This is a genomic window from Streptosporangium sp. NPDC002544 (assembly GCF_040295965.1).
GTDB lineage: Bacteria > Actinomycetota > Actinomycetes > Streptosporangiales > Streptosporangiaceae > Streptosporangium.
The window spans coordinates 115,344-156,183 of sequence record NZ_JBEOWJ010000026.1; the positions used below are offsets into that span (position 1 = coordinate 115,344).

The window sequence follows — 40,840 nt, forward strand, 5'->3', positions numbered from 1 at the left end:
GGTGAGGAGGCAGGCGCCGACGCTTCTCTGATGGCAGGCCGAACACGGCCACCTATCCATCGGATCGGAAGGGTTCCTTATCATGGACGATCTCCTGAATCGCCTTACCGGGGCTCGCGTGCTCGTCACCGGCGGCGGAGGGCTCGTCGGTAGCCGCATCGTGCGGCTCCTCACCACCATCGGCGCCGAACCGGTGGTGCTCGACCTCCTGGACGCCTACCCCCATCCGGTCCGCCAGCTCTTCGGCCTGGACGAGACGACGGTCGTCCTGGGCGATGTCCGCGAGACCGCCACCGTCCGATCCCTGGTCAGCGGTGTGGACTACGTCATCCACGCCGCGGCGTACGCCGACGTGGCGGCCTGCACCCGACGGCCAGCGGACGCGTTCGCCGCCAACATCGCCGGCACCCAGACCGTCCTGCAGGAGGTCCTCGCCGCCCCCTCGGTGCAGCGGCTGGTGTTCATCTCCTCAGCGTCGGTCTACGGGGACCGCCCCACCCACGCCGACGGCGCCGCCGAATGGGCCGAGGACAGGCCGACACACCCGATCTCGGTGTACGCCAACAGCAAGCTGTGGGGGGAGCACCAGACCAGACTCATGCTCACCGGCAGCATCAGCACCCGGTACACCATCCTGCGCTACTTCAGCGTCTACGGCGATCCGCAGGTGCCGAAGCCGGCCTCGCACTCCTGGATGGTGGCGTGTCTGGCCATGGGCGCACACCTGGGGTTGCCGCTGCAGTTGCACGGCGGCGGACACCAGGTGCGGGACATGGTGCACGTGGACGACGTCGCCAAGGCCACCGTCTTGGCGCTGGCCGCCCCGGGAGCGGCTGGCCAGACCATCAACGTCGGCACCGGTGTCGCGACCTCGGTCAGGCAGATCGCTGAGCGCATCGCCTCCCACTACCCCTCTGCGCAGTTGGTGAACACTCCGCGCCCGGATGGGGATCCGCTTGGCGGCTACGCCGCAACGGCCCGCAGCCGTGACCTGCTCGGCTGGCAGCCGAGCATCACCGTGCGCGACGGCATCGACCGCTACGTCGCCTGGCTGCAGGCCAACTCTCAGGCGATCCCGGAGTGGATGCGGGCCGCCGCGGTTCCCGCCGTCGCCTGACACACCACCGCGCGCAGCTGCACGGCCGGTGGCGCTGCAGCGCCACCGGCCGATCCCACCAAGGCGCACCGCGACACCGGAAGGCAACGCCCGTGACCTCACCTGCCGCACCGCTCAGAGAACTCGCCCAGCAGGGGCACCTGTCCACCCACCAGTTCATGGATCAGGCCACCCTCGACTGGATCACCGCCAACCGCCCCACCCTCGCCCCCGCAGCCTCCCTGCCGTACCCGCTGCTCCTGCTGGTCCCCGAGGCCGCCTGGTTCGTCGAGGCGCGGGGGGTCGACTCCATCCACGGCGTCAGGCACGGCGCCCGAGTCTGCCTGCTCGCCTCGCTGCTCGCCCAGGAGCACAAGCTGAGCCACGACGACACCGTGGCCCTGTGCGCGGCCGCCGCGGTCCACGACTGCCGGCGACGCGACGACCGCGCCGACCCCGGGCACGGGCACCGGGCCGCCCACTGGTTCGCGCGCAACAACGCCACCGTCCTGGCCGTCGGCGGCTGGCATACGTCCGCGGCCGCCCTGGCGAAGGCCGCCGTGGCGATCGGCCTGCACGACGTCCCCCACCATGTGTTCTCGCCGAAGGAGCAGCGCGCCTACCAGACGGCCCGGCTGCCGGTCGACCTGCTGAAGGCGGCCGACTGCCTGGACCGCTACCGGCTACCCCTCACGCGCTGGTGGCCCGACCCGTCGTACCTGCGTATCACCGTTCCCAGCTGGCTGCACGCCGTGGCCTTCGACCTCGTGGTCCGCAGCGAGCAGGCCCGCCTCGACGGCGCCACCCACCACGATGCCCTCACCCACGCCCTGGCCCTCCTCGGCCACGACCAGTAGGAGCGTCATGAACTTCGACGACTGGGAACACGCCCACACCGACTACGTTGCCTCCACCACGCGACCTGGCCCGGCAGGACTCGCCACCAGCGACGCCGACTGGCGCCACCACCTCGAACACGACACACCCAACGGGTGGCTGCTGCGGCCAGACGGCAACGCCATGCTGCGGACACTGACCAGCCGACAGCCGATCTACCTGATGCACATGACCAGGGCGCTGGAGGCGATCCGCACCAGCGGGCAGGTGAGCCCGTCCGCCGGCTGCCTGGTGGGGGCGCTGTACTGCGCCCCGCTCACCGCCGAACCTGACGGGCTACGCCCTCACAATCTGGGCGCCTACCTGCTCGAGACCAAACGCGGCACCCAGCAGCCTCTGGTCATCGAGATCCCCCGCGACACGCCGATGCCCGCCAAGGGGCTGGACTACCTGCGGCTAGGCGGTATCCACCTGCGGACCTACCTCACCCACCGCGCCTTTCTCACCGACGCCGAGGACGCCCGACTGCGCCTGGCGGCTGTAGACCGGGTGCGCACGGCGGCCGGTTTCCTCGACCTGCTGATGGCCATCGCCTGCGAGAGGGTCGACATCCCGGACGGTGAATTCGTCGACCGTCTCGCCGCGGCCGTGCCGATCTTCCCGTACATCGGCTACCTGTACTTCGAGGTGCTGTCGGAGTACCTGCTGCTCCACTCCACAGCACCCCAGACCAAGGCGTACGCCGACGCCGGGGAGATGAACAACCGCCTGTACAAACAGATCGCGTTCAGCGCGGTAGCCACCATGGGCCGCCTGTTCGACCTGGCGCTGTTCAACCCGGACCACCGCCAGCTGCTGCACCTCGTCGGGCAGGTCGAGCCTGGCCTGGCGGCAGGCGCGCCCGCCTACACTCGACGCCGCCTGCCGTACTTGTTCACCTGCCTGGCGCTTCCCCCGGGCCAGGACGCGACATCCGTGACCTTCCACGGCGCCGACTTCGACACGCTCACCGAGGTCGCGCCGCACCTGCTCGGCCAGCTGGTCTTCCGGGATATGCGCACCAGCGCCCGCTACCCACGGCTCTACCCCGCCGTTGAGCAGGCCAAGGCGCTGGAGGCACACGTTTTCTGGAACAGCCGACACATTCCGGCCCCATTCAACGGCGTCCTCCCAAAGGGCGAGATCGGCGTCAACCCGGCCTGGCCGGCCAGCCCCAAGGTGTGGGCGGTCGAGACGTGCGATCGGGGCCTGCTCCACCCGGTCGAGCAGCTCGACGTGATATTCGTTCCTCGCCTCACCGACCTATACCTGACCGCCATCGGCCACGCCGGTCCCCCCAAGAACGCAGCCACGCCGACCGCATCTTGTTAGGGTAGGCCGCCGAGATGACGACGGCCTGACCGTGAGATGAACAAACCGCGACAACCTGCTGCCCCCGGGCAGGTAGCACCTCCTCTACGTGCCGAGCACTCACCTGTCCGGGAGACGCCGATGACCGACAAGGCCACCGTCGACGTAGTGGTCCTCACCATGAACGACCGTCCTGACGTGTTCCCTCAGGCGATGGCCTCCCTCCTCGCTCAGCAGGATGTCGACCTGCGCGTGGTCATCGTGGGCAACGGCGTCACACCCGACCACGTGCCCGGCGGCGTGCACACCGTCACCCTGCCCGTCAACGAGGGCATCCCCCAAGGCCGCAACGTCGGCGCCGACGCCCTCGCCGGAACGGGCAGCGGCGAGTTCATCTTCTTCTTCGACAACGACGCCATCCTCCCGACCAACGACGTCTTGGCCCGGCTCGTCGACGAAGCCCGCCGCCGCCCCGGGGCCGCCTACATCCAGCCCCGCATCGCCGACCCTGACACCGGAGTCACCCTGCGTCGCTGGGTCCCGCGACTGCGCGCCAGCCGCGCCGCCCGGCCCGGCACCGTCACCGTCATGGCCGAGGGCGTGGTCCTCGTCCGCCGCAGCGCCTACGAGCGGGCCGGAGGATGGCCCGGCCATTTCTTCCTCTTCCACGAGGGCATCGACCTGTCCTGGCGGCTGTGGGACCTCGGCCGCACCGGCTGGTACGCACCCGACATCGTCATCCACCACCCAGCCACTGACCCCGCCCGGCACGCCGCGTTCTACCGGCTCGTCGCCCGCAACCGGGTCTGGCTCGCCTACCGCCGCCTGCCCGCTCCCCTGATCCCCATCTACCTGGCTACCTGGATACTGCTGAGCGTCATCCGGATCCGGTCGCGGGCGAACCTCGCCGTCTGGGTTGGCGGCCTCTGGGAAGGCTTGCGCGGGGGACACGGACAGCGCCGGCCGATGTCCTGGGCTACTGTGCTGCGGCTGACTTTTGCTGGTCGGCCCCCGATCGTTTGAGCGCCTTGGATCCTCGGCCTGCCGCTCCTCGGTGACCGCCGTCTCCCCTGACCCCAGACATACAAAAAGGCTCTCGCCCTGCGTGGAGGGGAGGGGGTCAAAGCTCGTCCCAGGCGGACAGCAGCGGGTCCGCGGCGGCGGCCGGGGCCGTGATCGACCAGCGGCCCGACGGCAGCTCCAGCGAGCACGAGCCGTCGGCCAGCCGCCTGGTGGGGAGCCGCTCGGCCAGCCCCATCAGGAAGGTGCCGTTGACGGTCATGCCGTCCCAGGTGCCATGGACGGGGAGCACCGCGCGGGCGGTCACGCCGGGCGGGACGCGGAAGACGAACTGCAGACCGTCGGGTCCGGCGCGCCATCCCGACTCGACGGTGCCCGCGGGGCTGTCGTACCTGGCGTGCGCCTGCCGTAGCAGCGGGACGGGCCCCGGGCGCAGCAGCGGTTCGGTGAACCCTCCGTTCACCCCGCGGGGGTCGTCGCCGACACCGGCGACGTGGCGGAAGAGCCAGTCGCCGACGCAGCCGTAGGCGTAGTGGTTGAAGGAGTTCATCGTCGGGGTGTGCATGCCCCGCCGATGGTGCCAGGCGTCCCACCGCTCCCACATGCTGGTCGCGCCCGCCCGCAGCTGGTAGCGCCAGGAGGGGTGCCCCTCCTGGTTGAAGACCCGGCAGGCGACGTCATGGTGGCCGGTCTCCGAGAGCGTCGGCAGCAGCAGCGGCGTGCCGACGAAACCGGTCATGAGCCGGTGGCCGTCCGCCCTGACCAGCTCCGCGAGCGCCGCCGCGGTCCGGGCGCGGTGCTCAGGCGAGACGAGGTCCCAGGCCAGGGCGAGGGCGTACCCCGTCTGGGTCTCGGTGCGCAGCCGATGCTCGGTGAGGAAGGCCCGCTGGAAGGCGCCCGAGACCATGGTCGAGGCCTCGCCGTACTCCCTGGCGTGCGGCTCGCCGAGCACGCCGGCGACGTCGGCGATCAGGCGCAGGCTCCGCGCGAGGGCGGCGGTGGCGATCAGGCTCTTGGGCGTCTCCACGGTGCCGGGGGCCAGCCAGTCGCCCAGCGCCCGGCCGGGGCGGACCCCGTCGTCGCACTGCGCCAGGCAGTAGTCGGCCCAGCGCCGCATCGGCCCGTACGCCCGGCGCAGGGTCCGGTCGTCGCCGTAGCGCCGCCACAGCAGCCAGGGCACCTCCACGATCGCGTCGGACCAGACCGGCGAGTCGAAGCCGTACTCGGGCAGCACCGGGGCCACGTGCGGGACGGCCCCGTCCCGCCGCTGGCCGTCGATCAGCGTCGTCACCCAGCTGGAGAGGAACGCCTGGGTGTGCCGGAGGAAGCTCAGCGTCGAGGCGAACACCGAGATGTCGGCGGTCCAGCCGGCCCGCTCGTCGCGCTGCGGGCAGTCCATGGGCACGCTGAGCAGGTTGCCCTCGGCGGAGGCGACGATGTTGGAGAGCAGTTGCCTGACGGCGGGGTCGGAGGCGGTCAGGGTGCCGGTGACGGGCAGTGCCGAGGACAGGAGCACCGCCTCGGCGTCGCCCTCGGACATGCCGCCGGGCCATCCGGTGACCTCCGCGTAGCGGAACCCGTGGAAGGTGAACACGGGTTCCGCGACGTGGCGTCCGGCCGGGAGCAGGAACTCGTCGCGCTGCTCGGCCGTGCGCAGGTTGGCGTCGTAGAGGCGGCCGGTCGCGGTGAGCTCCTCGCCGTGGCGGACCACCAGATGGACCGGGTGGGGCGTGTCGATCCGCAGCCGGAGCCGTCCCACGACGTTGCGGCCGAAGTCGAGCACGTGAACACCCGGGACGGGCTCGGTGACCGACACCGCGGCCAGGGTGCCGATCTCCCGCACGGGGGGAGCGGGGTCGGCCTCCACCAGCAGACCGGGCGGCGGCTGCGCCACGGCCACGGCCCGCTCCCGGCCGGAACCCGTGAGCCGCGCGGTTCCGTCCCGGCCGGGTGGGGTTTCGCCGGTGCGGGGCGAGGGTTCGAGATCGGCGGTCTCGCCCATCACCAGGTCGGCGCGGGGCATGCCCAGGTCTCCGGCCGTCCAGCCGGGGCCGGTGGCCGCGAGCGGATGAACGCCCTCCGGGTCGCGCAGGAACAGCCGCGCGCTGGCGGCGGGATGGTCTCCGTATCGGCGCGGCCCGCCCGCCGCGACGTGACCGGCGTACCAGCCGGGGGCGAGCCAGATCTCCAGCAGGTTCTCCCCGGTACGGAGCAGCGCGGTGACGTCGGCCAGCCGGTAGCGGACCCGGCGGCCGTAGTCGGTCCAGCCGGGGGCGAGTTCCTCGTCGCCGAGCCGCTCACCGTTCAGCAGCGCCCGGTAGACGCCCAGCGCGGTGGTCGCCAGCCAGACCCGTCCCGGCCGAGGCTCCCAGCCGAACGTCCCGCCGAGGCGGACGACGCCTTCGCCGCTCTCGTTCCCGCCGTCCTCGACCCAGGGGGCGTCCCAGGCGCCGCCCGTGCGCAGGCCGGTCACGAAGGTGCCGCCGAGGTGCCCGGCGACCGACCAGGTGTACGGGGTGAGCGGCTCCAGCACCTCTTCCGGGACATCGGCCCAGCTCGTACCCGGCGGGAGGTCCCGCGCCCACACCTCGCGCCCGCCGGTGGACACCGTCAGCCGCTCGGGATGGAGCAGCCTGGCCGCCCAGGACAGGCGCGGGGAGGGATCGTCGACGCCGACCGGGTCGGTGAGCCCGCAGGTGTGGCAGGCGACCGCCTCGGCGGGCGGGGGGGAGCCGACCGGCACCTGGCCGCCCGAGACGGCCCGTGCCATGCCGAGGGTTCCCGGGACGTGGATCATGCGCCGAGACCCGTCGTGAAGGCGTTGTGCAGTCCGTCGATGTCGACCCCGTGCAGGCTGGGCGCCATCACGTTGATCAGCAGTACGAAGCAGGCGTCGTGGTCGGGATACATCCACCACTGGCATCCGGAGGCGCCGCCGTGCCCGTAGAGCCGCCGCTCCAGCAGGCCGGGCGCGGAGTGGCGCAGGTTCCAGGTCAGCCCCCAGTCCTGGCCGGCGTTGACCGGGTCGGGCTGCAGCTTGACCAGGCCTGTGGTCTGGGGTTCCGTCATGGCGGCCAGCGTGATCGGGTGGACCGGCGCCCGGTCGCCGCGGAGCAGGGCGCTGCCCAGCGCGAGCAGGTCCTCGGCACGGGAGAACAGGCCCCCGGCCGGATGCCGGAGCCGGACGAACCTGTCGTAGTCGACCCCGAGCAGCTCGACGGCCCTGACCTCGGCCGGGTCGCAGGCCGGGTCGAAGGTGATCCGCCCGCCGCCGGGCACCAGCGCGTTCAGGTCGGTGTCGATCACGTCGGCCAGATCCCTGCCGGTGACATCCTTGATCATCTCGGAGATGCCGGCGAAGCCGATGTTGCAGTACTGGCTGAGCGTGCCCGCCTCGAACAGCGCGGGGGCGGCGATCAGGTGCTCCACCAGGTCGTCCGGGGTGAGCGTCTGCTCGGCGATGCCGCTGGTGTGGGTCAGCAGGTGCCAGAGCGTGACCTCGTCGGAGCGCAGCCCGCCGAAGCCGGGCACCGCGTCACGGAGCGGGCGGCGCAGCGAGAGCAGGCCCCGCTCCACCTGGCGCATGGCCAGCAGGCCGACCAGTGGCTTGGTCACCGAGAACAGCGCGAAGTGGTCGTCGGCGCGGGTCGCACGTCCGTCGTGCTCTCCGAAGGACTCCAGCAGCACCGTGCCCTGCGAGGTGGCCGCCCCGAGCACCGCGCACGGGAGTTTCCCCTCGCGGACCATGCGCCTCACCCACTCGACGGCGAGCGCGAACGGTTGGTCGGTCATCCTTTGAGTGCTCCTTCTGTGAGCCCGGCGAGGACGTGCTTCTGCGCGAACACGTACACCGCCACCAGCGGCAGTGTGGTCAGCAGGACGTGGGCGAAGACGAGGTTCCACTGCAGGGTCTGCAGCGTGCCGGAGGCGAACTGGAAGAGGGTGAGGGGCAGGGTCGCGTTGTCCTGCCCCTTGAGGAGGAACAGCCCGAAGAAGAAGTCGTTCCAGACGTTGATGACCAGGATGACGCTCCCGACGAAGAGCACCGGGCGCAGCAGCGGCAGCAGGATGCGCGCGAAGATCTGCAGCCGGGAGGCCCCGTCGATGGCGGCGGCGTCCTCCAGGTCGGGCGGGAAGGCCCTGACGAACCCGGTGGCCAGGAAGACCACGATGCCCAGCCGGGTGCCGATCAGGACCAGCGCGTAGCCGAACGGCGTGCCGTCCAGGCCGAGCCCGCGCAGCACGTGGACGGTCGGGATGATCGACGGGGGGATGAGGATCGACAGGCTGAGTACGAAGTAGGTCGCGCGCAGCCACCGCGAGTCGCCTCGGCCGTAGGCCCACGCCGCCGCCGCGCCGAGCAGCAGCACGGCCAGCACGACGGGTACCGCGATCATGAGGCTGTTGGCGAGCCCGCCCAGGTAGTCGCCGGTGTCGACGACGGTCGTGTAGTTCTCGACGATCGCCCACTGCCGGGGCAGGCCGAGGCCGAGCTCGGCCGCCTCGCCCGCGGGCTTGAAGGAGTTCACCACGACCAGCCAGAACGGCACGACCACCCAGGGGATCGCGAACAGCGACAGCAGCGTGTACTTGACGACTCTCATCTCGTGACCTCCCTGCGGCGCAGCCACCAGACCAGGGGTACCGCCGTCGCGATCACGAGCAGCGTCACCGTGAGGCTGAGCGCGCTGGCGGAGCCGAAGAACCCCTGACCCCATTGCTGGCGCATGACGATGTTCAGTGCCCTGGTGTGGTCGCCGGGGCCGCCGCCGGTGGTGGCGGCGATCACGTCGTAGGCGCTGAGTGCGCCGACCAGGGTGACCGCGACGTTGAAGGTGATCGCGGGGGCCAGCAGCGGGAACCTCACCCGGGCGAAGCGGGTCCAGGGGCCCGCGCCGTCGACCGTGGCCGACTCGATGAGCTCCCTGGGCACCGAGTTAAGGCCCGCGATGTAGACGAGGGTGATCAGCCCGCTCCACTTCCAGGCGTCCACGAACGCGACCGTGAGCAACGCGGTCGCGGGCTCGCCCAGCCAGGCCCAGTCGATGCCGAGGAAGGAGTTGACCGGGCCCGCCGGATCGAGGATGCCCCGCCAGATGTAACCGGCGGCCAGCGGCGAGACGAGAGTCGGCAGGAAGAACACCGACCTGAACACGGTGTTGACCCGGTCCGTCCGCTGCAGGGCGAGCGCGAGGCTCAGGCTGACGGTGTTCTGGATGGCCATGCACAGGATCGCGTAGAGCACGGTCACCGTGACGGCGTTCGTCAGGAGATCCTGCTCGACGAGCGTGCGGAAGTTGTCCAGGCCGTTCCAGGTGATCTCCGAGCGGAACCCCGTCCAGGCGGAGAAGGCGAAGCGGGCGTTGAGCGCGAACGGCAGCGCGAAGAAGAGCGCCACCAGCAGCACGGCGGGCAGCGCCCAGGGCAGCCAGCCCCGCCGCCCGGGGTCCCCGGTCTCGCCGCCGCCCCCGCCGGCGGGGTGCGGGGCGGGAGGTGTGGTCTCGGTGGCCTCGCTGCCTGGGGGACGCTCGCGCGGGGGTACCGAGGTCACCATCCGGGCAGCCCGGCGGCCTTCGCCGCCTGCTCGACCTGGCCCTGCAACTGGGTGGCGGCCTTCTGCGGATCCTTCTGCCCGGCGATCAGCTCCGACATCAGCGGCGCCAGCCCGGCCATGCCGGGGATGTCGGAGTTGAAGGCGATGACGGCGCCGTTGTCGTACGCCTTCTTGACGTCCTGGAGCACGGGGGAGACGTCCTGCGGACCCTCCACCCCCTGGAGCACGGGGAAGGTCTTCGCGGACTTCACGTAGTCGGCGTAGGCGGGGCCGGTCATGAACCGGACGAAGTCCAGTGCGGCCTGCTCCCGTCCTGCGTCGCCCGTCTTGGGCAGGTAGAAGGTGCCGATCGGCCCCGGCGCGTACGTCACCACGGCCTTGGTGCTCGACAGCCCGGTGAACCCGACGGTGTCGTCCACCTTCTGCTGGTCGCCGCCGGCGGCGGCGAGCATGGCCGGCAGCATGTCGGAGTGCTGGGCGACCATGGCGGCCTTGCCGGTCACCAGGGCCTTCATCGAGTTCTCGAACGTGGCGGTGGTGATGTCCTTGTTGAAGCAGCCGTCGTCCTGCAGCTTCCTGTAGGAGCTCAGCCCGGCCACGAACGGCGAGCCGGGGTCGGCCAGCGAGGCGGTGTGGCCCGCGATGGCCTTGCCGTAGGCGTTGGCCTCGTTGCTGGCGCTGACATACAGCAGCGGCAGGATCTGCACCGGCCAGATGGATCCGCCCGACTCGAACACGGGCGTCACGCCCTTGGCGGAGAGCGCGCGGCAGGCCGCCGAGAGCTCGTCGAACGTTCCCGGGGGCTTGACGCCCGCGTCGGCGAGGACCTTCTTGTTGTAGTAGAGGCCGAAGACCTGGGGGAAGCCGGTGATGGCCGCGTAGACCTTCCCCCCCGTGGCGCCCGCGCTGCTGTAGAGGTCGCCGGACCTGGCGACGTACGCCTCGCCGGACAGGTCCCTGAGGTTCTCCGACGGGTTCAGGGCGAGCAGGTTGCTCACCGTGGCGTGGTATTCGAGGATGTCCGGCCGCTCGCCGGTGGCCCACTTGGTCTGGGTGCTGTCCTCGAACCCGTCGGAGGGGATCGGGACCAGCTCGATCGTGTGGCCCGACTCCCGCTCGAACCGCTTGTACATCTCCACCAGCGGGGCGGGGTCGGCGGTGTTGTGCCAGAGCGTCAGCGTGACCTTCCCGCCGCCGGTTCCGCCTGGTTCGGCGGCGCCGCCACAGCCCGCCGCGGTGAGGGTGAGGGCGGCGCAGGCCGCGGCTCCAAGCAGTCGTTTCGATACCCTCATGCTCGTTATTCCTGTTCGTCACGGGGTTGGTGATAGTCGGCCTCCGGGCGGACGCCTGCACGCCTCCGGGCCACAAGACATGCGGGTTTCCGTCATGTTTCGTAGAACGTTCTCCATTGTTAGACCAGGGGCGTTTGTGGCGTCAAGAGCCACGTTCGAGGTGACCAACTCGTTAAGAAGCGGTAAAACTCGGGTCTGGCGGGGATGGCTTCGACCGGGTACCGTCGCCTCTGCATTGCCAGAATGTATTTCGTTCTACACTCGGGCGCCGCGCTCGCCCGGCGATTCGCCCCGCTTTCCCCCGAGGCTCGCCGCGGGGCCGTTCCCACTTTCGCCTACCGAAGGACTCGCGTGACCACAGGATCAGCACCGCGCCGGGTGACCATCGCCGACGTGGCAGGCCGGGCCGGCGTCTCCACGGCCGCCGTGTCCAAGGTGCTGCGCGGGGCCTACGGGGTCAGTCCCGGCATGCGGGCCAAGGTCCGTGAGGCCATGGACGAGCTCGGCTACCGGCCGCACGCCGCGGCCAGGGCCATGCGAGGCCGTACCTACACCCTCGGTGTGATGCTGTCCGACACCAGGAACCCGTTCTTCCCCGACATCATCGAGGGCGTCACCGGCCGGCTGGGCGGCACCGAGTACCAGGTGCTGCTCGGCCCCGGCGGGGACGAGCCCAGAAGTCAGGCGAGGATGACCGACGCGATGATCGATCGGAGCATGGATGGAATCATCCTGATATCTCCGGTCATGTCGAGTGCGGAACTCGCCGCCATCGCCACCACGACGCCGATCGTGGTGATCGGCCGTCACGGAAGTGCCGCCGAGTACGACTCCGTGGTCGACGACGACGTCGTCGGCGCCCGCCTGGTGGTCGACCATCTGGCCGATCTCGGCCATCGGCGGATCGCCCACATCACCCATCTCGACCGGGGGCGCGCCTCCGGCGCCGACTCCCCGCAGGCCGTCCGCGCCGAGGGCTACCGCCAGGCCATGCGCACCAGGGGCCTGGCGGAGGGGATCGACGTGGTGGCCACCTCCTTCACCGAGGAGGGCGGCTACGAGGGGGCGCGGCAGCTGCTCGCCCGGCCGGCCAGGCCCACCGCGATCTTCGCCGGCGCGGACGTCGCGGCCCTCGGGGTGCTGCGCGCGGCCTACGAGGCCGGCTTGTCGGTCCCCGGTGACCTGTCGGTCGCCGGATACGACAACATCGGCATCGCCTCCCTCAAGCCCATCTCCCTGACCAGCGTCGACCAGGACGGACACGTCATCGGGGCCACCGCGGCGCGCCTGCTCGTCGAGCGCATCGAGGGCCGCGGGCGGTCCGTCCTGTCCTCCGTCTCACCCACCCTCGTCGTCCGCGGCACCACCGGCCCACCGGCCGGACGGGAGTGACCGGACGGCGTCGACCCGCCGCTGACCGGGATCTCCTGAAGCACCCCGCCCCGGCACGAGCATCCCGTTGAGCGGTCCCCGCGAGGGACCGCCATGTCACCGTGTTCCGACGCGAAGGAACCCCCCATGAAACGTCTCATCCTCATCGGACCGCTGCTTCTCGCCCTCACCTTCCCCGTCTCCCTGCCGGGAGCCGCGCTCGCCGCCCAGGCGACGACCTGCCCGGTGCGAATCGACCCGGCGAGCTTCGCGAGCGAGGCCCGCCTGCTCGAACTCGCCGAGCGGCAGGAGGACTTCGGCCCCCGGCCGACCGGCTCGGCCGCCCACGACGACTACATCGACTGGCTGGAGGACGAGATCGGCGCGGTCCCCGGCGTCCAGCTCTCCTCGCTGCCCTACGAGATCGACCGCTGGGACGACCTCGCCACGGGGCTGACCGTCGGCGGCCAGGACGTGGCGGTCGCCGCGCCCGTGCCCTTCTCCTCCTCCACCGGGCCGGGCGGGGTGACCGCCCCGCTCACCTACCTGCCCGCGGGCACCGCCATCACCGCGGCGAACGCCGCAGGGAAGATCGTCGTCAGGGATCTGCCCTGGTCGACGGTGCCCAACCTGCTCTTCTACCCGCCCCTGCTCGGCTACCACATGTACGACCCCGGCCTCACGATCAACCTGCTCGGCTCCGACTCCATGGAGGCCCCCGCCGGGGCCGACGCCGACCTCAAAGCCGCCGCCGCAGCGGGCGCGGCGGGGGTGCTGGAGGTGAGCCGCCTGCCGCACGCCCAGATCGAGGGGATGTACGCGCCCTACGAGGGTCTGCCGTACCAGGTTCCCGGCGCCTATCTCGGCGTCGACCAGGGCGAGCGGATCAAGCAGGCGCTCGCCGCCGGGCAGCCGGTCGAGGCCGTGCTGACCGTCGACGCGGCGTGGACGCCGAAGACGACCCGCACCGTCCTCGCCACCCTGCCCGGGGTGAGCGAGCAGAAGATCGTCGTGGAGAGCCACACGGACGGCATGAGCCCGGTGTGGGACAACGGCCCGCTCACGATGGTGGAGATGGCCCGCTACCTGGCGTCGCTGCCGGTGAGCTGCCGCCCGCGTACGGTCCAGTTCGCCTTCGTCACCGGCCACCTCTACCAGCACCTCACCGGACCCGGCGTCCGTGAGGGAGGCGCGGGGCAGCTGGCGGCCATGCTGGACGCCGAGTACGACCAGGGCAAGGTCTCCTCGGTCGTCGTCCTGGAGCACCTGGGCGCCCGGCGCTACAACGCGGTCACCCGTGCCGGAGGACTGCCCGGACTGGAGCTCGTGGCCGATCCCTCGCTCACCGAGCTGCTCTGGGTCCCGGTCAGTGAGAGCACGCCCCTGCGCGAGCTGGTCAAGGGCCATGTCCAGCACTGGGACGTGCGACGCACGGCCGTGCTGAAGGGGCTGTCGGCGGCCGACCTGGGCACCGTGCCGCACCACTGCGGCTTCGGGGGCGAGGGCACGCCGTACAACCGGCACCTGCTGCCGACCATCGCGCCGATCGCGGCCCCCAAGACGCTCTTCTCACCGCGTTTCGGGGCCGAGGCGATCGATGTGGCGGTGATGCGCCGGGCGTCGCTGGCCTTCACCGACGTCGTGCTCGACCTCGGCACCATGCCACAGGCGGACGTCGCGGGCGACGTCACGTTCATGCGCGCCCAGCGTGCCTCGGGTACGCCGGGGTGTTCGTGAGCATCGACCGCGAGGCGCTGGTACGGCGGCACGCCGTGGTGCTGACCGAGCCGGACGCGGAGTCCCCGCTGACCGTCGGCAACGGCGAGTTCGCCTTCACCGCCGATGTCACCGGGTTGCAGACCTTCCCCGCCTTCCACGCCGCGAGCATGCCGCTGGGCACCCAGTCGCAGTGGGGCTGGCACACGATGCCCAACCCCCGGGGCTTCACCCTGGAGGACACGATGACCGGCTACGGCCGGGCACGCTATCCCGACCGGCACCGGATGACCTTCGGCGGTCCGGTGGCGCCGGAGTTCGAGGCCGGTACGTGGCTGCACGGCAACCCCCAGCGGCTCGACCTGGGCAGGATCGGGCTCGACCTCGGCGAGCACGCGGAGATCACCGACCTCACCGGCGTCCACCAGCGGCTCGACCTGTGGAGCGGGCTGCTGCGCAGCTCGTTCACGCTCGACGGCGTGCCGTACGAGGTGGAGACGGTCTGCCACCCCGGACGCGACCTGCTGGCGGTGCGCGTCACCGGCGGGGCGGCGGTGACGATCGCCTTCCCGTACGCCTGTGCGGCCTGGAACGTGGCCGCCGACTGGGACGGTCCGGAGCGGCACGTCACCGGCCACGTCGTCGGCGCCGCACGCTGCGACTTCACCCGGGTGCTGGACGGCGACCGCCACCACGTCGCCCTCGCCTGGCAGGGGCCGGCCCGGCTCACGCCCATCGCCGAGCACCGCTACCGGCTGGAGGGCGCCACCGAGTTCGTGGTGGCCTTCGGGCTCGACCCCGCGGAGCCCGGCCTTCCCGGATTCGCGGAGGTCCGCGCGGCCGCCGCCCGGCACTGGGCCCGTTTCTGGACCGACGGCGGCGCGGTGAGCTTCGAGGGCAGCTCGGATCCGCGCGCGCCCGAGCTGGAACGGCGCGTGGTCCTCTCGCAGTACCTGACCGCGGTCAACTGCGCGGGCTCGCTGCCGCCGCAGGAGACCGGCCTGGTCTGCAACTCCTGGAGCGGCAAGTTCCACCTGGAGATGCACTGGTGGCACGCGGCGCACTTCCCGCTGTGGGGAAGGCCGGAACTGCTGGAGCGCAGCCTGCCGTGGTACCGGAGCATCCTTCCCGCGGCGCGGGCCACGGCCGCCGGGCAGGGGTGTCGCGGGGCTCGCTGGCCCAAGCAGGTCGGCCCCGAGGGCAGGGAGAGCCCCAGCACGATCGGGCCGTTCCTGATCTGGCAGCAGCCGCACCCGATCTACTTCGCCGAACTCCTCTACCGGGTCCGGCCGGAGGCACTGCACGACTACCGGGACCTGGTCTTCGAGACCGCGGAGTTCATGGCGTCCTTTCCCGTCGAGGAGGACGGCCGCCACGTGCTCGGGCCGCCGCTGATCCCGGCGCAGGAGTCGTATGCGGAGATCAGGACGACGGTCAGGAATCCCACGTTCGAGCTGGCCTACTGGTGGTGGGGACTGGAGACCGCGCAGCGGTGGCGTGAGCGTCTCGGTCTCGCCCGGGACCCGGAGTGGGAAAGGGTGCGGGACGGGCTGGCCGCGCCGTGCGTCAGGGACGGCGTCTACGCGGCCATCGCGGTGGAGCCGTACACGCTCAGGACGGACCACCCCTCGATGACCGGGGCCCTGGGCCTCGTTCCGGCGACGCCGCTGATCGATCCGGAGACCATGCGGGCCACCCTCGACGACGTGCTGGAGACCTGGGACCTGCCGAGCACCTGGGGCTGGGACTACCCGATGCTCGCCATGTGCGCGGCCAGGCTGGGCGAGCCGGGCAAGGCGGTCGACGCGCTGTTGATGGACGCGCCCAAGAACGCGCATCTGGTCTCGGGTCACAATCGGCAGTGGCCCGGGATCCTGCCGCTCTACCTGCCGGGCAACGGCGGCCTGCTGGCGGCCGTCGCGCTGATGGCGGCGGGCTGGGACGGCGGGCCCGACAGGTGCGCGCCAGGCTTCCCCGCGGGCTGGAACGTCCAGGTGGAGGGGGTGCGGGCGATGCCCTGACCCGGACGCGGCACCCGTGCCCTCGCGGCGCGGGTGCCGCGGGTCAGCCGAGTGCCCTGTCGGCCGTCGCGCGGTCGGCGAGCAGCGTGACCGTGTAGTGCAGCACGTCCTCCTCCAGCGCGGACAGCCGCTCCGCGTTCCCCGCGCGCACCTCGGCGGCGATGAACTCGGTGACGCCGAAGACGATCAGGGCGGGCACGCTCTCCCTGACCGGTCCCCGGGAGGGGGTCTCCGCCCTGGCCCGCGCGGCGAGGGCGCGCAGCATCTCCAGGAAGGGCAGGTAGGCGCGGTCGCGCTGGTCCATCGCCCGCCGGCCCGCCGCGGGGAGTTCGACGAAGTAGGCGCGGGCGTACTCGGGACGGTCCTGCCACCACCGCAGGTAGGCGTGCAGGCCCTGGCGGACGGCGGCGACCCAGTCGTGGCCGGTGTCCTCGGCCGCGGCCAGGATCGTCTCGACCACGCCGGGCAGGTCCCGTTCGCACAGGGCGAGGAAGCAGGCCTCCTTGTCGTGGAAGTTGGCGTAGAAGGCGTTGCGCGAGACCCGCGCGGCGGCGATCACATCGGGCACGGTCGTGGCGGCGTACCCCCGGGCCGCGACCAGCAGCAGCATCGCCTGGATCAGGCGGTCGCGCTGCGAGGTGCGGACCACTTCTGGGGGCAGCCCGTGACGGCCGCGGGGGAGGGGCTCACCCTCCGGAATTTTCTTCCGATCCTGTCTTGACATCAATCACAGATCGTACTTCCCTCTGTTAGGAGACGTTCACGTCTCCAAAGAATCGGTGAGGTGACCATGGAAGACAAGGGCATGTCCCGGCGGCGGGTCCTGCGCGTGGCGGCGGTCGGGCTGCTGTCGGCGGGCCTCGTGTCGCGGACCACCCAGGCGGTGGCGGCCGGCACGATCGAGGCGCACTACGCGGTCCGGGGCCCCTGGGCGGTCACCGCCTCCGACGCGGGCGACGCCTCGGGAACCTACCGGCTGCACCACCCGGCGAACCTCGGCGCCGGTGGCTTCCGGCACCCGATCGTCACCTGGGGGAACGGCTCCCACGCCACCCCCGCCCTCTACCCCGGCGTGCTCGACCAGCTCGCCTCCTGGGGCTTCGCCGTGATCGCCTCCACCGACACGACCACCGGGACGGGCACCGAGATGCTCGCCGCCGCGCAATACCTGGTGGCGAGGAACGCCGACCCCGCGAGCCCGTTCCATCAGAGGCTCGACACCACCAGGGTCGGCGCCGCCGGGCACTCCCAGGGCGCGGGCGGCACGGTCAACGCGGCCAACCTCTCCGCGGGGCTCGTCACCACGGCCGTGCCGATCGCACTGCCCGCGCAGCTCTGGGTGGGGGCCGGCGACCGGTTCCAGGTCTCCCAGCTGGCCTGCCCGGTCCTGTTCATGAGCGGGGGCAACGACTGGCTGATCTCACCGGCCTCGGCGCTGCGGGGCTACTACGACCAGGTGCCCGGGGCGGCGGCCATGGCACTGCTGAAGGGTGCGGGTCACAACGACATCCAGGGCACCGGCGGCGGCTTCCTCGGCTACCTGACGGCCTGGCTGATGTACCGCCTCCAGGACGACGCCTACGCCCGAGGCGCCTTCGCCGGGAGTGCCCCCGAGTTCACCGCCAACGCCGCCTGGCAGAACCAGGCCGCCAAGAACCTCCCGTGACCACCACGGCGACCCGGGCCCGCCGGCAGGAGGCCGCCAGGCACCTCCCGGCGGCCCCGGGTCGCCGAGAACCTCCCGTGACCACCTCATCCCGCGCGGTGCCCACCGCACGGGATCACCCCCCAGGAGAACCGCGATGGCGGATCTGACACGGCGCCGGCTGCTCGCGGCCGGCGCGCTCTCCCTGGCCGCGCCCAGCGTGCTGGCGGCCTGCGGCGCAGACCGGCCCGAGCGGCCCGATCGGCAGGCCCAGGACGGCAGGCCGCACGGCGAGGTCAGCGTCTGGCTGCACGGCTCGCAGGAGACGGGCCCGCAGTTCGAGAAGCTGGTGCACCGCTACATCGAGGAGTTCGGCGTGGACGTCAAGCTCCTCTACCTGCCCGTCGCCCAGCTGGACGCCAAGCTGCTGACCGCCTTCAGCGGCGGCACTCCACCCGACGTCTTCAAGATCGGGCACTGGAGCTTCCCCTCCCACGCCGGAAAGGAGCGGCTGGCGCCCATCGATCCCCGGGCGTTCGGCGCGCCGGACGTGGCGACCGTCCTGGGACGGTACGAGCCGGGGACGGTCGCCCCGCTGAGCTACCGCGGCCAGGCGTACGGCGTGCCGATCGACCTCAACCCCGCCATGCTGTACTACCGCAGGGACCGCTTCGAGGAGGCCGGTCTCGACCCGGACAAACCTCCCACGACCTGGGAGGAGGTCGCCGACCACAGCAAGAAACTCACCTCGGCCGACGGCAGGCGGGTGGGCCTGCAGTGGCTCTACGGCGACCCGCAGTGGGCGCTGATGACGCTGACCGCGCTCATCAAGGGCGGCGGTGGCGAGCTGGTCAGCGCCGACGGCACCCGCGCCTCCCTCGACACCGAGCACGGCATCCGGGCCCTGGAGTACTTCGCCGGGATCGGCAACCCCAAGCTCTCCAACCCGCTCGGCGCGCTCGGGCTGTTCTACTCGGGTGAGGCCGCCATGGTCGTCAGCGGGGCCTTCCTCGGTCCCGCGCTGGAGCGGCTCGGCGAGGACACCCTCAAGCCGGGCAAGGACTACGGCGTGGCGCCCATGCCCCGCTGGGAGGGTGGCAGGGCCGTCGTGCCCGCCTACACGTGGGGCTGGGGCGTCGCCGCCGCGTCGAAGAACGGCTTCACCGCCTGGCACCTGATCAACTACCTCCAGGGGCGGGAGTCGGTCACGGCCAACCTGGAGAACGGGATCGTCATCCCGGCCACCGGCTGGCGGGACGCCGGGCCGCGCGGCACCTCCGAACTGATGGGGATCGCGGCCTCCGGCATACCCGACGCCGACTTCGGGCCGGCCATCCCCGCCGCGCTGGAGCTCGCCAAGGCCGCCTCCAGCGCCTGCGACGCCGTGGCCCACGGCCGCTCCACGCCCGCCCGGGCGGCCAAGGACTTCGACGCCACCGTACGGCTCGCGCTGTGAACGCGGTGACCGTGGACACCGGGCGCGCGGGCCGCCCGTACCGGGACCCGAGCCGTCCGCGAACGGAACCGGACCGCCCGTCCGGGGCACGCGGTGACGTGGCGGGCACCCGATGACCCTGACCACCGAGGCCGTCGAGGCGCCCGTACCCGCACCCCCGCCGAGGCCGGGGAGCGGGCGCGGCAGATCGCGCCGGGAGGCCCGATGATCCTGACCACGAAGGGTGTCGAGGCACCTGTACCCGCGGCCTCGCCGGGGCCGGGGAAAGGCGGGCGGGGCAGGTCGCGCCGGGAGGCGGGGGCCGGGATCGTGCTGACGATCCCGGTGGCCGTCTTCTTCGTCGTCTTCTGGCTCGTGCCGTTCTGCGGTGCCGTGTACCTCAGCTTCACCGACTACGAGATGGCCGGCGCCCCGCGGTGGATCGGGCTGGACAACTACGCGCGGATGCTCCAGGATCCCGGGGTCTGGAACTCGGCGTGGATCACCGTCGTCTACACGGTCTTCACGGTCCTGCCGACCATCCTGCTCGCGCTGCTCATCGCGGTGCCGCTCAGCGGGCCCGGCCGCCTCAACCGCGTGCTCCGCTCGCTGGTCATGGTGCCCGCGGTGATGCCGCTGGCCGCGACGTCGATGGTGTGGGTCATCATCTACTCCGACCGGGGTCTGGCGAACACGCTGCTCGGCGCCGTCGGCATCGAGCCGCAGTCGTGGCTGACCGACTCGGACCTGGCGATCTGGGCGCTGGTCGTCATGGTCGTCTGGAAGAGCCTGGGGCTGTTCGTCATCATCCTGACGGCCGGGTTGCAGGCGCTGCCCCGGGAGGTCTACGAGGCCGCGGCGATCGACGGTGCCGGACCCATCACCACGTTCCGCAGGATCACCGTCCCGCTGCTCCGCAGGACCCTGCTGTTCGTGCTGGTCATCTCCGTCGCCGGATCGATGCAGGCCTTCGTGCCCGCCTTCCTGCTCACCGGCGGCGGCCCGGCCGACGCCACCCAGGTGCTGCCCTACTACATCTGGGCCAACGCCTTCCCCTACGAGCACATGGGCTACGCCTCCGCGCTGGCCATGATGCTGCTGGTCGCGATGCTGGTCGTCTCGATCGTCCAGTTCGGCTTCCTGCGGGGTGGGGACGAATGAGGGTGCTCCGGACCGTCTGGCTGCTGAGCGCCGTGGGCGCGATGCTGCTGCCGATCTACGTGATGCTCGTGGTCGCCTCCGCTCCCGACGACACCGACCTCGGCGGGCTGGTCTTCAACGGTTTCCACCTGCCGCGGAACCTCGCCGAGCTGTTCGCGGGCGAGGGCTTCCCCGTCTACTTCCGCAACAGCGTGATCTACTGCGTCGGCAGCGGGGCGCTGGACGTGCTCTTCTCCTCGGCGGCCGGCTACGCCCTGGCCCAGCTGTCCTTCCCCGGCAGGCGCGTGCTGTTCGCGCTCGTGGTCGGCACGCTCGCGCTCGCCCCGATGGTCATGATCATTCCGGTGTTCCTGATCGTCAAGGAGCTGGGCTGGGTGAACACCTTCCAGGGGGTGATCGTCCCCGGCATGATCAGTGCCTTCGGCGTCTTCCTGGTCCGCCAGTTCGCCCTCGGCGTCCCCAAAGAGCTGATCTTCGCGGCGCGCGTCGACGGGGCGGGGGAACTGCGCATCTTCCTCCGGGTGGCGCTTCCGCTGTTGCGGCCGGCGCTGGTGACGCTCTTCCTCATCCACTTCCTCGCCCAGTGGGACAACCTGCTCTGGCCGCTCATCGTCGCCAACGACCCCGCACTGTGGTCGCTGCCCGTGGGACTGGCCAACTTCCAGAGCGAGCACGGTTTCAACTACCACCTCATGACCGCCGCCGCCCTGGTCACCGCCGTGCCGCCGTTCCTGCTGCTGGCCGGGCTGCAGCGCTACTACGTGGCGGGGCTCACCTTCGGAGGGGTCAAATGACGGTCCCGGACACCGCCGAGATCATGGCGTGGATCGAGACGATCACAGCCAGGGGGATCCGGCGCCCCGGATACCCCGCCGACGCGTGGACGGAGAGGTGGGCGGCCGGGCTGCTGGCGGGCTTCGGGCTCGACGTGCGCCTCGCACCGGTCGAGGTGCCCACCTGGCACCCTGTCACCGCCACGCTCCGCGCCCACCTGGACGCCGACCCGTCCCGCGCCGTCGAGGTGGCGGCCTTCGCCCTGCCGTACACCACCCCGAAGGCGACGGTGACCGCGCCGCTCACCCGGTCGGTGGTCCCCGGTCGCATCGCGGTGCGCGAGCACACCTTCGCCGAGCTGCCCCAGGCCCTCGTACGGGAGATCGCCACCGCCGTGCACGACCCCGACGGCGACTTCGACGGCCTGGTGCAGACGCTGCCGTTCGCGCCCGGCTACCTGGAGGATCTCGACGGGGCGGTCACCTCGGGGGCGGCCGGGTACGTCGGGGCGCTGACCGGCCTCCCGTGGGAGACGCGCGACTACTACGTGCCCTACGACGCGGTGCACCGGTCCGTACCCGCGGTCTGGTTGTCGGCGGCCGACTCGCGGCGGGTGCTGGCGTTGATGGACGAAGGGCCCTGCGCCGGCACGCTGTCCGTGGAGTCGGAGACCTCGACCGCGACCTCGCACAACGTGATCGCCACCCTGCCCGGGCGGGGCGACGGCTGGGTGATCGTCGCCTCGCACCACGACGCCCCCTGGGCCTCCGCGGTGGAGGACGCCTCCGGTGTCGCGCTGGTGCTGGCCGCCGCCAGGCACTGGTCGCGGGTGCCGGAGGAGGACAGGCCGCACAACCTGCTCTTCCTGCTGACCGCCGGGCACATGGCTCACGCGGCGGGCACCCGGGCGTTCATCGAGGAGAACCGGGCCCTGCTGGACCGGGTCGTGCTCCAGGTCCACCTGGAGCACGCGGCCCGCGAGTGCCGCGCGGAGGGCGGGACGCTGGTGCCCACCGGTGCCCCCGAACCGCGCTGGTGGTTCACCACCCGGCGCCCCGAGCTGGAGCGGCTCGTCGAGCGGGCGCTGGTCGCCGAGGACCTGCGCAGGTCGTTCGTGCTGCCGCCCGACGTGTTCTCGCCGATGCCGCCGACCGACGGCGCGTTCTTCCACCCGGAGGGGGTGCCGCTGGTGCACTTCCTCGCGGCCCCCATGTACCTGTTCGATTCCGCCGACACCCTCGACAAGGTCGACGAGGCGAGCCTGGTGCCGCTGACCCGCGCGGCGATCCGCATCGTCGAGGGCACCGAGGGATGGAGCCCCAGATGATCGTGCGAACCCCCTCCGGCCTCGTCAGGGGCCGCTTCGACGGGACGGTGGCCTCCTTCCTCGGCGTTCCGTACGCCGCCCCGCCCTTCGGTGAGCACCGCTTCGGCGCGCCCGTCCCGCCGCCCGCCTGGGACGGGATCCGCCCGGCGCTCCTGCCGGGCGCGGCGGCGCCGCAGCGCGCCACCGACGACATCGGGCTGTACGCCCCCGAGGTGTTCGCCTCCGGAGAGGACTGCCTCAACCTCGACGTCCACACCCCCGACCCCGGTGCCGCCGGCCTGCCGGTGCTGGTCTGGTTTCACGGCGGGGCCTTCGCCATCGGCGGCAACGGAGCCGCCTGGCACCGCGGACACCGCTTCGCCCGCGACGGCGTGGTGTGCGTCTCCGTCAACTACCGGCTGGGCTTCGAGGGGTTCCTCGCGCTGGACGGGGCACCGCTCAACCGGGGCGTGCTCGACTGGCTCGCCGCGCTGGAGTGGGTGCGCTCCGCCGTCGCGGCGTTCGGCGGTGATCCGGGCAACGTGACGATCGCGGGGCAGTCCGCGGGCGGCGCGGCGTGCGTCACCCTCCTGACGATGCCCCGCGCGGCGGGCCTGTTCCGCCGGGCGATCGTGATGAGCGGGTCGGCGAGCCTGGCCGTATCGGAACAGCGGGCCCGCGGGTACGCCGGTGAGCTCGCCGCCCGTCTCGGCGTCCGGCCGGCCAGGGAGGACTTCCTGACCATCCCGCCCGCCGCGCTGGTGGCCGAGCAGCCGCCGCCGCTGTCGGGCGGGGAGTCCGGCGCGTTGAGCGGGGCGGTGCCGATCCAGCCCGTCGTGGACGGCGACCTGGTGCCCTCCGTGCCACTGGACGCGCTGCGCGCGGGGGTGGGCGGACACATCCCGCTCCTGGTCGGCTGCACCTGTGACGAGGCCGGTGTCTTCGTGCGCGCGATGGCGCGGGGGATCGACGAGGCGACGGCCGCGGCCGTGCTGGCGCAGATGGGCCTGCCGCCCGGCTACCGGGACGCGCATCCCGGGTTGTCGCCCGAGGAACTCGTCGGCAGGGCGGCCGGCGACCACCTGTTCCGCAGGGAGACGATCTGGATCGAGGAGGCCCGCGCGGCCACCGCCTCCGCCCCGACCCACGCCTACGAGTTCCGCTGGGAGTCGCCGGTGCCCTCTCCCATCGGAGGCGGGAAGGTCGGCGCCGCGCACAACATCGACCTGCCCTTCGCCTTCGACGTGCTGGACGCGCCGGGCGTCGAGCGTACGGCGGGGCAGCGGCCCCCGAGGGCGCTCGCCGAGGCGATGCACGGCGCCTGGGTGCGGTTCGCCCGCGACGGCGACCCGGGATGGCCAGGCTACGACCGCGCCCGCAGGCAAGTAATGATCTTCGATACCGAGTCGGAGGTCGCCGACGATCCCCTGCGGCCGCAACGGCACCTCTTGCGGGAGCCGTGAGCGGCGTGCACCTTGTTACTCAGCGACCGGAGGTTTTCCACATGCTGTCCTACTCGTGCGCCGTCTCGGGCGCCCCCCTCCTCGGTGAGACCATCGGCGAGAACTTCGAGCGGATTGTGGCCCGCTTCGGCGACCGGGAGGCCCTGGTCGACCTGCCGGGCGAGCGCCGCTGGACCTACGCCGAGCTGAACGCCGACGTCGACCGGCTGGCCCGGGCCCTGATCGCCCGGGGCGTCGCCAAGGGGGACCGGGTCGGGATCTGGTCGCCCAACTGCGCCGAATGGGTGATCGTCCAGTACGCCACCGCGAAGGTCGGCGCGATTCTGGTCAACGTCAACCCCGCCTACCGCGGTCACGAACTCGACTACGTCGTCCGCCAGTCCGGAATGCGGCTGCTGATCAGCGCGGTGAGCCACAAGACGAGCGACTACCGCGCGATGGTCGCCGGGATCGGCTTCGCCGACGTCGCCTACATCGGCGAGGAGAGCTGGCACCGCCTGCTGGCCGGGGCCGCGGACGTCGGCCCCGAGCGGCTGCGCGAGCGCATGGCCTCGCTGACCTTCGACGACCCGATCAACATCCAGTACACCTCGGGCACCACCGGCTTCCCCAAGGGTGCGACCCTGTCGCACCACAACATCCTCAACAACGGCTACTTCGTCGGCGAGCTGGTCGGCTACGACGAGACCGACAGGGTCTGCCTGCCGGTGCCCTTCTACCACTGCTTCGGGATGGTCATGGGCAACCTCGGGGCGACCTCCCACGGGGCCTGCGTCGTCATCCCCGCGCCGGGCTTCGACCCCGCCGCCACGCTGCGGGCCGTGGAGCGGGAACGCTGCACCTCCCTGTACGGGGTGCCGACCATGTTCATCGCCGAGCTCGGCGAGCTCGGCCGCACCGGGTACGACCTGTCGAGCCTGCGCACCGGGATCATGGCGGGCTCGCCCTGCCCGGTGGAGATCATGAAGCGGGTGGTCACCGAGATGAACATGCGCGAGGTGGCGATCTGCTACGGAATGACGGAGACCTCGCCGGTGTCCACGATGACGAGGGTCGACGACGACCTGGCCCGCCGTACCGAGACGGTCGGCCGGGCGATGCCGCACATCGAGGTCAAGATCGTGCACCCGGAGAGCGGCCTGACCGTCCCGCGCGGTGAGCCCGGCGAGCTGTGCACCCGCGGCTACTCGGTGATGCTCGGCTACTGGGACGAGCCCGCCAGGACCGCCGAGGCGATCGACGCCGCCCGCTGGATGCACACCGGCGACCTGGCCACCATGGACGACGACGGCTACGTCAACGTCGTCGGACGCATCAAGGACATGGTGATCAGGGGCGGTGAGAACGTCTACCCCCGCGAGCTGGAGGAGTTCCTGCACGGCCACCCGGACATCGACGACGTCCAGGTGATCGGTGTGCCCGACCCGAAGTACGGCGAGGAGCTGATGGCCTGGATCGTCATGCGGCCGGGGGCCGTCCCGCTGACGGCCGAGGCGGTCAGGGACTTCTGCGCCGGGCGGCTGGCCCACTACAAGATCCCCCGCTACGTCCACCTGGCCGACGGGTTCCCCATGACGGTGACGGGCAAGATCCGCAAGATCGAGATGCGCGAGCAGGCGATGCGGCTGCTCGACCTCTGATCCCCGTCCCCGTCCCCGCTCCCGCCGAGCCGGACACCGGCCGGCACTTCACCGGAGTCGCGGCGGGTACGCCCCGTCGTTCACCACGCGTCGGCTCCCCGGCCCTTGAAGGGCCGGGGAGCCGACGCCGTCTTTACGCCTTCTTGCGCGATGAGTTGATTTATCCGCAGCCCGGCCCGGGGATGGGTCGTCCGACGCCATTGATCATGGGCCGTGCGCCTGCCACCGGACAGACGCATCCGAACGCGTACGCGCGGACCCCGCGGACCTGGCGACGAGGAGGAGCGCGTGAGCCATGTCGTGGTGATCGGCGCGGGTCTCGGCGGCCCTGCCGCCGCGGTCCGGCCGGCCGCCGCGGGGCGGGACGTCACGATCGTGGAAGCCGGCCGGGCGCCCGGCGGCCGCTGCGGTACGGCCGCCGTCGGCGAGTACCGTTTCGACACCGGCCCCTCCGTGCTGACCATGCCCGAGGTCCTCGCCGACGTCTTCACCGCGGCCGGCCACGCCACCCTCACCGTGCTGGAGCCGGCCGCCAACCTGCGTGGCGGTGCCGACCGGGACCGGCTCACCCCGGAGCCGGAGGACCGGCTGCCGGCGAGGCTCGCCGACCTCGGCCACGGCGACCTGTCCCGCATCGATCACGATGACGTGAAGGCGTCCTGCGCTCGATGCGGGCCGACCTGACCGTGGCCCGCTACGAATCGCCGAGGTGCCGTGAACCGGCCGGGTGCGGCCGGCACGAGATCGTCCGGTGCGAGGTCGTCCAATGCTGTCGTCGGGAGGGTGTGATGTCGGAGCCGGTGGCCGTCGACGCGATGGGCGGAGACCACGGACCGGGCGAGACGGTCGCCGGGGCGGTCACGGCCCGGCGTGAGCTCGGAATCCCCGTGGTGCTCGTGGGCCGCTCCGGCGCCGTCCGCGCCGAGCTCGCCCGCCACGGCGCCGTCGGCGAGATCGGCGTGGTGCACGCCGAGGACGTCGTCCCGATGACCGAACGGGGCGCGGGAGCGGTCTTCTCCACCACTACCAGCCTGACGGTCGGCTGCGACCTCGTACGGCGGAAGGAGGCGTCGGCGTTCGTGTCGGCCGGTTCCACGGGCGCGGTCGTCTCGTGCGCCATCCACGGCATCGGGCGTGCCCCGGGCGTTCTGCGGCCCGCCCTGGCCATCGCGCTGCCCTCGGTCACCGGCGGCGCGACCGTGCTGACCGACGCCGGGGCGACCTCCGACCCCACCCCGGAGATGATCGCCCAGTTCGCGCTGCTCGGCGCCTCCTACGCCCAGCTCGTGCTCGGTGTCGCCGACCCGTCGGTGGGCCTGTTGTCGATCGGCTCGGAACCCGGCAAGGGTAACCGGCTGACCCGCAGGGCCGGTGAGCTGCTCGCCGGGCTGCCGTTGCGCTTCTGCGGCAACGTGGAGGGACACGACGTGCTCGCGGGCACCGTCGACGTGATCGTCACCGACGGTTTCACCGGGAACGTGGTGCTCAAGAACGTCGAGGGTTCGGTGCGGGCCGCGCTGACGCTGGTGGCGCGTTCCGGTGCCGCCGGAGCCGAGGAGTTGCGGGCGGTGGCCCGCCGCTACGCCCCGGAGGCCTACGGCGGGGCGGCGCTGCTCGGCCTGATCGGCACCGTCGTCGTCGCGCACGGTTCCTCGCGGGCGGCGACGATCGCGCGCGCCTGCGCGCTGGCGCACGATCTCGCCGAGGGCGGGGTCGTCACCCGGCTCGTGGACCGGCTCACCGCGGAGGCCGCCCGTTGAGCGGCGCGGCGGAGCCTCGTCGCGGCGGGGCGACGGAGCCGAACCGACCTCGTCGCCGGGCTCGCCCGGCGACGAGGTCGGGCCGGCGGGTCGGCGCCGTCCCAGGTGCCCTCGCTCGTGCAGGGGGAGAAGCGGGGATCGCGTCGCCGCGTGTCCCGCTGTTCCAGTTGCTCTTCGCGCCGGTCACGCACGTGATCGGGACCGGCCTGCTCATGTGCCTCATCGGGCTGCGGTTCGGTCAGGCGGCGCGGGCCTCCCGCCCGTCGTGCCCCGGCCCGCTCGCCCGTCCGCCGTTGCCCGGCCCGGTCGTCCGCCCGTCGTGCACCTCCGGCATCCGCGCCTCCGGGTGAGCGGGCTCATGGAAATCGGGTCCCCCGATCACCCTTGTCTCCGGTATCCGTGTCCCCAGGCGAGCAGGACGAACAGACCCATGCACGTTCCTCCCGCGACGGCGACCAGCGGATCCGGCGGGTCGAAAACCACCGCGAAACCGACGGTCTCCATGACCGCCATCGTCGTGTAGATCGACACCAGCCCGGGGCTCCACGCCGCGGGTTCGGCCACGAGGCACTCGATCAGGACCATGACCAGCAGTGAGACGACGAGCCAACCGGCGAAGTTACCGAGCGGGACGCCACGGTAGTGGCCGGGGTCGTGCCAGACCCACAGGCCCAGCCGGGTCATCTGCGGGTCCAGGAACACGTCCCAGGCGGTGAGCGCCAGCGCCCCCAGCGCGACCCGCGCGGCCCGGCTGCCGGGTGCGATCGCGGCGGCCACCGCGTGGGCCGCCAGTCCCATGCCACCCCAGGCCAGCGCCACGATCACCGGTATCCCGCCGAGCACCGGCTGGAGAGCGCCGGTGTAGTGGTAGTCGCCGAACGGCACCCCCGTCCTGGTCCCAACCCACTCCGCGGCGTACCCGGTCGCGACCGCGGCGGTGAACGCCGCGACGGCTCCGGTGGGGGAGTAGGTCACCGAGGCGAAGACCAGCGCGCTCGCCGCCAGCAGCGGGACGACCACACCGGTCAGCGCGATCGGCCGAGGCTGCAGTCCCGAGGCGACCTGCGCCACGACCATCGCAGCCAGCAGCACCGCGCCCAGCGCGCCCATCGCCTTCGAGGCGCGTGTAGCCACGGGTTCTGCCGGTGGTGGCCACACCCGCAACGCACCGGGCTCCTCCCGTCTGCTGTTCACCTGGTGGCTGTGCCCGATGGACGGTCATTTGATCGGCTGGGCGAGGTCAGGTTCGCTTTGAAATCCCGATCTCCCGGAAGACGGTGGCGGGGCCCGCGACTTCCAGAAGGGCCGGGGCTTGAACCTGCCGTGGCGAGAGGTCCTAACGTTGCGGGCGTGATCGGGAAAGACGACGCCGGGCGCAGATGGAGCATCGGCGAGGTGGCACGGGCGAGCGGGATGACCGTGCGCGCGCTGCACCACTACGACGAGATCGGCCTGCTGAGCGCGAGCGAACGCACCGCGTCGGGGCACCGCCGTTACACCAGGCGTGATGTGCGACGGCTGTATCGGGTGCGGGCCCTGCGGGCACTCGGGTTGTCACTGGAGGAGACAGCGAGCGTACTCATGAACTCCACGGACGATCTGGCGGTGATGAGTGACCTGCTGAAGGCCCAGTTGCGCGAGCTGGAAGCACACGCCGCACGGATCCGGCAGCTGACGCATCGGCTTGGCGGGCTGCTGGAGCAGATCGACAGCGCGTCGATGCCCGATGCTGAACAGTTCATGATGACCTTGGAGATGATCTCTGTGTTCGAGACCTCGTTCACGACGGAGCAGCGAGAGCAACTGGCCCGGCGTAGGGCCGAACTAGGCCAGGAGGCCGTCGAGGCGGCCAAGGCCGAATGGGCCGGGCTCGTCGAGGAGCTCCTGCGGCACGTACAGGACGACACCCCCGTGGACGACCCGAGGGTGCGGGTCCTGGTCGGCCGCTGGGACGCGCTGGCGAACCGGTTCCACAACGACGGCCGCGACGGGGAGCAGACCAGAGCCGCGGCGCGGCGGACATGGCAGGAGAACAGCGAGGAGATCGGCCGGAGCCTGCCGTGGCCCGCGGCCCGGATGCGCGACCTGGTCCACTACCTGGAACGGGCCCGGCAGGCCGGATAACCGACGGGCAGACGAGACGACCATCTGGTCAGCGGTGGTTTGTCCGCTTCGTTTCCTTGCCCGTCTTGTCGTAGGTGACCCATTCGCCGGTCTTCTTGCCGACGTTGTACGTCCCCTCGTCCAGCAGGTTGCCGTTGTCGTGCCAGCGGCGCCACGGGCCGTGCTGCTTACCGTCCACGAAGGCGCCCTGCTGCAGGAGGCCACCGCCCTCGCGGTGCCAGACCCACTCGCCGACGAGCTGTCCGGCCTGGTAAACACCCTCCGCCTTCAACCGGCCGTTCCGAAAGTAGAAAGTCCACGGTCCGCTCCGCTGCCCGTCCGAGTAGTCGCCCTTACCCGACAGGGTCCCGTCCTTGAAATATTCCTCCGCCATGACGACAGCATAGGAGCGGGCTAGCTGAATGTGCTGGTTCATTTCCGGGTATTCGGCCGGAAAGGTCTGTTGGTAAACCCGGAATCCGACACCCCGTATCTCCGCCGTGGGTGGTGCCGTGCCAGACGGGGAGGTGTGGTTGGCTGTCCCCCCGTGAACGTCGTTGAAGTACTGGGACTGTTCGGAGCCGGGGCGCTGGCCGGGGTGGTCGGTACGGTGGTGAGCCTGGCCTCGATCGTCTCCTACCCGGTGCTGCTGGCGTTCGGCCTGCCGCCGGTGACCGCGAACGTGACGAACACGGTCGCGCTGACCTTCAACGGGGTGGGCGCGGCGTTCGGGTCGCGGCCGGAACTGGCCGGACAGGGCGCGAGGGTCCTGCGACTCGGCACGATGACCCTGCTCGGCGGGGCGGTGGGGGCCGGGTTGCTGCTGGCGACCCCCTCCGACACGTTCGAGGCGATCGCGCCCTGGCTGATCGCGTTCGCCTCGCTGCTGCTGCTCCGTCCGCCGAACACGATGGGAGGGTACGGCGGCGAGGACGGCTGGAAGGCGCGCGCCGCCATGTTCGCCGTCGCGATCTACATCGGCTACTTCGGGGCCGCCGGTGGGGTCCTCATGTTCGCGGTGCTCTCGGCCGTGCTCGACCAGTCACCGGTCAGGATCAACGCTATCAAGAACGTCGCCTCCGCCCTGGCCAACGGGGTGGCGGCGATCGGCTTCGCCCTCTTCGGGCCGGTGCAGTGGTCGGCGGCGGTACCCCTCGCACTGGGATTCCTGCTGGGCGGCCGGCTTGGCCCGTCGATCGCCCGACGCCTGCCCGGCCGCGCGCTCCGCCTCGGCACCGCCGCCTGCGGCCTGCTCGTCGCGCTCAAACTCGGCGTCGACGCCTACGCGTGAGCCGGTTTGCGGTGAAGTTTGTTTCACCGGCATTCGGGCCTCGCCCACGAGGTGCCACGCTGGAAGCCGATCGCCGTCGAAAGGTATGGCGCCGCGCATGGTGAAAAGCGCCTCTAAGGCAAGTGGGAGCGCTGGAGGTCGCTCATTGGCGCCGGGTCGTACGGGCTGGAAGGTCAAAAGCGCGGAGTGCGGTAATACTCCCAGCCTTCGTAGACATGCGGGCCGCCTCGGTGCCAGGGATGGCGTCCGTCAACGCGGAACAGCTCAGTCAGAACTCGCCGGCGTTCCCGTAACGGTAGAAGTAGGGGCCGATCTGCCCGCTGATGGCCCGGGTGAGTGCGGAGCTGTCCTCCAGCAAGCGCGCGGCATGGTCTAGGTCTCCGGCGAAGACCGGGTCGAAGCCTGCGTCTCCGATCAACCTTTCGGTCACCAGGCGGGCGCCGGGGTCGGCGGCGTACAGGTTGCTCGGCTTGACCCGCTGCCTGGCGATGTCGTCGTAGAGGATGGCGAAGTTGGTGGAGAACGACTTGGCGGTCGGTCCCCCGATGACGGACTTGATCTCGTGGGCCAGCGATGGGTACGAGCTCGTCCGTGGGACGTAGATGTTGGTGGCGTCGATCGTCACCTGCCCGTTCAGCCCCTTTACCCGGGCCAGGGCGTCAGCGATGGCTTGCCCGGGGACCGCTACCACGATGACGTCGCCCTCCCTCGCCTCGCCGCCCTCCCGGCCGAGTGTGGTGACGTGATGGCCGGCACTCTGCCACAGACGGCCCAGCCCGCCCCCTATCCGTCCTCGTCCGATCACCGTGATGTTCATGGTCTCTCCTGGTTCGTTGCCTGGTGCGTTGATGCCGTATCCGGAACGAGCATGGTCGTGCCACCCGAGAGGTGGACGCTTGGTCACTCGGCGTTGTTGCCGAGCAGTTGAAACTTCCAGAGTTGGATGACATGTCAGCAAGGACGGCCGGCGCAGGGTGTGGTGCTCCCGCCGCTGACAGATCCGAGTCTGTCCAGACCCCGAGGGCGGAGGAAGGTCGCGCGATTCCTGGGAACACCATGTGCCGCTCGGTCGGATGAGGCGGATACCAGCAGCGAGTGTACGACGGTTTGCCACGGCGTTAGCTGGGGGTAACGCACCCAGGCTAAGCAGCATCGCAGGGCCGGTTCCTCCCCTAACCTCAAGGTCATGGACAGTGAGGCGCCCAATCCTCTGGGAGAGTTCCTGCGCGCTCGCCGTGCGCGGCTGCGGCCGGAGGAGGTGGGGATGGCGATCCAGAGTCGTCGTCAGGTTCCCGGGCTGCGCCGTGAGGAGGTCGCACGGTTGGCCGGTCTCAGCGTCGGCCACTACATCCGCCTGGAACAGGGACGAGAGCGTCACCCCACCCAGCAGACCGTGAAGAGTCTGGCTCACGCGCTGCGGCTGGACGAAGCGGCTGTGGTGGAGTTGTACCGGCTGGCCCGACCCATTGAAGGGCGGCGGCGACCGGATCGCGTCGAACGGGTCGGCACGCGGGTGCTGCGGCTGCTCAACGACTGGACCAGCGCCCCCGCCTACGTCCTGGGCCGGTCCCAGGACGTGCTTGTACGCAATCCGCTGGCGGAGGCATTGCACAGCCGCTTCACCTTTGGCAACAACATGCTGCACATGATCTTCCTCGATCCCGCTGGGCGGGAGTTCTTTCACGAATGGGACCTCACCGCACGAGCCGCTGTACACGAACTGCGCCAATCGGCCCGCGAGGCCCCCGTGGAGCAGCGCGTGCGGGAATTGATCGGTGAGCTGTCGATCGGCAGCGCCGACTTCCGGCGGCTGTGGGCCGAGCGCGAGCCACGCGGGGCGATAGTGCAGGGCAGCAGGTTCTTCCACCCCGGTGTGGGCGAACTGCATCTGAAATCCGAGATCTTCCCGATCACCAGCGCCCCGGGTCAGCGTCTGATCGCCCAACCGGCCGACCCGGGATCCAGTTCGGCGGAGGCTCTGGCCCTGCTGAGCACGCTGTCCGTCCAGCCCTGATCTCCCCCGGAGGTCGGCATCGCCGTTCGCCGGCTGCCCGCACGGGCTTACCGACGTCCACGTCAACGACTGCCCCGGCCCGTGGGCGATCCGGAAAGCGCGCCACCAAGGCGCGCATCTCGGCCAAGGTGGTGGCCGCGCCGGCCTGGACGAGAACGTTGCCAATGGCGGTAGCCTCCGCGGGCCCGGCGACGACCGGCAGGCCGCAGGCATCGGCGGTGAGCCGGCACAGCCCTGCACTCGGTTCCTGGTGGCGGCGGCCACCTTGTCCGGCCTGTTCAGCACATTCGACACTGTGCCCGGCGAGCGGCGAGCCCCCACGTGCTGCGTGACCTCCTTGATGTTCACCACCGTTAGAGCTGGATTAAAACGTAACAACCAAGTTTCGACAAGTACACCGTTGACGTTTCGCTTGATCGGCCGTACGTTCCTCACCAATCGTAAAAACGATTTGATAAGTGAGGCGATGCGGATGGCGGTTTTGGCGTTGTCTGGCGTCAGCAAGTCTTTCGGCGCCGTCCAAGCCTTGCGCGAGGTGCCTTCGAAGCCGGCGGCGGGAGAGGTCCATGCCCTGGCCGGCGAGAACGGGGCGGGCAGGTCGACGCTGGTGAAGATCCTCTCGGGGGTGCACCGGCCGGACACCGGCCAGGTCCTGCTGAACGGATCCCCTGTCACCTTCGGCGGGCCCGCCGACGCGCAGTAAGCCGGCGTCGCGGTCATCCATTGATGTCCGGCCCCTGTTCGCTTCGCTGCGCACGGAGATGGGCGTGGACCCGGATCCGATGGCGGCCTACGACAGGTCCGAATACTTCGCGCAAACCTGCGCCGACCGAGTGGGCGGCGCGTCGCAAGCGGGATGGGGAGCATGAAGCTTGTTTTAACTGCGGCGTTGATCCTGACCAACGTGATCGTGCCGAATCACACCGACCTTCGCGTCACCGACCTGGAGACCGAGCAGGCCCCGGCCCCCATCGCGGTCGCCGCGACCAACCCGCGGCTGGGCTGGCTGCTGCGCGCCGAGCGGAAAGGCCAGAAGCAGACGGCCTACGAGGTCGAGATCTCTGAAGGCGGGCGCCGAGTCTGGAATTCGGGTGCCGTCAAGAGCGAGAGCCACTACGACATCCGCTACGCCGGGCCGCCGCTGCGTCCCGCCACCCGTTACACCTGGCGGGTCAAGGCCGCGGACATGAACGGAACCTGGTCGGCCTGGAGCGGGAAGTCCTGGTTCGAGACCGCCCCCGCCACCGTGCACGGGGCCTGGATCGGTGCGCCGGGGACTCCGGACGCCCCGCCCGATCTGACCGGCACCAAGTGGATCTGGTACCCGGAGGGCGACCCTCTCAGAAGCGCCCCCACAGGCACCCGATACTTCAGGAAATCCATTGACCTAACGGAGGTGCCATCGACCGCCAGGCTGATCCTTACCGTCGACGATGGCTTCACCGCCTGGGTCAACGGCGTCGAGGTTGGCGCCAGAGACGCCGATCCTCGACTGGAGAGCTGGCGACGGCCGATCGTGGTCGACGTGGCGGACAAGCTGCGCCAGGGCCGGAACGTGATCGCGGTCAAGGCGATCAACGGCGGTCAGAGCCCCGCTGGGGTGTTGGGCAGGTTGGAGGGCGTCGTCGACACGGACGCCTCCTGGCGCACCACTGACACCGAACCGTCTGCCGGCTGGGCGTCGGCGGCCTTCGACGACTCCTCCTGGGCGGCGGCCAGGGAACTCACCACCTGGGGCGGCGACCCGTGGGGCAGAGTCGTGCCCGAGCCCGCACGCGGCACCGGCACGCCGGATCTGACCGGCACCGACTGGATCTGGTATCCGGAAGGCGACCCCGCCGCGCACGCGCCCGCCGCCACCCGATACTTCCGCCGCACGTTCGACGTTGCCGCGATCCCCGAGGTGGCCCGCCTGGTGATGACTGCGGACGACGGCTTCACCGCCTGGATCAACGGCGTCGAAGTCGGCGCCACGAACCCCGACCCCACGCAGGACAGCTGGCGACGGCCGATCGTGGTCGACGTGGCGGACAAGCTGCGCCAGGGCCGGAATGTGATCGCGGTCAAGGCGATCAACGGCAGGCCCGGGCCCGCGGGCCTGCTGGGGAGGCTGGAGGGCGTCGTCGACACGGACGCCTCGTGGCGCACCACTGACACCGAACCGTCTGCCGGCTGGACGTCGGCGACCTTCGACGACTCCTTGTGGGGGGCGGCCAAGCACCTGGCCACCTGGGGCGACGGTCCCTGGGGCAAGGTCGTCCCCGAACGGGAAACCCTGCCGGAGCCGCTGCTCCGCCGTGCCTTCCGGGTCGGCAAAGCCATCGCCCAGGCCAGGCTGCACGCGGCGGCCGGCGGCTATGTGGAGCTGAGCCTCAACGGCCGCCGCGTCGGCGACCAGGTGCTGCAGCCTGGCTTCACCCGCTACGACACGCGCCTGCAGTACGTCACCTACGACGTCACGAAACTGCTGCGTGAGGGCGGCAACGTGATCGGCGCCCGGCTCGGCCGCGGCTTCTACGGCATGACCCAGAGAAACGTCTGGGACTGGGACAGCACGGCCTGGAACGGCGAACCCCGGCTGAAGGCCGACCTCGTGGTCACCTACACCGATGGCAGTACCGAGTCGATCGCCACCGACGGCCAGTGGCGCTACGCGCAAGGCCCGGTCCGCTTCGACTCGCTCTACGGCGGAGAGACCTACGACGCTCGCGAGGAACAGCGCGGCTGGGACACCACGTCGTTCGATGCCTCGACATGGGCGGCGGCGAAGGTGGTACCGGCTCCCAAGGGAGAACTCGTGCCGCAGGAGCAGGAGCCGATCAGGGTCACGGACACGTTGCGGCCGGAGTCCGTCACCGAGCCCAAGCCGGGGACGTACGTCTTCAAACTGCCGCGCAACATCGCGGGATGGGCGCGGATCCGTACGCACGGCCCGAAGGGGACCACGATCAGGCTGAAGTACGGCGAGCGGCTCAACGCGGACGGCACCGTGCTGGCTGCCAGTGGGCATGTCACCGGCCGGTTCCAGATCGACGAGTATGTCCTCGCCGGCAAGGACCGGACCGAGACCTGGGAACCCCGTTATACCTACCACGGATTCCAGTACGTCGAGGTGACCGGCTGGCCGGGAGACGCGCCGACCGCCGGCGACCTGGACGGCCGCGAGGTGCACTCCGACCTGCGGTCGGTGGGCACGTTCCGCAGCTCCAACCCGTTGTTCAACCAGATCAACGCCATGACCAGGCAGACCGTGCTCAACAACTGGCACGGCATCCCCACCGATACTCCGATGTATGAGAAGAACGGGTGGACGGGTGATGCCCAGCTCATGGCGGCGATGGAGACATCGGAGTTCGACCTGCGCCGCCAGTTCACCAAGTGGATGACCGACCACCGCGACAGCCTGGGGCCTGACGGGCTTGTCCCGGCGATCGTCCCCGACAACGGCTGGGGGCTTGGCGCAGGCTGGCCATCGCCGCCGTGGCAGGCCTCCTTCACGGTGATCCCGTGGCTGATGTACCAGCGCTACGGTGACCGTGACCTGCTCGCCGAGAACTACCCGGAGATGCGGAGATACCTGGACGGCTGGCTCAAGCGTTCCACTACAGGCCTGTACCCCAGCACGCTCAACGACTACCTGGCTCCCGGCTATGGCGGCAACAGCCCGGAGGACATGAGGCTGGCGGGGACCGCGTACACCTACTCCAATACGCTGATCGTCGCCGACGCGGCGGAGGTCCTCGGGGAGCGTGCCGACGCGGCACGTTACCGAGAAGCGGCGGCGAAGATGAAGGACGCCTTCAACCGGGAGTTCCTGCGCGGCGACGCGTACGTCACGAACAGCGACCCCGACTATCGGCAGACGTCGGCTCTTATCGGCCTGGCGCTCGGGCTGGCGCCGGCCGGCCAGGAGAAGGCGATCACTGACCGGCTCGTCAGGGACATCGAAGCGCGCGGCGACCACCTCAATACCGGCGCCCTCGGCACGAAGTACCTGCTGACCGAGCTGACCAAGCGAGGTCACGGCGAGCTGGCCTACAGAGTGGCCAACCAGCGGACGTATCCGAGCTGGGGCTACTGGGCCGACAACGGCGCGACCACCCTCTGGGAGCGGTGGGACCTCGACGCCCGCTCGCGCGACCACGTGTTTCTCGGCGGCGCCATCGGGGAGTGGTTCTTCCAGGACCTGGCCGGGCTCCACGTGACACGCGACCGGATCAGGGTCGCGCCGCGGTTCTTGGGCGATCTGAAATACGTCGAGGCCTCGACTCAGACGGTGGACGGTCGAGTGTCCGTGAGATGGAAGCGCGACAGCGGCAGGTTCACGCTCCACGTCACGGTGCCGGTCGGGGCGCTCGCGACCGTCGAGCTGCCCTCCGGCATCCGGCACGAGATCGGCTCCGGAAGCCACACCTTCAATGGAGAGACCTCATGACCGAGCATGTGACCGGCTCGCCCGGCCATGCGTCCGGCGAAGCAGAGTTGCCCGAACAGGCTGAAACGGACAGGCGGTGTGGCTCTACAGCCAGGGCGTCATCGGCCCGTACAGAAAGCGGAGGTAGAACATGCACAGGCCGGCCGCTAGCCATATCGGCGGGCGATGGGTGCTCCTCCTGTTGAGCGCGAGCCTGCTCGCCGCCGCGAGCCCGGCTCAGGCCTCTCCCGGGGCGGATGCCGCGGCTCCGCCCGCGGTGGCCGGGTTGAACTACTCGCCGACGTCACGGACGGTGAGTCCCACAGCCATACACAAGACATCGGGTGCAGTGTCGAACCCGGGAAACGTGCTGTCCGGTCAGCCGACTCGGATCTCCGGCGCCAACTCCTTCTTCGCCGAACGCCACGTCCAAGGCAAGATCACGATTACCTTTTAAGCGGCAACTGCTCGCACCGCGGCGTCCACGTCGTCGATGGCGGTCAGATCGCCCTTTGACGGAGAGGAATCCATGTACAGGCCTGCAGCACGACACCGCAACCGGGTAAGCGACGGGCACCTCGGCGCGGCCGCGACATGCGGCTGCCAGGTCGTGGCCAGATGAGCGCCGGCACGCCCTTGGGCGACTTCCTGCGCGCCCGTCGCGAGGCGCTCAAACCTGAGGATGTGGGGCTGCCCGAGTACGGGCGCCGGCGGGTCAAGGGGTTACGGCGTGAAGAGGTGGCGATGCTGGCCGGGATGAGTAGCGACTACTACGTGCGGCTGGAGCAGGGACGCGAGTCCAGCCCGTCTCCGCAGGTGGTCGAGGCGGTGGCCCGCGCACTGCTGCTCGACCCGGCGGCCACCGAGCATCTGTGGCGGCTGGTCCAGCCACCGGCGGCCCGTGCCTGGAGCCGGGCCCAAGGCACATCCATCAGCCCGCAGTTGCTACAGCTCATGGACAGCTGGTCCACCTCTCCGGCGTTCGCGCTGGGCCCGGCTCTGGACATCTTGGCGTGCAACACCCTGGCCGCCGCGTTGCACGAAGGTTTCGCCCCTGCTGACAACCTGGCTCGCATGGTATTCCTCGACCCCGCGGGGCGTGACTTCTACCAGGAGTGGGAGCGGGCGGCGCACTCCTGCGTGGCTGAGCTGCGCGCCGCCTACAGCCACGATCCAGAGTCCGTGCGGCTCAGCGAGGTGGTGGAGGAACTGTCGGCCGGAAGCCCGGAGTTCGCCAGGTTGTGGGGCCGCCACGATGTGAAGCCCAAGACGCAGGAGGGCAAGCACCTGCGCCACCCACACGTTGGCGACCTGCACATCCTGTTCTCCGCGTTCACCGTCAACGGTGCCCCCCACCAGCAGCTCGTCGTCTACCAGGCCGAGCCCGCCTCCATGACCGCCGCCGCGTTCGGGCGGCTACGGACGCGGGCCGACCAAGCGATGGCCCGCACGCTGGAGGCCGCCGACGACGCACTCGCGGCCGGGGACAAGCGGCCAGGCTAGGCGGCGAGCAATTGGCAGGACACTGTGAGGCCGGGGCCACGCTCCGGCCTCTTCGACGTCCATGGGCCCGGTCCGCCCTGGTTCCTAGGTAAGCCACTCCCAGGAAACCCGTGACCTTCTTCCACCTCGCTGACCTCGGCAAACTCATCCGTGTCAGCCAAAGGGAACGGAACGAAGGACACCGTCATGACCACCTGGTTCATCACCGGAGCATCCCGCGGCCTGGGCGCCGAGATCGCCCGCACCGCCGTCGACAAGGGCGACAACGTCGTGATCGCGGTGCGCAACCCGGACCGCGTGCCGGAGGACCTCGACAAGGCGGGCAACGTGCTCACCGTCGCCCTTGACGTCACCGACGGCGCGGCCATCCCCGCCGCCGTCCAGGCCGCTGCCGACCGGTTCGGCGCCATCGACGTGCTGGTCAACAACGCCGGCCGCGGCCTGCTCGGCGCCCTGGAGGAGATCACCGACGTCGAGGCCCGCTCTCTGTTCGACCTGAACGTCTTCGGCCTCATCGACATGACCCGCGCCGTGCTGCCCGTCATGCGTCGTCAAGGATCCGGCAAACTCGTGCACATCGGCTCTCGATCCGGTTTCGAGGGCGAGCCCGGGGTGAGCATGTACAACGCCTCGAAGTTCGCCGTGGCCGGGATCAGCGAGGCACTGTCGAAGGAACTGGCGCCGTTCGGCATCCAGTCCATGGTGGTCGAGCCGGGCGTGCTGCGCACCGACTTCCTGGACGCCAGTTCGCTGTCAACGGCCGCGAACAGGATCGCCGCCTACAACGGCACCCCTGCCCATATGACGCTCGAGTGGGCCGCGACGGCCAGCCACACGCAGCTCGGCGACCCGGTCAAGGGCGCGGCCCTGATCTACGAGGTGACCACGCAGGACACGCTGCCCACCCACCTGTACCTCGGGCCCGACACCATCGACCGGCTTCAGGTCAAGCTCGATCAGATCCACGACGACCTGAACGCCTGGCGGGCCAAGTCCGCCGCCACCGCTCACGACGACGTCGCCGCCTGACCCCCGGCCGATCGCACGGCCCCGTCTCGGCGCCGATCTGCCCGCAACGCACCGTGCCGCCTCACCGGCCCTCGATGGCCGGGCCCTGCTCCACAGCACCACTGGAAGCTTCACAACATCCCTGAAAGAGGTACATGTCATGTCCGCTCTGCTCACTGGCACGCCGCTGGCCGGCCGTGTGGCCGTCGTGTCCGGCGCCTCCAGCGGCATCGGCGCCGCCACCGCGACCCGCCTGGCCGAGCTCGGGGCGAAGGTCGCCGTGCTCGCCCGGCGCAAGGACAAACTCGATGCGCTCGTCGAGAGCATCCATGCCGCCGGAGGCACCGCCATGGCGGTGCCCGTCGACGTCACCGACCGCGACGCCGTCCACGCTGCGGCCCACCAGATCGCCGAGCGGTTCGGCCAGGCGGACCTGGTCTTCAACAATGCCGGCGTTCAGCTCGTCTCCCCGATCACCGACCTGCGTCAGGACGACTGGCAGCGCCAGATCGACCTCAACATCACCGGCGTCATGAACGTCATCGGCGCCTTCGTGCCGCACCTGACCGCTGCCGCCGAAGCGGGCAAGCCGGCCGACCTCATCACCACATCCTCGATCGCCGCGACCCGGATCCTGGAGAAGTTCTCTGTCTACTCCGGCACCAAGGCCTACATCAGCCACCTCACCCGGCTGCTGCGCGTCGAGCTCGGCCGTAAGAACATCCGCGTGGCCACCATCGAACCCGGCATGGTCGACACCGAGCTGCCCGATCACGTCACCGACCCGGACGCGAGCAAGCTCATGGCCGATCTCATCGACCAGATCGACGTTCTGCAGTCCGACGACATTGCCGAGACCGTGGCGTTCATGGCCGCCGTGCCCCGCCATGTCAACCTCACCGAGATCACCATCCTGCCCACCGCCCAGGCCATCTAGCCGACCGGCACACCATGGCGGGGGGGGGGGGCGGGCCCCCCCCCCCCCGCGCCCCCCCCCCCCCCCCCCCCCCCCCCCCCAAACCCCGCCAGCCAAACGGCGCCCCAAAACAACCCCCCGCCCCGCCCC

Annotated in this window: 35 protein-coding genes and 1 pseudogene; 25 read left to right on the forward strand and 11 right to left on the reverse strand. The window is 70.8% G+C overall.

Annotated elements, in window-relative coordinates; translation table 11 throughout:
• The first annotated feature begins 82 nt into the window (after window positions 1–82).
• From ABT061_RS32970 to ABT061_RS32985, 4 genes are all read left to right on the forward strand, one after another.
• Entirely contained in the window at window positions 83–1,117 is a 1,035-nt protein-coding gene (locus ABT061_RS32970; protein ID WP_350925369.1) for an NAD-dependent epimerase/dehydratase family protein, read from the forward strand.
• 92 nt (window positions 1,118–1,209) lie between these two features.
• Window positions 1,210–1,953: a hypothetical protein gene (locus tag ABT061_RS32975; RefSeq protein WP_350925371.1), complete on the forward strand. Its 744-nt coding sequence runs from the start codon at window positions 1,210–1,212 to the stop codon at window positions 1,951–1,953.
• Between the two features lie 7 nt (window positions 1,954–1,960).
• A complete protein-coding gene (locus ABT061_RS32980) occupies window positions 1,961–3,304 on the forward strand; it encodes a hypothetical protein (RefSeq protein ID WP_350925373.1) in 1,344 nt (447 codons plus the stop codon).
• 120 nt (window positions 3,305–3,424) lie between these two features.
• A complete protein-coding gene (locus tag ABT061_RS32985) occupies window positions 3,425–4,306 on the forward strand; it encodes a glycosyltransferase family 2 protein (RefSeq protein WP_350925375.1) in 882 nt (293 codons plus the stop codon).
• A 97-nt stretch (window positions 4,307–4,403) separates the two neighbouring features.
• On the opposite strand, the gene ABT061_RS32990 is transcribed toward ABT061_RS32985, so the two are convergent.
• Genes ABT061_RS32990 through ABT061_RS33010 form a run of 5 tightly spaced genes read right to left on the reverse strand, consistent with a single transcriptional unit; the run spans window position 4,404 to window position 11,149 of the window.
• Window positions 4,404–7,100, reverse strand: a complete 2,697-nt coding sequence (locus tag ABT061_RS32990; protein WP_350925377.1) for a family 78 glycoside hydrolase catalytic domain — start codon at window positions 7,098–7,100, stop codon at window positions 4,404–4,406.
• Complete coding sequence (locus ABT061_RS32995) at window positions 7,097–8,095, reverse strand: serine hydrolase domain-containing protein (protein WP_350925379.1); 999 nt, start codon at window positions 8,093–8,095, stop codon at window positions 7,097–7,099. Before ABT061_RS32995 ends, ABT061_RS32990 begins: the two co-directional genes overlap by 4 nt.
• The gene (locus ABT061_RS33000) at window positions 8,092–8,907 is read right to left on the reverse strand and encodes a carbohydrate ABC transporter permease (protein WP_350925381.1); all 816 of its coding nucleotides are present in this window, start codon (window positions 8,905–8,907) and stop codon (window positions 8,092–8,094) included. Before ABT061_RS33000 ends, ABT061_RS32995 begins: the two co-directional genes overlap by 4 nt.
• Complete coding sequence (locus tag ABT061_RS33005; RefSeq protein ID WP_350925383.1) at window positions 8,904–9,857, reverse strand: carbohydrate ABC transporter permease; 954 nt, start codon at window positions 9,855–9,857, stop codon at window positions 8,904–8,906. The genes ABT061_RS33000 and ABT061_RS33005 overlap by 4 nt, the downstream gene beginning before the upstream one ends.
• Entirely contained in the window at window positions 9,851–11,149 is a 1,299-nt protein-coding gene (locus ABT061_RS33010) for an ABC transporter substrate-binding protein (RefSeq protein WP_350925386.1), read from the reverse strand. The genes ABT061_RS33005 and ABT061_RS33010 overlap by 7 nt, the downstream gene beginning before the upstream one ends.
• Before the next feature lie 351 nt (window positions 11,150–11,500).
• Between ABT061_RS33010 and ABT061_RS33015 the strand changes: the two genes are divergently transcribed.
• From ABT061_RS33015 to ABT061_RS33025, 3 genes are all read left to right on the forward strand, one after another.
• On the forward strand, window positions 11,501–12,541 hold the full coding sequence (locus ABT061_RS33015; RefSeq protein ID WP_350925388.1) for a LacI family DNA-binding transcriptional regulator: 1,041 nt from the start codon (window positions 11,501–11,503) through the stop codon (window positions 12,539–12,541).
• A gap of 126 nt (window positions 12,542–12,667) precedes the next feature.
• Window positions 12,668–14,257: a hypothetical protein gene (locus ABT061_RS33020; protein WP_350925390.1), complete on the forward strand. Its 1,590-nt coding sequence runs from the start codon at window positions 12,668–12,670 to the stop codon at window positions 14,255–14,257.
• The gene (locus ABT061_RS33025) at window positions 14,254–16,257 is read left to right on the forward strand and encodes a hypothetical protein (RefSeq protein WP_350925392.1); all 2,004 of its coding nucleotides are present in this window, start codon (window positions 14,254–14,256) and stop codon (window positions 16,255–16,257) included. The genes ABT061_RS33020 and ABT061_RS33025 overlap by 4 nt, the downstream gene beginning before the upstream one ends.
• A gap of 43 nt (window positions 16,258–16,300) precedes the next feature.
• Here the strand turns inward: ABT061_RS33025 and ABT061_RS33030 are convergent, their stop codons facing one another.
• Window positions 16,301–16,981 carry a TetR/AcrR family transcriptional regulator gene (locus ABT061_RS33030; protein WP_350925394.1) on the reverse strand — a complete coding sequence of 227 codons (681 nt, stop codon included), beginning with the start codon at window positions 16,979–16,981 and terminating at the stop codon, window positions 16,301–16,303.
• Window positions 16,982–17,047: 66 nt separating this feature from the next.
• Between ABT061_RS33030 and ABT061_RS33035 the strand changes: the two genes are divergently transcribed.
• The 10 genes from ABT061_RS33035 to ABT061_RS33080 all read left to right on the forward strand — a co-directional run bounded on the left by ABT061_RS33035 (window position 17,048) and on the right by ABT061_RS33080 (window position 27,791).
• Window positions 17,048–17,923: an alpha/beta hydrolase family protein gene (locus ABT061_RS33035; protein WP_350925444.1), complete on the forward strand. Its 876-nt coding sequence runs from the start codon at window positions 17,048–17,050 to the stop codon at window positions 17,921–17,923.
• A 136-nt stretch (window positions 17,924–18,059) separates the two neighbouring features.
• Window positions 18,060–19,358, forward strand: coding sequence for an ABC transporter substrate-binding protein (locus tag ABT061_RS33040; RefSeq protein WP_350925396.1), 1,299 nt, complete (start codon window positions 18,060–18,062; stop codon window positions 19,356–19,358).
• Window positions 19,359–19,562: 204 nt separating this feature from the next.
• Window positions 19,563–20,498 carry a carbohydrate ABC transporter permease gene (locus ABT061_RS33045; protein WP_350925398.1) on the forward strand — a complete coding sequence of 312 codons (936 nt, stop codon included), beginning with the start codon at window positions 19,563–19,565 and terminating at the stop codon, window positions 20,496–20,498.
• Complete coding sequence (locus tag ABT061_RS33050) at window positions 20,495–21,292, forward strand: carbohydrate ABC transporter permease (RefSeq protein WP_350925400.1); 798 nt, start codon at window positions 20,495–20,497, stop codon at window positions 21,290–21,292. The genes ABT061_RS33045 and ABT061_RS33050 overlap by 4 nt, the downstream gene beginning before the upstream one ends.
• Entirely contained in the window at window positions 21,289–22,599 is a 1,311-nt protein-coding gene (locus ABT061_RS33055; RefSeq protein WP_350925402.1) for a M28 family peptidase, read from the forward strand. The genes ABT061_RS33050 and ABT061_RS33055 overlap by 4 nt, the downstream gene beginning before the upstream one ends.
• Complete coding sequence (locus ABT061_RS33060) at window positions 22,596–24,041, forward strand: carboxylesterase/lipase family protein (RefSeq protein WP_350925404.1); 1,446 nt, start codon at window positions 22,596–22,598, stop codon at window positions 24,039–24,041. Before ABT061_RS33055 ends, ABT061_RS33060 begins: the two co-directional genes overlap by 4 nt.
• A gap of 41 nt (window positions 24,042–24,082) precedes the next feature.
• Window positions 24,083–25,681: an AMP-binding protein gene (locus tag ABT061_RS33065; protein ID WP_350925406.1), complete on the forward strand. Its 1,599-nt coding sequence runs from the start codon at window positions 24,083–24,085 to the stop codon at window positions 25,679–25,681.
• A 288-nt stretch (window positions 25,682–25,969) separates the two neighbouring features.
• Entirely contained in the window at window positions 25,970–26,365 is a 396-nt protein-coding gene (locus ABT061_RS33070) for an NAD(P)-binding protein (protein ID WP_350925408.1), read from the forward strand.
• Between the two features lie 104 nt (window positions 26,366–26,469).
• On the forward strand, window positions 26,470–27,441 hold the full coding sequence (gene plsX, locus ABT061_RS33075; RefSeq protein ID WP_350925410.1) for a phosphate acyltransferase PlsX: 972 nt from the start codon (window positions 26,470–26,472) through the stop codon (window positions 27,439–27,441).
• A 167-nt stretch (window positions 27,442–27,608) separates the two neighbouring features.
• Window positions 27,609–27,791 (forward strand): hypothetical protein, encoded by a 183-nt coding sequence (locus tag ABT061_RS33080; RefSeq protein WP_350925412.1) that lies wholly within the window; start codon window positions 27,609–27,611, stop codon window positions 27,789–27,791.
• A 28-nt stretch (window positions 27,792–27,819) separates the two neighbouring features.
• On the opposite strand, the gene ABT061_RS33085 is transcribed toward ABT061_RS33080, so the two are convergent.
• Window positions 27,820–28,575, reverse strand: a complete 756-nt coding sequence (locus ABT061_RS33085) for a carotenoid biosynthesis protein (protein WP_350925414.1) — start codon at window positions 28,573–28,575, stop codon at window positions 27,820–27,822.
• Between the two features lie 216 nt (window positions 28,576–28,791).
• Between ABT061_RS33085 and ABT061_RS33090 the strand changes: the two genes are divergently transcribed.
• Window positions 28,792–29,565 (forward strand): MerR family transcriptional regulator, encoded by a 774-nt coding sequence (locus tag ABT061_RS33090; protein WP_350925416.1) that lies wholly within the window; start codon window positions 28,792–28,794, stop codon window positions 29,563–29,565.
• Window positions 29,566–29,593: 28 nt separating this feature from the next.
• Here the strand turns inward: ABT061_RS33090 and ABT061_RS33095 are convergent, their stop codons facing one another.
• Complete coding sequence (locus ABT061_RS33095) at window positions 29,594–29,938, reverse strand: toxin-antitoxin system YwqK family antitoxin (RefSeq protein ID WP_350925418.1); 345 nt, start codon at window positions 29,936–29,938, stop codon at window positions 29,594–29,596.
• Window positions 29,939–30,091: 153 nt separating this feature from the next.
• Between ABT061_RS33095 and ABT061_RS33100 the strand changes: the two genes are divergently transcribed.
• Window positions 30,092–30,835: a sulfite exporter TauE/SafE family protein gene (locus ABT061_RS33100; protein WP_350925420.1), complete on the forward strand. Its 744-nt coding sequence runs from the start codon at window positions 30,092–30,094 to the stop codon at window positions 30,833–30,835.
• Window positions 30,836–31,103: 268 nt separating this feature from the next.
• Here ABT061_RS33100 and ABT061_RS33105 read toward each other — a convergent pair whose 3' ends face one another.
• The gene (locus ABT061_RS33105) at window positions 31,104–31,652 is read right to left on the reverse strand and encodes an NAD(P)-binding domain-containing protein (protein ID WP_350925422.1); all 549 of its coding nucleotides are present in this window, start codon (window positions 31,650–31,652) and stop codon (window positions 31,104–31,106) included.
• Window positions 31,653–32,021: 369 nt separating this feature from the next.
• On the opposite strand from ABT061_RS33105, the gene ABT061_RS33110 reads away from it, so the two are divergent.
• Complete coding sequence (locus ABT061_RS33110) at window positions 32,022–32,849, forward strand: helix-turn-helix domain-containing protein (protein WP_350925424.1); 828 nt, start codon at window positions 32,022–32,024, stop codon at window positions 32,847–32,849.
• Here the strand turns inward: ABT061_RS33110 and ABT061_RS48420 are convergent.
• Both ABT061_RS48420 and ABT061_RS48425 read right to left on the reverse strand, forming a co-directional pair.
• Window positions 32,746–33,081, reverse strand: coding sequence for a hypothetical protein (locus tag ABT061_RS48420; protein ID WP_502991530.1), 336 nt, complete (start codon window positions 33,079–33,081; stop codon window positions 32,746–32,748). The genes ABT061_RS33110 and ABT061_RS48420 overlap by 104 nt on opposite strands.
• A gap of 2 nt (window positions 33,082–33,083) precedes the next feature.
• A pseudogene (locus ABT061_RS48425) lies at window positions 33,084–33,197 on the reverse strand (LacI family transcriptional regulator); the annotation flags it as partial.
• A gap of 187 nt (window positions 33,198–33,384) precedes the next feature.
• Between ABT061_RS48425 and ABT061_RS33120 the strand changes: the two are divergent.
• The 5 genes from ABT061_RS33120 to ABT061_RS33140 all read left to right on the forward strand — a co-directional run bounded on the left by ABT061_RS33120 (window position 33,385) and on the right by ABT061_RS33140 (window position 40,711).
• Entirely contained in the window at window positions 33,385–33,552 is a 168-nt protein-coding gene (locus tag ABT061_RS33120) for an ATP-binding cassette domain-containing protein (RefSeq protein ID WP_350925426.1), read from the forward strand.
• A gap of 162 nt (window positions 33,553–33,714) precedes the next feature.
• A complete protein-coding gene (locus ABT061_RS33125; RefSeq protein WP_350925428.1) occupies window positions 33,715–37,284 on the forward strand; it encodes a family 78 glycoside hydrolase catalytic domain in 3,570 nt (1,189 codons plus the stop codon).
• A 597-nt stretch (window positions 37,285–37,881) separates the two neighbouring features.
• Window positions 37,882–38,766, forward strand: a complete 885-nt coding sequence (locus ABT061_RS33130) for a helix-turn-helix transcriptional regulator (RefSeq protein ID WP_350925430.1) — start codon at window positions 37,882–37,884, stop codon at window positions 38,764–38,766.
• A 186-nt stretch (window positions 38,767–38,952) separates the two neighbouring features.
• The gene (locus ABT061_RS33135) at window positions 38,953–39,795 is read left to right on the forward strand and encodes an SDR family NAD(P)-dependent oxidoreductase (RefSeq protein WP_350925432.1); all 843 of its coding nucleotides are present in this window, start codon (window positions 38,953–38,955) and stop codon (window positions 39,793–39,795) included.
• Between the two features lie 139 nt (window positions 39,796–39,934).
• Window positions 39,935–40,711, forward strand: coding sequence for an SDR family oxidoreductase (locus tag ABT061_RS33140; RefSeq protein WP_350925434.1), 777 nt, complete (start codon window positions 39,935–39,937; stop codon window positions 40,709–40,711).
• Window positions 40,712–40,840 lie beyond the last annotated feature (129 nt).

Bases quoted from the DNA above. Each gene is read 5' to 3' on its own strand.
- ABT061_RS32970 (WP_350925369.1), top strand. From the start codon at position 83: ATGGACGATCTCCTGAATCGCCTTACCGGGGCTCGCGTGCTCGTCACC.
- ABT061_RS32980 (WP_350925373.1), top strand. From the start codon at position 1,961: ATGAACTTCGACGACTGGGAACACGCCCACACCGACTACGTTGCCTCC.
- ABT061_RS32985 (WP_350925375.1), top strand. From the start codon at position 3,425: ATGACCGACAAGGCCACCGTCGACGTAGTGGTCCTCACCATGAACGAC.
- ABT061_RS32990 (WP_350925377.1), bottom strand. From the start codon at position 7,100: ATGATCCACGTCCCGGGAACCCTCGGCATGGCACGGGCCGTCTCGGGC.
- ABT061_RS32995 (WP_350925379.1), bottom strand. From the start codon at position 8,095: ATGACCGACCAACCGTTCGCGCTCGCCGTCGAGTGGGTGAGGCGCATG.
- ABT061_RS33000 (WP_350925381.1), bottom strand. From the start codon at position 8,907: ATGAGAGTCGTCAAGTACACGCTGCTGTCGCTGTTCGCGATCCCCTGG.
- ABT061_RS33005 (WP_350925383.1), bottom strand. From the start codon at position 9,857: ATGGTGACCTCGGTACCCCCGCGCGAGCGTCCCCCAGGCAGCGAGGCC.
- ABT061_RS33010 (WP_350925386.1), bottom strand. From the start codon at position 11,149: ATGAGGGTATCGAAACGACTGCTTGGAGCCGCGGCCTGCGCCGCCCTC.
- ABT061_RS33020 (WP_350925390.1), top strand. From the start codon at position 12,668: ATGAAACGTCTCATCCTCATCGGACCGCTGCTTCTCGCCCTCACCTTC.
- ABT061_RS33030 (WP_350925394.1), bottom strand. From the start codon at position 16,981: ATGTCAAGACAGGATCGGAAGAAAATTCCGGAGGGTGAGCCCCTCCCC.
- ABT061_RS33035 (WP_350925444.1), top strand. From the start codon at position 17,048: ATGGAAGACAAGGGCATGTCCCGGCGGCGGGTCCTGCGCGTGGCGGCG.
- ABT061_RS33040 (WP_350925396.1), top strand. From the start codon at position 18,060: ATGGCGGATCTGACACGGCGCCGGCTGCTCGCGGCCGGCGCGCTCTCC.
- ABT061_RS33045 (WP_350925398.1), top strand. From the start codon at position 19,563: ATGATCCTGACCACGAAGGGTGTCGAGGCACCTGTACCCGCGGCCTCG.
- ABT061_RS33050 (WP_350925400.1), top strand. From the start codon at position 20,495: ATGAGGGTGCTCCGGACCGTCTGGCTGCTGAGCGCCGTGGGCGCGATG.
- ABT061_RS33055 (WP_350925402.1), top strand. From the start codon at position 21,289: ATGACGGTCCCGGACACCGCCGAGATCATGGCGTGGATCGAGACGATC.
- ABT061_RS33060 (WP_350925404.1), top strand. From the start codon at position 22,596: ATGATCGTGCGAACCCCCTCCGGCCTCGTCAGGGGCCGCTTCGACGGG.
- ABT061_RS33065 (WP_350925406.1), top strand. From the start codon at position 24,083: ATGCTGTCCTACTCGTGCGCCGTCTCGGGCGCCCCCCTCCTCGGTGAG.
- plsX (WP_350925410.1), top strand. From the start codon at position 26,470: ATGTCGGAGCCGGTGGCCGTCGACGCGATGGGCGGAGACCACGGACCG.
- ABT061_RS33095 (WP_350925418.1), bottom strand. From the start codon at position 29,938: ATGGCGGAGGAATATTTCAAGGACGGGACCCTGTCGGGTAAGGGCGAC.
- ABT061_RS33105 (WP_350925422.1), bottom strand. From the start codon at position 31,652: ATGAACATCACGGTGATCGGACGAGGACGGATAGGGGGCGGGCTGGGC.
- ABT061_RS33110 (WP_350925424.1), top strand. From the start codon at position 32,022: ATGGACAGTGAGGCGCCCAATCCTCTGGGAGAGTTCCTGCGCGCTCGC.
- ABT061_RS33125 (WP_350925428.1), top strand. From the start codon at position 33,715: ATGAAGCTTGTTTTAACTGCGGCGTTGATCCTGACCAACGTGATCGTG.
- ABT061_RS33130 (WP_350925430.1), top strand. From the start codon at position 37,882: ATGAGCGCCGGCACGCCCTTGGGCGACTTCCTGCGCGCCCGTCGCGAG.
- ABT061_RS33135 (WP_350925432.1), top strand. From the start codon at position 38,953: ATGACCACCTGGTTCATCACCGGAGCATCCCGCGGCCTGGGCGCCGAG.
- ABT061_RS33140 (WP_350925434.1), top strand. From the start codon at position 39,935: ATGTCCGCTCTGCTCACTGGCACGCCGCTGGCCGGCCGTGTGGCCGTC.